This window comes from Pseudomonas sp. 1L-E-NC-VB-C3 (assembly GCF_057291535.1).
On record NZ_JBXAWD010000009.1, the window covers coordinates 165,325 to 221,829 of the forward strand.

Genomic DNA, 56,505 nt, shown 5'->3' on the forward strand with positions numbered 1-56,505 from the left:
ACCAGGCGTTTTTCGCTCAGCACCGCTCCGAAGGACGAAACGTTGAATGCGCGCCCGTCGAAGCTTTCCGGGCGCTTCCAGATCAGGAACAGGTGATCTGGCTTGACCTCGATGCGGGCCACTTCATCAGGGTCCAGCGACGACTCTATCGCTTGCGCGCCGATGCCCAGGCGTCTGTGCAAATCCAGTTGCTCGGCTGCGTCCGGGGCGACACACAGCCAGACAGTCGCCTGGTCCTCGGATGTCCTGTGCAGGGCGCCGCAATCAATGCAATAGCCTTCAATCATTGCTCACCACGCTTGGCCACGGTGTTTGAGCTCAAGCCTTTGGGTAAAAGCCTGTAATACGCGCCGGTACAATTCGTCGCCCAGCACCGCATCTTCGATGCCGGCGTCGAGGTTGGGGTTGTCGTTCACTTCGATGACCAGGACCCGATCGCCCGCCTGCTTGAGGTCGACGCCGTAGAGGCCGTCGCCGATCAGCCGCGCCGTCTGTACGGCGAGCTGCACGACTGCGGGCGGGGCTTGCTCGACCGGCACCGCCTCGCACATTCCGTTGATCTCGCCGGGCAGCGCCTTGTGGTTGTAAATCTGCCAATGCCCCTTGGACATGAAATACCTGCAGGCATACAGCGCTTCGCCATTGAGCACCCCGACGCGCCAATCGTATTCGGTGTAGCAATACTCCTGCGCCAGCAGCAGCACCGAGTGTTCGAATAACTCCTGCGCGGCCGTGGCCAGCGCTTGTGCATCGGCGACCTTGATCACACCCCGTGAAAAACAGCCATCGGGGATTTTCAATACCAAGGGAAAACCGAGGCGACGCCCTGCGTTTTCGAGTTCCTGCGGACGATCCTTGTAGAGTATTTCCGTTGCCGGCATGCCCAGCCCGCGACGCTTCAGCAAATCGGCCAGATAAACCTTGTTGGTGCAGCGCAGGATGGACGACGGATCGTCAATCACCACAAGGCCTTCGCTTTCAGCCTTTTTCGCGAACCGATAGGTGTGATCATCCACTCGCGTTGTTTCGCGGATGAACAGCGCGTCGAATTCGGCGAGACGTGCGTAGTCCTTTTTCTCGATCAGTTCGACATCGATACCCAGCTGTTCGCCCGCAGCGATGAAACGCTGCAATGCCTCGGGGTTAGACGGCGGTAGGGCTTCGTCAGGATCATGGAGGATGGCCAGGTCGTAGCGGGCCACACGTTTGGAGGCGGGCTGACGCCATGTCCTGCGATTGAACGCGTCCAGTGCATCAGCGAAAACATGCTGCTGTTCATCGCGAAGTTTGTGCAGTGCACCGGCCTTGATGCCTGCGATCTGCCAGCTCTCACCACGGCGGAATTCCACCAGCAGGATAGGGCAGGGGAACGCCTCGAACAGCTGACGGCCGATCTCTTGCAGCGGCTCGATCGAGGCCTTGCCGAAGTACAGCGACAGCGTGAAGGCTTCGGTTTCGCCGTATGGATGGTTGGCCAGCGCCCGCTCCAGGGTGCGTTGCAGATCATTCAGCCCGACCCCGTAAAGCGCTTTGCGCGCCAGCTCGCTGACGGTGCGTACCGAGGGGAAAACCTTGTGTCCGCGCGCTTCGGCCAGCAATGAGCAGTAATAGCCCTGACCGAGGTATTTGTAATTGCGGCAGAGGTTTATGACCTGGGTGCGATGAGGAAAATCATCGCTGTGTTCAAGGTAATCCTGAGCCAGCATCAGGCTCTCGCTGGGCAGGTAATCAGCCCAGTCATCCTTGCGTTCGACCAGTATGAGCAATCGACTTCCCGAGGGCTTGATACTGGGAGGTTCCTCGCTGAGGGAGATTGTCGAATGCTCGGTTTTGTCTAATACTTCGTTCACGTTGGCTTGCACCGCTGACATGAGTAATGAATCCCTGTTGAAGAAGACGCCGCTTCAATAAATCACGGGCCTTTCGGTCTGTCCCGGTTCGTTACTCAAACTTTACGGTGCGGTCATGTCTTTTGATTTTCGCTTTGCATCCACTGACGATATCGACGATCTGGTCGAATTGGAGCGGATGTGTTTTACCCTCGACCGGTTGAACCAGCGCAACTTCAGCTGGATGCTCAGTAGAGCCAATGCCGCGCTGATTGTCGTCACCTCAGGCGCAATCCTTTGCGGTTACGCACTGGTGCTTTTTCACCGTGGCACCTCACTTGGACGCCTGTATTCGATTGCGGTCAGCCCCGCATGGCGCGGACATGAGCTTGGCCAGCGTCTGCTGGAACAGGCCCAGGCCTGCGCATTGGCGCGCAACTGCGCATGGCTGCGTCTGGAGGTGCGCGCTGACAACAGCGCTGCCATCCGCCTCTACGAAGCCAACGGCTATCAACGCTTTGCCAGTGTCGAGGACTACTACGAGGACCACTGCGAGGCGTTGCGCTACGAGAAACGCATCCTGCGCGAAACACCTGCCCCCGCCCGGCAAGTGCCGTATTACCAGCAGACCACCGAGTTCACCTGCGGCGCCGCGTGCCTGCTGATGGCCATGTCTGCCATCGACGCGAGCCGTGCCATGACCCGAGCGGAGGAAATCCAGCTGTGGCGCGAGGCAACCACCATTTTCATGACGGCGGGGCACGGTGGCTGTAGTCCTCAGGGTCTGGCATTGGCGGCCTGGCGGCGCGGTTTCGATGTGCGCCTGGAAGTCAGTCACGCGGGCTCGCTTTTTCTTCACGGCGTACGCAGCACGGAGAAGAAGTCGATCATGAAACTGGTCGAGGATGGGTTTGCCCAGGAACTGGCTGCCACGCAAGTCGAGCAGGTTCTGGGTGATTATCTGCAGATCGGCGCTGCGTTGGCGGCCGGATACAAACCGCTGGTGCTGATCAGCAGCTACCGATTCACCCGCTTGAAAGCGCCGCATTGGGTCATCATCACCGGGTGTGACGAGGACTTCGTCTACTTGCATGATCCTGATGTCGACCACAGCAAACTCAAGCGCGGCCTGGACTGCCAGCACTTGCCGGTCAGTCACCAGGAATTTCTGCGCATGACGGTGTTTGGTGTACAGCGGGTTCGCGCAGCCGTGATGCTGCGCTCCCGTTGAAGAGGGGTGGCTAGGCGCCGAGCACTTCCTCGCCGATACAGTAGCGATCCCTGCCTTTCTGCTTCGCGGCATAAAGCATTTTGTCAGCCGACTCGATAAGAGTGGCAGGGCTCACTTCATGTTCGGCCGGTTTGCCAACCGCAATACCTGCACTGGCGGTGACGTGACCCAGTGGATGGGCTTTGTGCTCCATTCGCAAGGATCGAATGGCCTCAAGAATTTCCTGCGCCACAAGCGCCGCCCCGCGAATATCCGTGTTGGGCAGCAACACGGAAAACTCCTCGCCGCCATAGCGCACGGCGAGATCACCCGGTCGTTTTACTGCTTGCGCAATGGCCTGTCCGACAGCGCTCAGGCAATCATCACCTGCCGCGTGCCCATAGCTGTCGTTGTAGAGCTTGAAGTGATCGACATCGATCATGATCAGTGAGATCGACGAACCCTGGCGTCTGGCCAGACGAATTTCGTCAATCAAGGCAGTGTCCAGTCGCCGACGGTTGGCCAGTCCGGTCAGGCTGTCGGTCAAAGCCATGTCCTTCATGGCCTGGTGTGCCTTGCGCAAATCCTTTTCCATCACCATCCGTTGGCGCAGTTGCCTCAAGACGATCAGTCCGAAGACCGTGAACGCGGTGATCACCGACATCAACACAAAGCCGGTTTTGATCAGGTCCCAGCGCCACGGCGCAATGATCGATTCGCGGGACAGTCCGGTTTCGACTACCAACGGATAGGTGCTCAAAGCTCTGTAACCGTACAGACGCTGGGTGCCGTCGACGACGGCTCGGACCTCGGCGATCCCTTGATTGGAAAAGGGCAGGTAGTTCTTGAACACCTCACTGTCGGCGAGGCTCTGACCGATTACCGAAGCGATGAAAGGACGACGCACGAGAATGGTGCCGTTGCGCAGCGCCAGCACCAAGGCACCCTTGTCGTCGATTTTGAAATCGCCGTAATAGTCGACGAAGTAACTGACTTTGATGGTGCCAAGCAGCACGCCGGCGAAGGAGCCGTCCGGGTTATTCAAGCGGCGGGAAATCGGAATGATCAGGTCGTCTGTGGATTTGCTTTTGACGACATCACCGATACGCACGTTTCGATCGGTGTTGGCGCGGTGATACTGGAAGTAGTCGCGATCGGCATTGTTCGCAGGGTCGGGGATCATTTCCTTGTCGGTGACGATCCATTTGCCGTCCGGGCCGTAGATAAACAGTCCATGCAACTGCGGCATCAGTTTGGCCTGCTGGACCAGCAGGTTGTGGATACGCGCTACGTCGATGTTCTGCAGACCGTCGCCTTCGACGCGCTCGCCCAGGGCGGCGGTCAACACATCGACCTGGCGGATGGCGTCCTCGGCATGTTGCGCGGTTGCCCGCGCGAGGTTGGTGACCGAATCACGCGCCGACGAGAAGGCTGCATGATAGTCACGCCAGGTTCGCCATCCCTCCACGCCGAGAAACGCCAGAATGACCGTCAGCATGAAGATGACTGTCAGGCGGAAAGCGGCTATCTCGCTGGCAGCTTTGATGGGAGCGGTTTCTGCGGCGTCATGCCCCTTGGTTTTGGGCATCTTACGACCGAGCATCTGAGGGTCCTTATGCTTGTCATCTCTCATCTCTTGAAAGATGACCATCCTTTTCCACCTGGAATTCAATTTACTGCCTTGGCCAGGCGGTCGCGATTGGATCGTTCAAAGCCGTGCCGGGTCAACATCTGTAATTGAAACGCGCCTTGAGGTGAGACTTGTGAGCGAAATCATCACGGCCGGTGACTTGAACATCGACCTGCACAATGCCAGCGAAACCGGCCTGTTCAAATGGCTGCTGGCGAGTTTTCTGATGGGCAAGAGGATTCAGGGCTCCATCGCCGCCAAGGCGTATCAAGTCATAGTAGAGCAGCATCACAAAGACACCCCGCAAAAGCTCGCGCAGTGCACCCACCGTCAGTTGGTGTCGATGCTGGGGCAGGCGCGTTACGTGCGCTACGACGAAAGCACGGCGTCGCGACTGCTCGCGTTGGCCAACAAGCTCAACAGCGAGTACGCCGGTAAGGTCAGTAACATCGTGGCCGCGAGCGCGGACCGTAAGGCGCTGGAGAAGCGCCTGTCCGAGTTTGAAGGAATAGGGCCAAAGACCGTCGAGATCTTCATGAGGGAAGCGGCGGCGGTACTTTTCTGAACGCCCGGTTCTGCATTGAAGACGGTGGCAACACTCGGCTCACAGAGCAGCAAGTCTTCCGGCCAGTTCGCGGTCAATGGATGGCTGCCACCTCCGATTGCTGGACTGTGGCTTGATCGGCGAAATTATTCGGCAGCAGGGTGCCCAAGCCGAATACATTCACCGCCATGCTGACTTTCAATCCTCGACAGGCCTGTTTGCAGTCGAGCTCGAAACCCGCAGATGCCTGTTCCATCAAACGTTGAAAATGTTCAGAGGTCAGTGCCAGGACTTTGCTGCTTTTCATGTGGTTTTCCTTGAGCAAGTGGCGACCCCGGTCCGGGGCCGCCGGACGGGTTCAGACATCTTTGCCTTGCACATAGCCGGAGCCCAGGTCAGCACCGGTCACCGGCTCGCTGAGTGGGTCAGAGGCTGTACGGGTCTTCATCGCTTCCAGCACCTGTTCGTCTTCAGCCGGAAGGCTGACGGTCGCCAGACCGTCACCGCCGTCGACCGCAGGCTCTGGGTTTTCCACGTACTCCCACGCACCGCCCTCGTTCCAGGGACCGCGCACGTTGGGCTCGCCAGACATATTGAAGTACTTGTTGGTGAACTCCGGCATGCCAGGCAATTTGCCCTGCGGGAAGTTCGGCTGGATCGAATGCAGGGCTTTTTCGAAGGACTGTTGATGGGCGATTTCCCGCGTCATCAAAAAGCCAAGCGCCTCTTTCACGCCCGGATCATCGGTGATGTTGATCAAACGTTCGTAGAGGATTTTCGCCCGCGCTTCGGCTGCGATGTTCGAACGAAAGTCGGCAGTAGGCTCAGTGATCGAATCCACATACGCCGCCGTCCAAGGTACGCCAGCGGAATTGACCAGAGGCGCGCCTGCGCCGTACAGCAGGCTGGTGATGTGCGAGTCATTACCGGCGCCATTCAGCGCACGGTACAGCTCGCCTTCCTCTTGAACGCCCTCGGCGAGTTGACCCTTGGCACCTCTGTTGAGCATGACGATGATCGAGCCGACCACCTCCAGATGGCTCAATTCTTCGGTGGCAATGTCCAGCAGAAGGTCTTTGCGCCCCGGATCTTCCTCGGCCAAGGCTTGTGTGAAATAGCGCGCTGCTGCGGCCAGTTCGCCATTGGCGCCCCCGAATTGTTCCAACAGCAGATTGGCCAGACCAGGGTTGGGCTCGGCCACGCGAACGGTGTACTGAAGTCGCTTGTTATGTATGAACATTCAAATTTTCCTCAGACCAGGCTATCGCGCTTTTGCCCTGATGGGCGTTAGCGCATGCATAGTTGTGAGGAGTGGGTGGAGCGGAAATTTCGTTTATTGCAGGCCGGCTGGACGGACGGCAGAGGGCGGAAAGTTCCGGAAACAGGACGGTTGGCTTGACCCTGTTCCACGACCAATGTGGGAGCGAGCCTGCTCGCGAATGCGGTACGTCAGTCACCGATTTGGCGGCTGATCCAGCGCTTTCGCGAGCAGGCTCGCTCCCACAATGGTTCGTTGGCAATCAAGCTATCTTCAACGCCCTCAGCACCACCAGCGTCTGCTCGGCGAATACCTGCGCCTGTGCGGTCAGCGCGGCGATATTGGCTTCGGCAGTGAGCAGCGGCTGGCCGTTCTCTACCAGCACTTCACCTTGTTCGCTGATCACACTCCACGCCAATTGCGCCCACTCGGCTGGCTGCTGTTTGCCTTGCTTGATCGAAATCAGGAACAACTGCTGGAAGCGGCTGACCGTCACGCCACCGCCAGTGACCGGGCTGGCCAGGGTCTGGATGTTGGCGCCGTACAGCGAGCGTTTGCACAGTTGCAGATTGAGCGCGGCGCAGCGACCGCTGACCTGCGACTCGGCGGCCTCGCTCTGGCACGGAGCGACAGCGCCCATACCGATCAGCACGGCCAGGGCTTGTTCGAGGTCGTCGTAAGCCAGCGCAGCCTCGGACAGCAATTGGCGCATCGATTTGGCCGCATAGTTCTGTGCCGCCAGTGCATCGAGCACCGGGCCGTAAATCTCCGGTTGCAGCGTCGCTTCGCCGGCGGGACCACTGACCGAGCCCGCCACGGTTTCCCAGGGTTGCAGCAGCACGAAACGGCTGTGCAGCATCCTCGCGCGGCGTTCGGCAGCGGACAGGCGCGTCGCGCCACGCACGTACAGGTCGCGGCGGAAGTGCTGGTTGACGAAGTAGTCCCGCGCTTGCTCGCGCATGATCGGATGTTCGATGGTTTCCAGAAAGTCCATGCCTTCAGCGCTCAGGTTGAGCGGGGCGACCGAGTCCAGCGGCACTGCCGTGGTGGCGTAGTCGAGTTTGGCCGGGGCCAGCGCGTCGACCATGTCGGCGAAGTACATGCAATTCCAGTCACGGTTGAAATACTCGTGGGCGACGTAGTGACGATCCTGACCCTTGATGCTCTGCAGCCGCGCGCCGAGACTCGGCGCCGCCGCGGCGTATTTCGGGTTGGCCGCGAGCAGTGCTTCGGAAAATTGCAGTGCGGCGTCGATGCGCTGGTCGGAGCGCGACGAGGCATTGGCGAAACGATCGTGCAGGCTGAACAGATTGCGCAGCGGCGCTGACGGCGACCAGCCGGGGAAGCAGTTGTAGCTGACGTAAAGCATGCCGCCCGGCTTCAGGTGACGGCGGGCGAATTCGACGATCAGTTTCTGATTGTCGCGGCTGACCCAGGTCCAGATGCCATGCAGGCTGATGCTGTCGAACTGCGGCAGATCATTGCGCGCCAGCAGCTGTTCGAAACTGTCGTCATACAGGCGTGCGCCGTTGTTGGCGGCAGTCGCGAGTTCGATGGCATGGGCCGCCATACCCGGGTGAAAGTCCGTGCCGACAAACGAACCCGGGTTGGCGGTGGCGTGGATGTTGATCGACACGCCCTGACCGAAGCCCAGTTCGCAGTGCACGCCGTCGTTGCTTTCAAGCGTGGCGAACCCGCGCAACAACAGGCAGTAACGCAGGAACACCGGATTGATCTCCCGGCTATAGCTGTAGGTGTAGCCTTCGTCGGTGAAATAACCTTCGTTCCAGGCGTTGCTCATGGGTACAGCCTCTTGTTCTTGAAAGTGATGGCAGTCTTATAAGGGGTTGTGATTGCGCGCGACAAATTGAAAAAACGGATACGTCACCAAACCCTGTGGGAGCGAGCCTGCTCGCGAAAGCTTTTTTCAGTTTGAATATAATCGGCTGACACGCCGCTTTCATGAGCAGGCTCGCTGCCACAGGGATCTTCAACACATTCAAGCAGGATTGATGGACCGATCACGCACCCCACGGCCCATTCGCGCAGGCATTTTGTAGCCAGCCGAAACTGTCATATTCCCTCCCACTCGTCTGCCCATAGTGACCAGCCCAACGCTGATTTCATGAGGCTGCACTGTGTTCCAACGTCTTCTGTGTTCGCTGTCCGTTCTGAGCCTGTCCATCGCCGCTGCCCGCGCGGCCGAGCCTTTCACTCTCGACACGCCGCGCTTGAGCGGCATCGACAACTTTCGCGACATCGCCGGCATCACCACTGCGTACTCCACCGCCCACGACGGCGTTATGCGCAGCGGCGTGTTCTACCGTTCCAACGCACTGACGCCGTCGACGGCGGATCTGGCGACACTCAATGGGCTTGGCATCAAAGCCATTTACGACTTGCGCACGCCCAGCGAAATTGCCGCTACGCCCGACACGATGATCACGGGCGCGGCCTATCGCAATATCGACATCATCGGCAGTACCACCTCGGGTGCGGACATCACCAATATCTCCTTCCACAGCGCCGCCGAGGCAGTGGCGATGATGGAGGAAACCAACCGCGCCTTCGTCAGCGATGCCGGCATGCGCGGGCAGTTCGGCCAGTTGTTCAATGAGCTGGCAAGTGTCGACGCCGCGCAGTTGTTTCACTGCGCCGCCGGCAAAGACCGCACTGGCTGGACCGCCGCCGTGTTGCAGAGCATCGCTGGTGTCGATGAGGCGACGATCATGGCCAACTACTTGGCGACCAACGACTACACCGCCGCCCGAGTCGCCGCGACCTTGAAAGCCTTGCCGCCGAGCATGGCCGCTGTCTACGAGCCGCTGCTCGGGGTGCAGGCCAGTTATTTGCAGGCGGGTCTCGACCAGGTCGCCGCCGAGTACGGCAGCATGGACAACTACCTCAAGCAGGGCCTCGGTCTGTCCCAGGAAACCATTTACGTGCTGCGCGGCAAACTGGTCGAGTACAACAGCTTGCCGGGGCAGACCGGGCTGATCGGCAATGCCGCCGCAGGTGCCGAGTTGCTGCGCCAGCTGCAGAACTCCGAGCTGTCCGGCACCTACAGCACCTACAACTACTACCTGCAATCGGCGATCGACGCCGGCAGTCTGGGCGGTGTCGAATCTCAAGTCGGCGGTCAGGTCCACGCTGATGCGGCCAGCTACCTGCTGCGGCAGAACGCGATGATCGAACAAGCCGCCGCACCGTTCGACAGCGGCAGCGATCTGAAGATCGGCCAATACCGCCTCTGGACCACCGCGCTTGCCGGCTACCTCGGCACGGACGGCTCGGCCCACGCCGACAGCAGCAACGAACACAGCCAGGGCCTGATGCTCGGCATCACCCAGCGCTTCAGCGAACAACTCAGCGCACGCGCCGGCTTTGGCTACAGCAAGGGCAGCGTGGGCGGCGCGGGTGGCGAGGCCGATACGGACTTCACCTTCCTCAAGCTCGGTGCGCGGTACGGCCTCACCAGCCTCGAGCGCGGCATGTTTGTCGATGCCAACGCCAGCGCCGGTTACTTCGACTACGACAGCAAACGCGAGCTTGGCGGTGGTCTCGGCACAGCCAAAGGCGACAGCCACGGCAATCTCACCGGCGCGACCCTGACGCTGGGTTATCGCGCACCGCTCAACGGTGTGATTCTCGAGCCGAGCCTGGGCTTTCGCGTCAGTCATCTCGACTTGCAAGGTTTCAAAGAGAAGGGCAGTGAGCTGGCGCTCGACGTCGATGGCATCAAGCAGACCCGCCGCAGCACGGTGGCCAATCTCGACGTGTCATTCGCCCCAGTGGTCATGGGTGCGTGGCAGTTGGTCCCGGGTGTTCGCGTGGGCTATGAACGTGCGCTCGGCGATCAGCAAGTCGACAGCGAAGGCCACCTGCTGGGGCTGGATATCGAGCAGCGCGCGGCGTTCGACAATCGCGACCAGTTCAGCGGCGGCGTTAATCTGATGGCCAACCTCGGCGCCCTGAGTGTGGGCGCTGAGGTCGGGGCCAACGGTGGCGGTGACAGCCACGGTATCAATGGCGGGCTGAAGGCCAGTTACGCGTTTTGAACACAGCGAGCCCGGCAAATTGCCGGGCTCTTGCGCTCAAGCATGCTGCGCACGCGAAGGTTGCTGTGTGCGTGCCGGTGGCGCGGTGGGTTCGGGCAGGGAGGCGACATGCACGGTGCGCGCCGGGAAGGCGAACGTCGCGTCCAGCTCGGCCACCGCTTCCATGATTGCCAGATTGATGCGTTGCTGCACGTCCATGTAGACGTTGTAGCTGGCGTCCAGAACGATATACACCGTCTCGAATTCCAGCGCGCTCTTACCAAAACTGCGGAAATGGCAGCGGTCGAAGCGCGCCTGTTTTTCGTTCTTGATGATGCTTTCAACGCGTTGAGTGATCTGGCGGATCTGTTCGCTGGTGCACTCGTAAGTCAGACGAAACTCGAACACCACTCGACGCTCCTGCAAGCGTTTGTAGTTCTGAATGGTGCTGCCGATCATGTCGGCGTTGGCCATGACAATCTGCTCACCGCCGAGACTGCGGATGCGCGTGGTCTTCAGGCCGACGTGCTCGACCGTACCGGCCAGCGTGCCGACGACGATGAAATCGCCCACCTCAAACGGCTTGTCGACGGCAATCGACAGCGAGGCGAACACGTCGCCGAGAATGTTCTGCACCGCCAGCGCCACCGCGATACCGCCGACACCCAGGCTGGCGACGAATGCAGTGATGTTGACGCCCAGGTTCGACAGCATCGCCAGCAGAATCACCGCCCACAGCAACACCTTGACGCCCCACAGGCTCAGGGTCGCCAGGGCGCTCGCTTGAAAGGAGCCGGTCGTGTTATGCCGCGAAAAATAGCGATGCAGCCCCAGCGCCAGTGCGCGGTTGGTCCACAGGCCGACCTGCAACGCCGCCACCACGAACCATAAACTGCTGACCCGCCCGAGCCAGCGCTCGGGCAAATCCAGCAAACCGATGCCGACCAGAATCGATGCCAACAGCAGCAACGTGGTGCTGGTCGCCGCCAGCACTTCGCTGGCCATGTACGTCAGATGCCCATTGCCGGCAGTGGCCCGCGCCTGCACCTTGCGGAAAACGAAGCGGATCGCCGTGGTGGTCAGCAGATAACTGAGCGTTGCGGCGAGGAACGCCAGCACCCAGTTCGCCAGTGAAATTCCTAAAATCGTGTGTGTCGTGAAAAAGCCGATGAAATCCTCGGTCATGGAAACCCCCTTGCGAAGCCTGCACCGACGCGCGCAGAAACGCACCGTCGGTCGCAGCCAGGTAAACGCCGCTTGAATCGGCGGTGCCGTCAAACGACCTGTCTGGGTTAGTCGCCCTGAGATTCCTGCTGTTCAATCAAATGCAGGTTTCGCCGGACCGAATGGTCAACGCCTGGCCTTCAACTCCGCTGGGCTTACGCCGTAAGCGCTTTGAAAATACTGACAAAAGCGCCCGACATTACTGAAGCCAAAGCTCAACGCCACCTCCGTCACAGAGCCTGCATGCCCGCGCACCAACGCCTCATAGGCGCGCTGCAAACGCACCTGCCGCTGATACGCCACGATCGACATCCCGACAAAACGTCGAAAACCTTCCTGCAAGGCGCGCTGGCTGACATGGCTCAACCGCGCCAGATCCACGCCACTGACCAACTGCTGCGGATGCGCCTGAATAAACTCCATCGCCACCTTCACATGTCGTGGCGCCACACACGGCGCCGGCCCCCGTAATGCCTCGGTGAAATTGTGCGGCCACGCCTCCAGCACCGCATCGATCAACATCTCGCGCAACCGTGACGGCATCAACGTGCCGCTGTTGATCAAGGCATCGAACTCAGTGCCCGTGGCCAGATCGATCAACGCCTTGAGGCCCTGAAATGCCGGGGCATTCAGATCCACGCTTGGCTCAAACACGATCTTCTGCACGACCGGTTTCTCCAGCAGCCCCGACAACCGCTCGGTGAGCTGCAGACGATTGATCGAAATGCCGTGATGCGCGTGATCGTCAACAAAACGCATCGAACGGATATCCGCCTTGTCGATCGCCAGACCGACATGCGCCATGCCGATGGACTCGGTGGCGTGGTTGAAAACGATCTTGCCGGCGGTGGGGATGACGAAAGTGATTTCGTTCTGCGGATCGGGGAGGGTGACGCTGAAATCGCCGTGGTAATGCATACGCCGAAAACTCATCCCGTCGTGCCGCCCGTAGACACCCCCGATGATGATGTTGGAGGGCGGCGGCGGAGTATCGGCGTAGCGGTTGCCGAAGAGCCTGGAGAACAGGGCGCCGAAGTCGGAAGAGCTGAGGTTGTCGGAGCGCAGGATGATTTTTTGCCGGGTTGGGGATGCAGTTGCGATGGGCGGCATTTTGGAATGCGGGCTCTTGGGGCGATGGTCGAGATCGGTCGAGCGTAGGAGGCGGGTGTGACGGTTCAGTGACAAGGCTGGAACCACGGACTGCTTTCAAGCAAGAGCAGACAGCCAATTAATCGCACTTGCATATTCCCGGCAGACAGACCACCACCTCGGAACATACTCGGGAAGGTACACATTCCAACGGCAGCTTCTGGCCGAAAAATAGATTCGAATATCTGGTGTCATTCGTAAGCAAACTGATCAATCAACCCCAGACGAGGAACACGTGTGTGGGGCCGCAACAAAGCGCCAGGAGCAATCACAGCGTTTGCGCCAATCTTGCAGCCATCACCCACTAGCGCTCCAAATTTGCTGACGCCTGTGTCGATCACCTGATCTTCGTGGCGGATCCTGATATCAGCCCCGTCCAGTTCGTTACGGTAGTTGGCGATGATCGCGCCGGCTTCAATATTTACCGCTTCGCCAATCAATGAGTCGCCGACGAAGTTGAAGTGGGCAAGCTTGCTGCCATCGAGCATGAAGGTACTTTTCAGCTCACAGCTGGGGCCAACGATGCAGTTTTTGCCGAGGTATACACCTCCCCGTAGATAAGCCCCCGCCGCGACGAAGCAGCTTTCGCCGATGATGATTGCGCCTTTGAGAACGGCGCCTTGCTCAACGATGGCGGTTTCATGAATCGCACAATTGCTGTGGCGCCGGTATCCCGGGCCGAGCGTTTCAAGCAATTCCAGAATCCGGCTCTCGCAATCCTGAACCACCGCCCACCGCCCAAGGGACAGCGGAGTCCACGCCCAGTAATGGCCATTGAGCGATGTAATCTTCGATTTTTGGCGATTTCATAAGAATTTTCCGAACAAGTGAGAGTGGGGCGTGGGTGGACTGTCGACGACTTGAACGACTCGCTATGCCTGCCAGTCGTACCTGTACAAGCATTTTCAAGGTACGGCGCAATGGATAAGACAATCACCGCGGATCAACTGGCTACCACTGATCTGAGATCAATCAACGAGATATGGCTCGGCGGGACCCATACCCAGTTATGTCTATGGCGTGCTGAACAAGTCTTCACCCACGAAATGCTCAGCGAGGGAACCCATGATCAGAATGTCCGACGCCTGTGCTTGCAGTTGGTTGACCCTGACGATCGAGATGCAGTGGCCCGTGTTGAGGCGGTAGCGCGCGAACGACTGGAAGAAATGGGCAAGCAGGGCGAGTTTTACCCGGCCGAGGAGGCGGACACTCGTCAATAGCCGCTCCGCAGCTGATGTAAAGCGCTGCTGCTAAAGCAGCGCCTCAAGCGTGCTCTTCAACCCTGCGTACATCCCCCAACGAATCACGCTGCATTGACTGCAAATTCTTTTCGATGGTTTCGCACAGCGCTTCCATTTGAATCTGGTGTTCGCTGTGGCGAAACGGGCTTTGCAGATCGGTGCCGATGCGCTCGATGGCCAGCAGCATGAACCCGACCACAGTCGACGCCAGCGGCGTGAACCAGCCGAGGGATTCCACCAGACCTATCGGGACGATCAGGCAGAACAGCGAAATGAACAGCCGTGGGAAATACACATAAGGGTAGGGCAGCGGGGTGTTGGCGATCCGCTCCATGCCGCCTTGGCTGTTGGACAGATCCACCAGCGTCGACTCAAGCCGCGCCAGGCGAATACTGTCCAGATGCCCGGCCTTGTATTCGCGAGCGAGCAGAGTCGCCGAGCCGGTGAGGATATCGTTGGCAAAGTTATTGGTCGTGCCGCTGCGGGCAAATTCTTCGGCGGGAATAAACGCTCGCACCTCGTCGGGACACGGCTGACCTTGCAGATGCGCGGCGAGGCAATTTACGTAGGCCACGTGGCGGCGCAACAGCGTGGATTTGACCGGATTAACCTCGCCACCAGCGTCGTCCAGCAGCGTCAGCACCTGCCTGGCAAAGCTGCGGGAATTGTTGATCATCGACCCCCACAGCGTCCGCGCCTCCCACCAGCGGTTGTAAGCGCTGCTGTTGCGAAAACTGATCAACACGATCAACGCCGAACCGAGCAAGGTCAGCGGCATCAACGGCAGGTTCAGCTTGGCGTTGAGAAATAGCATGAAGTCGACGGTGACGGCGATGTCCCAGAGCAGCAACCAGAACAAAGACCAGCCCACGTAACCCAGGGTCTTGATGATCAGACGGTATTTTTTGACGATGGCAGCTTTCAAACGGAAACCTCGTGGCGAGCAGTTTGCTTAAACGCTTAAGCTCGGACGATGCCAGGCACCCGCAGTTCCCTGGTGGGGCGGTCAGCCGTCAGTCAGTCTGCAAAGTCTGGCCCTGTGCAGGGCGAATGCTTTCGAGAAAAATCCTCGTCTCTCGATTCGACCGCAGGTGAACCACCCGGCAAGCCGATGGCGCCGTTGACACGAATTGGCGCATTTTGGCTCGCGAGGTTTTTCTCGTCCGCCACATGAACTTTAGAAACTCCGGCAGGTTCGCCAGCTGTTCGGGGCAGTTTTCCGGCAAGTCAGGCCGAGACTGACCGTGGTTGAGCAGAGTTCTACGCAGGACGCGCAAGAATCGAAGCGGTGGCGAACGATCGATCCAGATCAGCAGATCTGCACGGGCGATGCGATTTTCCCAAGTGGTCGAATGGCCACCTTCGAATATCCAGCGATCGCGCGTTTCGACCTCCAGGCAGAGTCGGGTCTTCTCATCCGGGCTTCGCTCGATCCAGCCTGGCTGCCAGTGGATCGTGTCGATATGCACGACCGGCAAGCCCGTGCGCTTACCCAGCTTGCGCGCCAACGTACTTTTGCCAGACCCAGGCTGACCAACAATCATCACCCGTTGCATCGAAGCTCCTTCTCGCTCTGCAAGCTGTTTTTTGGGGCGGGCGATTCTACGGCAATGCCTGTCTCCGTCAATGACTCTTGAGCGCTACGCTGGGTTTTGCCGCGCTCCCGCCACACTGGCTCGACGGTCCGCCCGTTCGCCGAGTCGCCATCCCAGCAGACCCCACAGCAGTGCACACAACGCGCCGACCAACGCTGCCATGCCTGCACCTTGGCTGAGGGCGTCCAGCGCGCTTTTCGCCCAGGCACTGATGGCGTCGCCGGCGCGGTAGACCACGGTGTCGATGAAGTTCTTTGCCTTGTACTTGCTTTCGGCATCGAGCGGGGCAAACAGCATCTCTCGGCCTGGACGCACGAAGGCGTACTCACCGATGCGGCGCACGATCATCAGCGCGGCGATCAGGCCAAAGCCGGGGGCGAAGATCAGTCCGATAAACCCGGCACACATGACCAGCGGCACCATGGCCAACAGCACGCCGACGCCGAGCCTTTGCGCGAGGCGTCCAGTGATGAACAGCTGACAGAGCAGGGCGCCCGCCTGCACGACAAAGTCGATGATGCCGAACACGCGCACCTGCGCCTCGCGGTCCGGGAAGTGTTCGGCGACGACGCGTGCCTGCTCGAAGTAAAGGAAGGTGGAGACTGTTGCCAGCAGCACCACAAAACCGCAGATGCCGAGCAGATAAGGTGATTTCACAACGGTCGTCATACCGCTGAACGGATTGCCCGGCAACGGCCTGCGAGGGCTTTCGCTCGGCGCGGCATCGGGGCGTCCTGCGCCACCCCGTTCACGCCAGTGCATCAGCTGGCGCTTGAACCACATCGCAGCGGCCAGCAGAACAGCGGCCAGCAGCATCAGGCCGGGCTCGCCCAGCGGACCGATCAGCAAGGCGCTCAGCGCAGGGCCACTCAGGCCGCCGACGCTGGCGCCCGCCGCGATGAAAGCGAACAGGCGTTTGGCCTGGGCACTGTCAAATACATCGGCCATCAGGCTCCAGGCGACCGATACGACAAACAGGTTGTAGACCGATATCCACACGTAAAACACGCGCGCCAGCCAAGGGCTTTCTTCGCCCAGGAACAAGGCGGCGAACAACAGCAGGTTGGTGCAGAAGAATCCGTATACCCAGTCCACGAAATGCAGGCGCGGCACGCGTGCGCTGAGCCAGGCGAACAGCGGAACGGCCGCCAGCATGACCAGGAAGGTCGCGGTGAACAGCCACTGCAAGTTCTCGACGCCGGCAGTGATGCCCATCGATTCGCGGATCGGGCGGAGCATGAAATAGCCGGCGAACAGGCAGACGAACAGCAGAAAGCCATTGAGCGCAGGGCGCAGCTCGTGAGCCTCGGCATTGATGATGGCGCCGGCGCGGTGGGCGAGAAGAGACGTATCCATGTTGCGCTCCTGTAGGAGTGGCGGGGCAATGGCACGGAGCCTCCCCGTGCCAGCGGGCTCAGCGGTAGGTGACGCCGGTCAGTCGCTCTGAGAGTTGCCACAGTGTGGCCGAATTCGAGCGATCGGCAGCGGCCGGCGGCATCTTGGCGAAGCCCAGCGGCCCGCGCTTCTCGTTATCACCGATAGGCCCGTAGTAGGCACCGCCGACAGCCTCCAGCGCCGTCGCAGCATATAAGGTGGGCAGCGCGCCCTGCGCTTGGGAATGATACATGTCCCGCTCTACAGCCCATTGTTTGCCGAATTCACTGTCCAGGCCAGGTCCACGGGCGATCAATTCGGTCACGGCAACGCCGGGATGCGCGGCGATGCTGCGTATCCCCCAACCGGCGGCATCGCTGCGCTGCTGCAGCTCGATACTCCACTTCAGAACCGCCAGTTTCGATTGGCTGTAGCTGGCGAAAGGGTCGTAACTGCGCTCAGCCTGCAGGTCATCGAAGTTCAGGCTTGCGCGCCCGGCGGCGATGCTCGACAGGCTGACCACCCGACCGTCGTCGCTTTTGCGTAGCAGAGGCATCAGCAGGCCGGTCAAGGCGAAATGCCCCAGGTAATTGGTCGCCAGTTGCATCTCGTAGCCATCGGCGGAAACGCCTCGTACAGGCGGCGACATGATCGCAGCATTGTTGATCAGCACGTCGAGCCTCGGCAGGCGCCCTTGCAGACGGTTGGCGAGGTCGCGTACCGATTGCAGATTGGCAAGGTCCAGCGTCTCGAATTGCACGCGCGCCTCGGGCACGGCTTGCTTGATGTTTGCGATCGCTTCGCGGCCGCGCTCGGCGTTGCGTGCGGCGATGATCACCTCGGCACCGGCGCGCGTCAGGGCCAGCGCGTCTTCATAGCCCATGCCGCTGGTCCCTCCGGTCACCAGCACAATGCGGCCTTTCTGGCTGGGCATGTCGTGGGTTGACCAGTCCGGCTTCGGCTCCGTTCGGGTGGTCGCCTGCGCAGCCAGTGTGCCGGCCATCGCGGAAATGGCGAACAGCATTCGGGTGGCCTTGAGAAGGCGTTGGGTCGCGGTATTGCTCGGCGTAGCGGGTGAATGGCTCATCGGGGGATTCTCATTCGCGTGACAGGTTCCCGCTTGGCGGGGCGAGTGAGCAGTATCGGTGTACGAGTGCGCGAGGATAAGTCGGGCATTGGTGGATGACCCGTACGGTATGGCGTACAGTCAGGCGCCTGCGGAGGAAGCATTCATGCGTAAACCAAACCTTACCGATGTGTCGATATTTGCTGCGGTGGTCGAGGCGGGGGGATTTCGTGCTGCCGCGCAAAAGCGCGGGCTGTCCGCCTCGTCGTTGAGCGACTGCATGCGCCGGCTGGAAAGCGACCTGGGCGTGCGCCTGCTCAATCGAACCACGCGCAGCGTCACGCCGACGGCCGCCGGCGAGCGATTGCTCGAGCGCCTGCGCCCGGCCTTGCAGGAAATCGACGCCGCTTTCAACGATCTCGACGACGACGCTCAGCGCCCGGTCGGCACGCTCAAACTCAATGTGCCAGTGCCGGTGGCACGCTTTCTGTTGCCCGACCTGCTGGCGCGTTTTCTGCGCCTTTATCCAGGGGTCAGTGTCGAAGTCGTCATGGACAACACCTTTGTCGACGTCAACGCTGGCGGGTATGACGCCGGCGTGCGCTATGAAGAGAGCCTGGCCAAAGACATGATCGCCGTGCCCATCGGCCCGCGTCGCCAACGCTTCGTTGCAGCCGCCGCCCCGGGCTATCTGGCTGAACGCGGTACGCCCACTCACCCCGAAGAACTGCCGGCCCATGACCTGCTTGGCCATCGGTTCGAGAGTGGCAAAGTCGGCGTATTCGAGTTCCATCGAGACGGCCGTATCGTGCGTATCCCGCCTCAGGGGCAACTGCTGACGTCGTCGCACGATCTGAAAATTCGCTCGGCCATCAACGGACTGGGCATCGTCTATACCTTCGAGGACTTCCTGCGCGAGCCGCTCTCCGATGGTCGACTGGTGCCGATTCTCGAGGACTGGTGGCAGGCCTTCGACGGCCCGTTTCTGTATTACCACGGCCGCCGCCACATGCCTTCGCCGCTGAGGGCGTTTGTGGATTTTTTGCGGGGGGAAGGGGAGATTGCGGAGAGTTCAGGTGTATTCGGCGCTGTTTCGTGAGGCTAATGCATGGTCTGCCAGCTGGGCGCCCGTGGCGACGGGGAGCAGTCGGCCAGAAGCGGATGTTGACCAGCGACCACTGCCGGCCAGAAGCCGACCTTTAATTTTGGCTTCGCGAAACAAAGAACGCTGTTAAATTGGGTGATTGCGATTTTAGGTTTGCGGATGCTACTTATGTACGGCACGATGTTGATCTCCGTCCTGCTCGATGGGTGTACTAGATTTTTTATCCGATTTCAGAGGTAAAAACTTGCTAGCTTTAGCAGTGCCGCAACCAAGGTAAGCAAAAAATCACGGTAGCCGACATAAATTTAATGTCGGTATTTACCGCCAAGAATCGCCAATGCTGAGAATCATGATGGTTCGTATGCGAACGTGGAGGGTGAAAAGTGTCGAACCCTGTGTTTATAAAGTCATTCGTAGTGGGCGATCTAAATAATGTAAAACCTGTCTCTGTTTTTTTGGGTGAAAATAAAACCCACTTAATCATCACAGGTCGTAACGGAAGTGGTAAAACTTCTATTTTGAAAGCGATACAGGAAGAAATTGGGTTTTTAAAATCTTCCAAAGGTAAAGTTAAGACCTATCGGGTCAACAGGGTGGTTGCACAAAAGGCGCACCATGAAAATCCAAGCCCTCAGACTTTAGAAAGATTAAATGTATTTGACGCCTACAAAGAGGCCAAGGTTTCTCTGGAATTCTCGGGAGGTTTCGGCTTTACTGAAGAACAAGAGATTTGTATTTTCTTCTCTGCAAATCGCTCTTTGGATACTAGCATCCCTTCGTCGATAACAGCGCCTTCACTGCCAATTTCGGTAGGAGATGTTCCTGCGGTTAATTCGATGATTTTGCAGCATTTAGTCAATCTTAAAGCTCAAAGAGCATTTGCTGGAGACGATGGTGATATTAAATCAGTAGAAGTCATTGATAGTTGGTTTGACTCATTCAAGCAAGCACTGCGGGATGCATTTGAAAGTCGAGACCTGGATCTTGAGTTTGATCGACAGCGTCTCAATTTTCTTATTGTCGAAGGTGAAAAAAAATATTCACTTAATGCACTTTCCAGTGGGCAGTCAGCTATCCTTAGTATTTATGCGGAACTGTTGCTGCGCGTAGAGGCTGCTGCTCAGGGCAATAAAAATATCAGCGGTGTGATTCTAATCGATGAGCCAGAAAACCACCTTCATGCATCACTTCAGAAAAAAATACTGGCGTTCCTCGTTAAAGCTTTTCCTCAGTTTCAATTTATTGTAACTACTCACTCCCCTTTTATAATTACTTCTCTTCAAAACACTAAAATACTCAATTTGGAAGATGGAAAAATTTACACGGATTTTTCTTCTTTCTCTTATGAGGCAGTTCTTGAGGAATATATGTTAGTAGATAAATATTCTCTAGATGTTAAGCAGCAAGTTGAAGATGTCAAAAAGCTTTTGACGGAGGGTAATGCGTCCCAAGCACAAGCACTTCTCAATGATCTCTTGAACAAATTGCAGACTGCTGAATTTTCAGTTTTTGCATCCGCAGAATTGGCATTTGAGCTGAGCTCCCTTAAGTTGGCTTTGAAAAACGTCGAGTGATCACATGTTACATTTACCCAAGACTATGCCTGGCCCGATAGTAGAGCTTCAGGCGGAAAAATTAAAAGCATCCGGAACCTATCGGATTGACTCTGTTCTCATTCAGCTAAAAAAAGATTTTTATAATAAGTGTTATTTGTGCGAGGACTCTCCTCAGTCTATAAATGTCGAGCACTTCGTCCCGCATAAGAAAAACCTGGATCTAATGTTTTCCTGGGATAATCTTTTTTGGGCGTGCGGGCATTGCAACAACATTAAAGGCGGTGGGTATGATGGTATATTGAATTGCGTCAATGATAGTGATATTGAAGGGAAGCTGGAGTACGTTTTTTCAGCTTTTCCTTCCGAGGCCGTAATCATTAATGATCTGCAAGGGGGGGCTGAGTCTTCATTGACGGTCGCGTTACTCCTCGATATATATAATGGTACGACAACTCTAAAGAAAATAGAGTCAAGTGAGCTTCGTAAAAAAATTGCTCGGCAACTTCTTGAGCTCAATGATCATGTATTAAGGTTTGAGGAAGCTGAAGAGGATGATGAAGCGCGCAATCATTTTGGGGAGCTGATCAAAGCGAAAGTTCGCATAAGCGCCAAATTTGCGTCTTTCTCTCGAGCGTATCTTCGCAGATTTCCTTTATCGCTTCAAAAGTTAAAAGAAGGTGTAGCAGAATTTCCTATCTAGTTAATGAGAAGACTTTGCGCTAAAATTTAAGTTGTCAGCGTAATTGCTGGGATTCGTCAGTTCACCGCAGGCTTTCCTGCAAATACCTTGCCGAAGAATAGCAACGCTCGCGTCATTAGCGTCTTCCAGTTCAAACTGAGGAAGGCGTTGTAGTACATCCTTAAGCGTGGCCGGCACGCAATCCATAGCAATAACCAAAGTAAAGTGGATAAGGTTTTGGCGCTCGCTAGTATCTTGTCACGCCCTTTGCTCAACCTCGAAGTTTGCGACGTCGGGGCGAAGTCCGGCGCGCTTGAGCCGAATCCAATTGTATACGCGTTGAATTAACCTTTAACCAATCAGCGCCGCAATTGGCCGAAAGACGACATTCGCTGACATGTCCACCTGCGTAATATCTCGCAGTTTCCTTCAGGCAGATCCTCCAGTCGATCTTGGCAGGCTTATCTATTCAACACCGCCTGCTTTAACCGGAATTCGCCTGATAACGTCGTCGTAAGGCACCAGATCGAGAAAGGCAGTGACCTCAATTGCCTGCAGATTTCGCATGCGCATGATCCATACGTAGCTGTTGCGATAAGGCGCGCCGTCGGCTGCGGTGGCGGTGCCGTCCCAGTGCACGACGACGTCATCGCCTTCAGCCCAGATATCCGTCACCGTCGGGCGAACGGGCGAGGCGAGCCGTTTTGCGAAGGGTTGGACTGCGCGTTTCAGGAAGTCATCTCGGCCCCGATAAGTACCCGCCGAAGGGCTCGTCCCCTTGATTGTCCAGATCACATCGGGAGCCAGGACATCTGTGAAGAACGTCCGGCCGCCTTGAGCCCATTGGTTGAACGCTTGCGCAACGAATTGGCGATTGCGTTCCGTAGTCGGTTCGCTGGCCACGGCGGGCGCCGGCCCTGCGATGAGTGTGGTGAAGACCAGTGCTAGCGCTGTAGAGAGGCGTTGAACAAGCGTCATTTCCTGTGCTCCTTAATCTGTCTGATGAGCCCCGTCGAGTTGGATGGGCCGTTGTTGTTATATGTAAGCCGCTAGTTGCGTTTTCCGGTGCCGTTGTTCTATATGGGGCATTGGCAAAGAATCGTCGACGCCGGACATGGAGTGAACGGCAGTTTCTCTGGGCTTCATCTGAAGTGTGACTTATGAGCGGAGGAGGGCTGTTGCAGGATCGTCCTGATTTCTTGCTTGATCATCCGATAGGCCAGATATTTAACCGCCGCATCCCCGCGTTATGGAGTTGTGTTTGAATTCCCTTTCAAAGCTTGTCGATATCGTTGGTCGTCACGCCCGGAATGACGGCATCCACAGCACCGCGATTCCGGGTGTCAGCCTGATTCGCTCGGCTACGCCCACGATGCCTATGCCGGTGGTGTACGAGCCAACACTCTGCCTTGTCGCTCAGGGACGTAAACAAGCGATGCTGGGCACTACCGCCTATGTTTACGATCCGGCCAAGTACCTGATTGCATCGGTAGACCTTCCGGTGATGGGCTCGGTCATCGAGGCGAGTGAGGCTGTTCCCTATCTGTGCCTGGCGCTGGATCTCGATACCGCTGTGTTGAGTGAACTTGCGCTGCGCCATCCGCTAAGAGAAGAGAGCGTCAGTGCACCGCCGGCAGGCATTACGCTCAACGATACGACTCCAGAACTGCTGGATGCTGCGGTTCGGCTGGCCGGGCTGCTCGACAGGCCACGGGATATCGAAGCGCTCGCTCCGCTGGTGATTCGCGAAATGCTTTATCGCCTTCTAACCGAAAACGGCAACAGCATCATCAGGCAGATGGCACAAGCAGACAGCCGCTTGAACCAGATCGCCAAGGCTATTGCCTGGCTACGCAGCCACTACAACGAAGCGTGTCGGATAGATGAACTCGTCGAAATCGCCGGCATGAGCCGTTCTTCTTTTCATACGCATTTCAAGGCGATCACCTCGATGAGCCCGCTGGAATTTCGCAACCAGTTGCGGCTACAGGAAGCACGCCGGCTGATGGTCACCGAAGCGGTCGACGCCGCAGAGGCGGGATATGCAGTCGGATACGAAAGCCCCTCGCAGTTCAGTCGGGACTACGCCCGCTTGTTCGGTATGCCGCCGGCGAAGGACGCCTGGCGGCTGCGCACGGACATTTGTGGGATTTGAATCCAGCACTTTTCTTCGCGCAGAAAAAAACGAGGCCGCATTTGCGGCCTCGTTTTCCATGTGTTCCGGACTACTGTTTGACGCTCAGGTAATCGCCGCTCGTATTCAGCGAGATGGTCACGTCCTTGTTGCTGCGGTTACGCCAGAACCAGCCATGGGTGCCGTCAAATAACGCGGTGAATTGGCCTTTATGTCCTTCGACCTGCTTGCCCTTGTTGTAGCTGTGGAAGTAACCCTTTTCGCCGTTGTAGGGCTCGCCGTGCGTGTCGTAGTTCACAAGCCCGCCAGTGGCCGTCCATTCATAATTGACAGTCTTGCCCTTCAGCATTTCCAGTTTGATTTCCGTACCTTCGCCAGGTTTGAGCGTTACGCTCATCTGATTGGTTCTCAGCGCCGGGGCGGGCGCGGTTACTGGCTTGGTAACAGGCTTCTCAATGGGTTGGACTTGTGCAACTTGCTGCACCGGAGCTCGAGCAGAAGTTGCAGTCGGAGCTGGAGCGGTTGCTTGAGGCGCAGCGGCTTCCGCCAACGCTTCTTGAGCAAGGATGAGTTTCAGCTCGCCCATCTGGGTAAGCCCCAGTGTTCGGCCCACACCTGTAGGATCAATGGCGTATTCAGACGGCATGACAACGGTCACCAAAAGGCCGGCGGCGACCAGTATCGCGATGACGGTCGAGCGCAGCAGTTTGCGGGTGCTGGGCAGTTCATTAACAGTTGGAAGCGGAGTATTGAACATCGTCGGAATTCCTTAGGCGGAGACAAACAGGCCGGTGATCTGGTAACCCATCAAGAGGAAACCGGCACTCATCATGGCGACGTTGGCGGTATACGCGTGGCGCCAGAAACTGCCGGTGCGCCGCCAATACCCCATCAAAATGAGAATCGCGCTGAGGGCCAGCAATTGGCCGATCTCGACACCAACGTTGAAGGCGATCAGGTTCGGAATCAGGCCGTCTGGTGAGATCTCGTATTCCTGAATCTTGGTCGCCAAACCAAAACCGTGGAGCAAGCCGAAGATCAGCGTGGCCACTTTGGTATTGGGTTGGTAACCGAACCAGCGCTGGAATGCGCCGAGGTTATCGAGGGCTTTGTACACCACCGAAAAGCCGATAATGGCGTCGATGATGTAGGAGCTGATGCTGATCTCGGCCAGCACGCCAAGCAGCAGCGTGACCGAGTGGCCTACGGCGAACAGCGTGACGTAAAGGCCAACATCCTTCAGGCGGTAGAGGAAGAAGATCACCCCGAACAGAAACAGCAGGTGGTCGTAGCCGGTCATCATGTGCTTGGCGCCCATATAGATGAAGGGCAGCAACATGACGCCTGAGCTTTCCTGGATGAAACCTTTGTCGCCTTCCGCAACAGCGTGAGCCATCGCCTCGGGTGTTCCGAGGAAAAGTGCAGCGACAAGTAAAAACAACAGCAGTAGCGGGCGGTGCGAAGGCGCAGTAAATACGCCTGTGCCGCTCATCGAGTGCGAATGCATGGGGCAATCCTACGTTGCAATGATCGTGGGCCGCATTGCGGCCGTGGTCAGGATGCGAACGAAGGGCGAGGTGGACGCTCGATCAAAAATATCGGCGGCAGAGGAACCGAGTGTCGAAGTGCATCGACCCGGATCGATGGCATCGGCGATGTCGCCAACATCAACGCGGCTGTGAGTTGCGGCGTTTCGTGCTGATGATCAGGGGTCAATGGCGAGTGATAGTGTTCTGAAAAGCTTGAGTGGCTGGATGACGACTCTTCGCCGTGAGAATGATGGACGTCCTGAGCGATCTCCCAGGCTGGCTGCCCCGAGGTGACTGGCAACGAATAGGTATGCCCGGCCCAGGCCATGAACATGGCGAGAGCAAGCGCGATTACTACCGTCGTTGTCAGTGTTTTGCTGTACATGGTGTTAAAGGTTTCAACTCGTCGACCGGGCGTTCAAGCGATTTGCCTAATCCCCCCTGGGGGGATACGATGCCAGCGTAATTCATCGAGCCCTGAGACTCAACTCATGAGTGAACACGAACACGACCACAGCCATCCCCACACCCACCAAAGCCATGAGGCGATCATCAAACGCCTCAAACGGGCGGACGGGCATTTGCGCGGCATCATCACCATGATCGAAGAAGGGCGTCAGTGCGTGGATATCGCCCAGCAGCTTCATGCGGTTGAGAAAGCGATCTGCCAGGCCAAACGCACGCTCATCCAGGATCACATCGACCACTGCCTCGAAGATACCGTTTCGGCGCTAGGCAATGGCGAGCGCGCACCGCTGGAAGCCTTCAAACAAATCACCAAGTACCTTTAGGTCTGACATGCCCGATTTCGCTGAACTGTTGCAGCAAGGCGGGGCTCACGCCTGGCTGTATTTCCCGAGCGCGATTCTGCTCGGCGCCTTGCATGGCCTGGAGCCAGGTCATTCGAAAACCATGATGGCGGCCTTCATCGTGGCCATCCGTGGCTCGGTCAAACAGGCTGTTTTGTTGGGGTTGGCCGCAACGCTTTCGCACACCGCCGTGGTGTGGCTGGTCGCCATCGGCGGCATGTACCTGGGCAAAGGTCTGGACGCTGAAACCACTGAGCCGTATTTCCAGCTTGCTTCCTCTGCACTGATCATCGCGATTGCCCTGTGGATGCTGTGGCGTACCTGGCGCGGTGAGCAGATGTTCAAATTCGAGCAAAGCGATGATCACCATCACGGCGAACACGACCATGGTCATCATGATGAAACGCACCGAATAGATACCGGCCATGGCCGTGTTGAACTGTCGATCTTCGAGGAAGGCCTGCCACCGCACTGGCGCCTGAAGACCTTGAGCGGACACGCCTGGGCAGCCTCGGATGTTCGCCTGACCACGACGCGTCCGGACGGCAGCAGCCAATCGTTCGCGTTCGTCGAGCGTGAAGGCTTTCTTCAGTCGACGGTGGATATTCCGGAACCGCACGAGTTCAGCGCCCGCTTGAGCCTTGGACACGCCGGGCATTCGCATGATTACGACCTGACGTTCCAGGAGCATGATCACGGGCATGCGCATTCCGAACTCGAAGGCCTGGAGCTGTCGATTGATGGCTATCAGGATGCGCACGAACGTGCTCATGCCAACGACATCCGTAAGCGCTTCACCAACCGCGAAGTGACCACGGGTCAGATCGTCATGTTCGGGCTGACTGGCGGCCTGATTCCCTGTCCGGCTGCCATCACTGTCCTGTTGCTGTGCCTGCAAGTCAAAGAGGTCGCGCTCGGCGGCATGCTCGTCCTGTGTTTCAGCATCGGCCTGGCGCTGACTTTGGTCACTGTCGGTGCCGCTGCGGCCATTGGTGCCAGGCAGGCCTCCAATCGCTGGCCGTGGCTGGGAACCGTGGCGCGCCGCGCTCCTTACCTGTCCAGCGTGCTGATCATAGGCGTTGGCCTGTATGTCGGCTTTCATGGCTGGATTGGCCTGAGCGCATAAGGCCGTTTGCGCACAGCGGTGGCACTGATGCAAAGGGTTGCCATCGCAACCATAAAACCAACGACTACCATTGCCACTTACGAGCGAAAAGCCCAGCGCAAGGCTGGGCTATCGAGGAGCGCGCGATGGGGGCGAGGCATTAGCGAACGCCTGCATCCGCAGAATTACTCGACCGGCACGACGTTATCCAACGCCTGATTAACCGCGAGCTCGCCGAGCATCACTACCTGCGCGATACCTTGCAGTGTCTTGCGAGCAGATCCTTCAACCATCCCGATCACATCACTCAGCATTACCGAGGCGGAGCCTAGCGATTCGCTGGCGTTGACCAGCAATTCTTCAGTCGCGGTTTTCGGGTTGGCGAGGAACATGCTGCTGGTCTGGTAGGGCGTGGTTTTGAGGGTGTCGGTGGGTTTGAGGTAGTGGTCGAGGGCGCGGTCGGCGGCTTCGTGGAGTTTTTTTGAGTCGAGGGATTCGTAGGGGGAGGTTGCGTCCGACGCTGGCGGGTTAGGCGTGACTTTGAACATGGTGAAGCTCCATATGTGACCAAGGGAACCATCACTCTCGCTACCAAACGAAGGGTGGTGGCCATACGAAGGTTGGTAGACCGGCCCACATGGAAAAACCGGCGCGCTCGAAAACGCCCTGCGCATGGCCACCATAAAACCGATGCGAAAGCATCTGCATACGGTGACGTTATGCGCCATGTGGAGAGCGGGCTACCAAACCCGATCACTGTTTTTCAGTGACCGGCCAACGATAGAGCCCCGGCCCGAGGCGCACAAGCCGGCGGATTCTGGCGTAGTCGTAGGCAATGGCGCAAGGCGTTGTAGCTTGCTGGAACAGTCTGGATGTCGGTTTTAAACGGGGTGTTTAGGGAATTGGTTTTGGCTGATGTTTTGTGTTGATCGGGCTGGGGTCTTCGCGAGCAGGCTCGCTCCCACAGGTGTCGAGTTGGCAACGTTTACAGCGTCGTGCCAGTCGGGCGGTCACACATTTTGAACTTTGCTTTCGGCGCCATTTCCATTGTTTGAGGTGACAACCCTCCAGCTCCTACCCACCTGAATCAAGGAATGACCGTGACGGCTCCCACTGATAAAACTTCTCTGCGCCGGGCTATCACTTTCCCGATGCTGTTTCTGTTTATTCTCGGCGATGTTCTGGGGGCGGGCGTTTACGCACTCGCCGGAACGATCGCGGGGGAGGTGGGCGGCGCGATTTGGGTGCCGCTGCTGATCGCATTGTTCTTCGCCATGTTGACGGCGGGTTCCTACGCAGAACTGGTGACCAAATATCCCCACGCCGGCGCGGCTTCGGTGTTCGCGGAAAAGGCCTTCAAGTCACCGCTCATTTCCTTCCTGGTCGGTTTTTGCATGCTGGCGGCTGCGGTCACCAGTGCAGCGGGTTTGTCGCTGGCGTTTGCCGGTGATTACTTGAACGCCTTCGTCGACGTATCGCCGCAGATTGCAGCGCTGGTGTTTCTTCTGGCTATCGGCCTGCTCAATGCGCGGGGGATCAAGGAGTCGCTTTGGGCAAACCTGGTGATGACCGTGATTGAACTGTCCGGGTTGATTCTGGTGATCGTGGCTGCGGTCTGGTATTTCCGTACAGGCGATGCGGATCTGGGGCGGACGCTCACGTTCAAACCGGGCGTCAGTCCCGTGCTGGCGGTGCTGGGGGCGGCATTGTTGGCGTTCTATTCCTTCGTCGGGTTCGAAACTTCGGCCAATCTGGCCGAGGAAATCAAGGACGTGCGCAAGGTCTATCCGCGCGCCTTGTTCGCGGCTTTGATTACGGCTGGCGTGGTTTACATGGCGGTGGGTGTGGCGGCTTCTTCGGTGTTGCCTACCGAGAAGTTGGTGGCCACGTCGGCGCCTTTGCTCGAAGTTGTCCGCGCATCGACCCTCGCAGTCCCGCCGGCGCTGTTCTCTTTTATTGCGCTGATTGCTGTGGCCAACGGTGCGCTATTAACCATGATCATGGCCAGTCGATTGACTTATGGCATGGCCAACCTGGGGCTGTTGCCGGGTGTCTTGGGTGCGGTTCTGCCTGAACGAAAAACTCCATGGGCTGCCATTGTCGCAACCACCGTGGTCGCTATTGCCCTGACACTCACAGGCACGCTGGCAACGCTGGCAGAGACGGTGGTGTTGCTGTTGCTGTTCGTTTTTCTGAGTACCAATGTGGCGGTGCTCGTCCTTCGTCGTGACAGGGTAGAGGAGGACCACTTTCGCGTGCCGACCTTCGTTCCGGTGCTTGCAATCGTGTCGTGTCTGGTGCTGCTCAGTCAGCAGGGGTGGGAAACGTGGTTGCGGGCGGGGGCGCTGATCATTGTCGGGATGTTGCTGCATGGCTGTTCTCGCATCAGATTTTCCGCGATCAGTAAGGCCGGGTAGCGCAGCGGTTTGAGGGATTGGTGTCGTTAGGGCGGGTGTCATCGCGAGCAGGCTCGCTCCCACAGTGGATGGGTGGTGATATTCAGAATGTGTCACACGTTGTCAGTCGGCGGGCGGGTGAGTAAGCTGCCGACATGAATCAGTCCTCAGTTTCCCCATCTTTCCCCGGCCCGCGTGGGCCAGTCGATCACGACATTCGTGATCAGATTGTCGCGGCTGCCAACGAGCATTTCAGCCAGTACGGCTACGCCAAGACCACGGTGTCCGATCTGGCCAAGGCCATCGGTTTCTCCAAGGCGTACATCTACAAATTCTTTGATTCCAAGCAGGCGATTGGCGAAGCCATCTGCGCTAACTGTCTGGGGCAAATCGTTGCGGCGGTCGAGCAGGCGATCAACGAGGAAGACCTGACGCCTACCGAGCGTTTCCGCCGTTTGGTGAAAACCGTGATCGCCACGGGCGTGAACCTGTTTTTCAACGACCGCAAGCTCTACGACATTGCTGCGTTTGCAGCGGGTGAGAACTGGCCGAGTGCGCAGCGTTACGATGCGCAGATCAAGCGTTTCATCACCGACATTGTCCGTGAAGGGCGCGAGGCCGGTGAGTTCGAGCGCAGGACGCCGCTGGACGAGACGGTCGAATCGATCCACCTGGCGTTGCGACCCTTCGTCAATCCACTGATGCTGCAACACAACCTCGACTTTATCGAAGTGGCGCCGACGCTGACTTCGAACCTCATCCTGCGCAGCTTGATGCCTTGACCCTCTGCTGATCCGAATACTCGGATCAGTCGCCGCCTGATCTCGCCTCGCCTGTACAGGGCGGACGATGAATAATTGCCCAAAGCGTGACTGTTGACTGATATGGTCACTCGGATAACATGGCCGCCGCAGTTCATCCAATTCCGAGTCACCCATAGAGTCCACACAATGAAAAAAACAATGCTCAAGCGCCCGGTGGGGCTGGCTGTCGTTCTTGCCTCGTCGAATGTTCTTGCGGGTGGTTTTGCGCTCAATGAGCAAAGCGTCAGCGGCATGGGATCGGGCTTTGCCGGTCGCTCTTCCTCGGCGGAAGACGCCAGCACCGTTTTTGGCAACCCGGCGGGCATGGCGCGGCTCAAGCGCGAGCAGGCGAGCGTGGGGCAGGCGACGCTGTTTGCGAAGTCTGATATCAGCCAGACCCGCAGCACGTTCGGCGGCAAGGAAGACGGCGACATGGTGCCGACCACCACGGTACCGATGGGTTATTACGTCAAACCGATCGACGAGCATTGGGCGTTCGGCGTGGGGTTCTACGTGCCGTTTGGCCTGATCACCGACTACGGCAGTGGTTTCGCTGGCCGCTATTACGCCAACAAAAGCGAAGTCACCACGCTGACGTTCCAGCCGACCATCAGTTATGCCTTCAATGACAAGGTGTCGATCGGCTTCGGCCCGACCATCAACCGCATCAGCGGCGAGCTATCGGGGATGGTCGCCAATCCGCTGAGCCCCGGGCGCAATGACGGCAAAGTCAAAAGCACGGGCGACGATACCGCGCTGGGCTTCAACGCCGGGGTCATGATGCAGGCGACCGAGCAGACCCGCCTGGGCCTGACCTATCACTCAAAAGTCAGTTACCACCTCGACGCGAAAAGCAAACTCAGCGATGGCATCTTCAACGTGCTCGGCGTCAGCGGCCGCAGCTTTGACGCGTCGCTGGACGTCGACACCCCGGAATCGGTGGACTTCTCGGTCACCCATCAACTGAACAACGACTGGACGCTGTATGCCGGCAGCACCTGGACGCGCTGGAGCCGTTTTAAAGAGCTGACCATCGAAAACAGCGGATTGCCGCCACTGCTCGCCGGTCAGTTGGGCACGATCAGCGAAGAACAGAACTGGCATGACACCTGGGCTCACGCCATCGGCGCGGCGTACCGGTTGAACAACCAATGGGTGCTGCGCACCGGGTTCTCGGTTGATCAATCGCCGGCGAACAACACCAATCGCGGGCCGCGTATTCCAACGGGCGATCGCAAGGTGTTCAGCGTCGGCGCCGGTTGGACGCCTGCGGAAAATGTCACCATCGACGTCGCCTATTCCTATCTCTGGGAAGAGAGCGTGGAGATCAACGACACCTCGGCTGGCAAGGGTTCGTACAGCGCGAAATACAAGAACAGCGCCAGCGGCCTCGGCACTTCCGTCAGTTACCGCTTCTGATTCAGCGCGGAAAATCGGGTCGGCGATTTAGTGACTGTTGACGATATTGGTCACAAGGCTGAGAATATGATGGTCATCCTATTTTCAGTGAAGGAATTCCATGCGCCGGCTCCGACCTTTTCCCCTCGCGGTATGTTTATTGCCCCTGGCCCTGACGGCGTGCGGTGATTCTTCCACCGCGCAGGATCCGCGTACCTTGGCGCCCTTTGTCAGGTCGGCGGCGGTGCAGCCTGCAGAAGACGGCTCCCGATCGTTCACCGGTGTCGTGGCGGCGCGAGTGCAGGGCGACCTGGGTTTTCGCGTCTCGGGCAAGGTGCTTGAGCGTCTGGTTGATACCGGCCAGACGGTCAAGCGCGGCCAGCCGCTGATGCGCCTGGACCCGATCGACCTCGGCCTGCAGGCGCGAGCCCAGCAAGAAGCGGTGAGCGCCGCTCGCGCCCGAGCCATACAGACTGCCGGTGACGAAGCGCGCAATCGCAAACTCGTCGCCGCCGGCGCTATTTCGGCATCGGCCTACGATCAGTTCAAAGCCGCAGCCGACACCGCCAGGGCGCAACTCAATGCCGCTGTCGCGCAAGCGGACGTTGCGCGCAACGCTTCCGGTTATGCGGTGCTGGTGGCGGACGCTGACGGCGTGGTGGTGGAAACCCTCGCCGAACCGGGGCAAGTCGTCAGCCCGGGACAACCGGTGGTGCGGCTGGCGCGGGCCGGTCAGCGGGAGGCCATCGTCCATCTGCCCGAGACCTTGCGGCCCGCACCGGGCTCGACCGCTCAGGCAAAACTGTATGGCGATACGTCAGCTGCCGTGAGCGCAAAACTGCGTCTGCTGTCCGATTCGGCCGACAGCACAACTCGTACCTTCGAGGCGCGCTATGTGCTCGAAGGCAGTTTGGCCAATGCGCCAATCGGCTCGACGGTCACCGTCGAAATTGCCCAGGGTTCTTCGCCAGATCAGGCGCTCAAGGTGCCCGTCGCCGCGATCTACGACCCGGGCAAAGGCCCCGGCGTGTGGGTCATCGCCGGCACACCGGCGACAGTGAGCTGGCGCCCGGTGGAGGTCCTGGGCTTGAGCGATGACTCGGCCCGTGTCGCTGGCCAGCTCAACATCGGTGAACCGATTGTCGCGCTGGGCGCGCATCTGCTGCGCGATGGCGAAGAAGTACGCTTGCTTGCCCGCGACGATGGCCAGATTGCCGGGAGTCGTCCATGAGCGAGGGCCGGTTCAACCTTTCCGCCATCGCCGTGCGCCAGCGCGCAATCACGGTGTTTCTTATTTTTCTCATCGCCGTTGCCGGCGTTCTGTCGTTCTTCAAATTGGGCCGGGCGGAAGATCCGCCGTTCACGGTCAAGCAGCTGACCGTCATCACCGCGTGGCCAGGAGCGACCGCGCAAGAGATGCAGGATCAGGTCGCCGAACCCCTCGAAAAACGCTTGCAGGAACTGAAGTGGTACGACCGCTCGGAAACCTACACGCGTCCGGGACTGGCATTCACCATGGTTTCGTTGCTCGACAGCACACCGCCATCGCAGGTGCAGGAAGAGTTCTACCAGGCACGCAAGAAGCTCGACGATGAAGCGATCAGGCTGCCGGCGGGTGTCATCGGGCCGATGGTCAACGACGAGTTCTCCGACGTGACCTTCGCGCTGTTCGCCTTGAAAGCCAAAGGCGAGCCGCAGCGCTTGCTGGTACGCGATGCGGAGACGTTACGCCAGCGCCTGTTGCACGTGCCGGGGGTGAAAAAGGTCAACATCATCGGCGAGCAGGCCGAGCGGATATTCGTCTCGTTTTCCCATGATCGGTTGGCGACGCTGGGCTTGGCGCCACAGGACATCTTCGCCGCGCTGAACAATCAGAACGTGCTGACCCCCGCCGGATCGGTCGAAACCAAAGGGCCGGAGGTATTTTTGCGCGTCGATGGCGCGTTCGACACGCTGCAGAAAATCCGTGACACGCCTGTGGTGGCGCAGGGACGAACACTCAAACTGTCTGACGTGGCCACGGTCGAACGCGGCTACGAAGACCCGGCGACCTTCCTCGTGCGCAACAACGGCGAAGAAGCCTTATTGCTCGGCGTGATCATGCGCGAGGGCTGGAACGGTCTCGATCTGGGCAAGGCGCTGGACGCCGAAACGGCCAGGATCAACGAGGAAATGCCCTTGGGCATGACCCTCTCCAAAGTCACCGATCAGGCGGTTAATATCGACTCGGCCGTTGGCGAGTTCATGGTCAAGTTCTTTGTCGCGCTGCTGGTGGTCATGCTGGTGTGTTTTCTCAGCATGGGCTGGCGTGTCGGCGTGGTGGTCGCAGCGGCGGTGCCCTTGACCTTGGCGATCGTGTTTGTGGTGATGGCGGCCACCGGCAAGAACTTTGACCGGATCACCTTGGGTTCGCTGATTCTGGCGCTCGGCTTGCTGGTCGATGACGCGATCATCGCCATTGAAATGATGGTGGTGAAAATGGAGGAGGGCTACGACCGCATCAAGGCCTCGGCCTATGCCTGGAGTCATACGGCAGCGCCGATGCTGGCCGGCACACTGGTCACGGCGATTGGCTTTCTGCCCAACGGATTCGCGCAATCAACGGCGGGCGAATACACCAGCAACATGTTCTGGATTGTCGGCGTCGCGCTCATTGCTTCGTGGGTCGTCGCCGTGGCTTTCACGCCGTACCTGGGCGTGAAGCTGTTGCCCGACATCAAGAAAGTCGAAGGCGGGCACGCGGCGATCTACGACACGCCACGCTACAACCGCTTCCGGCGGATTTTGACGTGGGTGATTACCCGGAAATGGCTGGTGGCCGGTGCGGTGGTCGCGCTGTTTGCTGTTGCGATCCCAGGCATGGGGCTGGTGAAGAAGCAGTTCTTTCCAACCTCGGACCGTCCTGAAGTGATGATCGAAGTGCAGATGCCCTACGGCACGTCCATCGAGCAGACCAGCGCCGCTGCGGCCAAAGTCGAAGCCTGGCTGCACAAGCAGGAAGAGGCCAAAATCGTCACCGCCTATATCGGTCAGGGTGCGCCTCGGTTTTTCCTGGCAATGGCGCCGGAGTTGCCGGATCCATCGTTCGCCAAAATCGTTGTGCTGACCGACAACCAGGACGCTCGCGAAACCCTCAAGTTACGTTTGCGCGAAGCGGTCGCCGCAGGGCTTGCCCCGGAGGCCCGTGTGCGCGCAACGCAAATCGTCTTCGGTCCGTATTCACCATTCCCGGTGGCCTACCGGGTGATGGGGCCTGATCCGGCGAAGCTGCGCGACATCGCCGAGCAGGTCAGGGGGGTGATGCAGGACAGCCCGATGATGAGAACCGTCAACACTGACTGGGGGCCGCTGACGCCGACGCTGCATTTCAACCTGGATCAGGATCGCTTGCAGGCAGTGGGGCTGACGTCCAGCGCAGTCGCCCAGCAGTTGCAGTTTCTACTTAGCGGCGTGCCGATCACGGCGGTGCGCGAAGACATCCGTTCCGTGCAGGTCGTTGGCCGTGCGGCGGGCAATATCCGCCTGGACCCGGCGCAGATCGAAGACTTCACCCTGGTCGGCGCAGCGGGGCAACGCATCCCGCTGTCGCAGATCGGCCAGGTCGAAGTGCGCATGGAAGACCCGATCCTGCGCCGCCGCGATCGCACGCCGACCATCACCGTGCGTGGCGACATCGCCGAAGGCTTGCAGCCGCCGGACGTCTCAGGCGCGATCATCCGGCAGTTGCAGCCGATCATCGAAAAGTTGCCGTCCGGCTACCGGATTGAACAGGCGGGCGCCATCGAAGAATCCGGCAAGGCCGGCAAAGCGATTCTGCCGTTGCTGCCGATCATGATCGCCATGACGCTGCTCATCATCATCGTTCAGGTACGCTCGATTTCGGCGATGATCATGGTCTTCCTCACCTCGCCATTAGGCTTGATCGGTGTGGTGCCGACGCTGCTGATCTTCAACCAGCCGTTCGGCATCAATGCGCTGGTCGGGTTGATTGCGCTGTCGGGGATTCTGATGCGCAACACGCTGATTCTGATCGGGCAGATACATCACAACGAGCAGGAAGGGCTGGCGCCGTTCCATGCCGTTGTCGAAGCGACAGTGCAACGGGCGCGGCCGGTGTTGTTGACCGCGCTGGCGGCGATTCTCGCGTTCATTCCGCTGACCCACTCGGTGTTCTGGGGCACGCTCGCGTACACGCTGATCGGTGGCACGTTTGTTGGCACCATCATCACGCTGGTGTTTCTGCCGGCGATGTATGCGATCTGGTTCAGGATTCGGCCTGAGCGCTGACATCGAGCACGATTTTTCCCCGGGTGTGTCCGGCCCAGCTTTGTTTAACCGCGTCGACAACTTCTGTCAGCGGTACCACTTGAGCCTCAAGGCTGAGCTTGCCGGATGTGAACAGCGCGGCAATCTCGGCCAATTGGCTGCCATCGGAGCGGGTGGCGAAATTTTTGCCACTCACACGGTGCTCGCTTGCCTTCTGTGCAGAGGGTGCGCTTACGGGGGAAACCAGAACGCCCCCGCGCTTGATCACACTCCATGAGCGGTTCTGAGTTTCGCCGCCGACCAGATCAATGACCGCATCGAGGTCAGCAACGCTGTCTTCGAATTTAGCCGTGGTGTAGTCAATCACCTCATCGGCGCCAAGTGAACGCAGATAGTCGTGGTTCTTCGCAGAGCTGGTCGCGATCACATAAGCACCGGCAAGGCGGGCGAGTTGGATTGCGAAGCTGCCCACGCCACCTGAGCCGCCGTGAATGAGGACTTTTTGACCAGCCTGAATCCCGGCGTGTTCATGCAAGGCTTGCCAAGCAGTCAGTGCTGCCGCCGGCACGCCGCCGGCCTCTTGCAACGACAGGGTTGTCGGCGTGTGGGCCAGACGATCTGGCGTTGAGAGGGCCTGGGTAGCATATCCGCCGGTAATCCCGATAAACCCGAACACCTTGTCGCCAACGACAAAGTCTCTGACATTCCTGCCCACCGCGGCGACTGTGCCTGAGACTTCCACGCCAGGCGTGTAGGGCAGTGGCAGAGGAATGAATTGCTGCATGGCACCGGAGAGGATTTTCCAATCGATTGGATTGATCCCACTACCGGCAACATTGATTAACACCTGATCGTCATTGGGTTTCAGATCCGCAAGTTCTTTGAGCTCCAGCGCTTCTGCCTGGCCGTACTGCGCGACTTGGATCGCTTTCATGATTCTCTCCGTTGTGATGGTCAAGGCTCGTCGGAAGGAATGGACGTGCCGGCGATTCGATTAGTGGCGACGTGCGTCGAGGCTGAAACGCCCTGCGCCGAAAGAAACGATCTGCAAGAGCCCACCGGCCATGGCGATATTCTTGAAGAAGTGAATGAACTGATTCTGGTCCGCCAGGGCGTTATGGAAAATCAGTGCGGTCAGTACGCTGAAAATCGCCAACAGCGCTGCGGTGGTACGTGTGCGATAACCGGCGATCAACGCTACGCCGCCGAGAACCTCGACAGCAATCGCCACGCCCAACGCCAGTTCGGGAAAAGGCAACCCGACAGAGCCGATGTAGCCAATCATCATGGCCGGTGCCGCGATTTTCGACAGGCCCGAAAGAATGAAGATCGCGCTCAGAAGAATCCGCCCGATCAAGGAAACGGTGCTGTTGAGGTTGGAAGACGTTGAAGCAGTGACGCTGGAAATTGGGGCTGCGTGGGACATGACGTGGATTCCGCTGATTTCAGCGCTTCACCATGAAGCGCCGTTGTGGAGCAGATGATGTCACCGCGCAGCTTTGCGCAATAGCCGACAAGTTTCGATGATCAGGTTCGAAAAAATAGAAATGCAGCAGAAATCGAAGTGGACCTCCCTCTGTGGTCAGCGACGTGTGTTGGTGAGCAGGATCAGGCAAATGTCGCGGACTAATCGGATAACAGCGGCGGGGCGGATTCGGTACGTTGGTCTCGAACGCGGTTCAGCCGAATCCTGAACCGCCGCTATCAAGAGGAGTACTGCAATGAACGAGACTAAGGTTTGGTTGGTTACAGGCTGTTCCACCGGGTTCGGTCGCCACATCGCCACGGCGCTGCTGAATGAGGGTGAGCGTGTGGTGGTCACGGCGCGCAACACACAGCAGATCGAGGATCTGGCCGCCCTCGGCGACGCTTTGATTCTGCCTCTGGACGTGACCGATCCGGCGCAGGCGATGCAGGTCGTACAGGCGGCCGAGCATCGCTTCGGGCAAGTGGACGTGCTGATCAATAACGCCGGCGTTGGCTATTTCTCATCGGTAGAAGACAGCGACGATGGGGCTGTTCGGCGGATGTTCGAGGTCAACTACTTCGGCACGGCCCATATGATTCGCGCGGTACTGCCTGGCATGCGCAAGCGGCGCACCGGCATGATCGTCAACCTCACATCGGTAGGCGGTCTGGTCGGGTTCGAAGCGGTCGGCCACTACTGCGCGACGAAGTTCGCCGTTGAGGGCCTGTCGGAAAGTCTGCGCGCCGAAGTTGCGCCACTGGGTATCGGCGTGATGACCGTTCAGCCCAGCGCCTTCAGAACCCAATGGGCGGGGTCTTCGGGCGCCGCGCAAACGGTGGCCGAGGATTATCAGACAACCGCCGGCGCTGCGATGCGCGCGTACCAGCAATCTGTTGGCAATCAAGCTGGCGACCCAGACAGGGCGGCAGCGGCGATCTACGCCGCGGTTACCTGCGCAGCGCCGCCGGCGCGCCTGCTGTTGGGCAATGAAGCCTATGAGGCAGCGCAGGCGAAGCTTGCCGCCATGGGCCGCGAGTTCAGCGCATGGGAGTCTACCGCCCGTGGCGCGGACTTCCCGACGGCCTGACAGGCGAAGCCCGCACTGATGGCATGGACGCTACAGAATCAGGCAAACACCTGAGAGGAGTGAGTTAACGGGGACGACGCGGTGTGGGAAAAACTGGGCGAGTGAGTTGACTCGCCCAATTTTGAACGGCATTTACCGAGGAGTATTTGTATGAATTCGTCGTCCCCGTCCCGACCTTTCATGTGGCTCTGCGCATTCGCAGCGGGGGCCATGATCGCTAATCTCTATTATCTGCAGCCGATCCTGTCGTTGGTAACGGGGGCATTTGGTATTCCGCTTGCCACGTCCGGCCTGCTGGTGAGTTGCGCTCAACTTGGCTACACGCTGGGCATTGTGCTGGTCGTCCCGCTCGGTGACGTCCTCGAAAGAAGAGCGCTTCTGAGCCGGATGTTTACCATCAACGCATTAGCGCTGTTTGTGGCTGCGGCCAGCCCGAATTTCTTGCTGTTCTGCGCCGCAGTGTTGATCAGTGGAGTCACGGCATCCGCTGCCATGTTGATTGTGCCGTATGTAGCGTCCATCGCAGCCGAGCATCGGCGCGGTCAAGTGATCGGCGTGGTGATGACCGGGGCCTTGCTCGCGATACCGCTGTCGTGGCTGGTCTCCGGCGGTATCGGCAACGCGGCAGGTTGGCGCTTGGTGTACGCCAGCGCCGGGTGCGCGGCGCTGATCCTGCTCATGCTGCTCAGAATCACCTTGCCAACCGAGCCCGAGCGCCGAGGCCAGCCCGTGCGTTATGAGCAGTTGATGCGCTCGTTGTGGCAACTCATCCTCGAGTACCCAGCGCTTGCTCGCCGGGCGCTTTACGGTGCGCTGGGAATGGCCAGCTTCAGCATGTTGTGGACTGGATTACCAATACTGTTGTCGCAACCGCCGTTCAATTTTTCGACTTCGAGCATCGGACTGATCGGGCTCACGGGAGTGACTGGCGCGTTGATTCCCGGTGTGGTTGGCCGGCTCTGTGATCATGGCTACCGGCACGCGCTGGCATTCGGGTTGGCCTCGTTGATGATACTGGCCTGGGCAGTGCTGAGCTTTGCGGCGACAGGGCTCTGGATAATTATCGCTGCCGCAATGGCCTTGAACGTTGGCGTAATGGGCTTGCAGATCACCCATCAATCGGTCATCTACAAACTGGCCCCCGCAGCCAACTCACGGATTACCGCGGTGTTTATCAGTATCAACTTTGTTGGCGGCGCTATTGGCTCCGCAGTTGCAAGTTTCGGTATTCGGTATGTCGGCTGGGAAGGGCTGTGCCTACTGGGCGCTGCTTTGCCCGCGGCTCTTGTGCTGGCCTATGCATTGAAGGAACGGCCCTTTGCCCGCGTTGCGGTTCAATGAACATGCAAATGGGCGGCGAGGAAATCCATCAGGGCTCTTACGCGTGCGGGCAGATGTCCGCCTTGGCCGACGTAAATCGCATGAATCTCCGTGACGCTTGCAGGCACGAATGGTTGCAGGACGCAAACCAACCTTCCGGCAGCCAGGTCATCTGCAACCTGGCAGAACCCCAGCCTGGCTAGCCCTGCGCCCAGCACCGTCAATTCACGCAAGGCGTCGCCATCGCTGACGCGCAGATTGCCTTTTACCGGGTACATACGTTGCTCGCCGCTCTCGTCGAGCAAGGCCCACTCCATGGCGGGAGGCGAAAAGGTGAAACCCAGACAGTTGTGATCGGCAAGGTCTTGAGGCACCAGCGGAGTGCCCTTGGCCGCCAGGTAGTCAGGAGATCCTACGATCAGCCCTCTGGATTGCCCGAGTCGTTTCGCCACAAGGTTGGAGTTCTTGAGCGCTCCGGTGCGTATGGCGATATCCGCACGTGCTTCGATGAGATCGACCACCTCATCGGTGAGGAAAAGTTCGACGCTGACCCCAGGATGTTGATTCATGAACAAGTTGATGATGGGAAGAAAAAGCTGGCGGCCGATACCCACATTAGAGCTGATTCTGACCACTCCCTGCGGTGCAGAACTGGCAGATGCTTCGCGTTCCGCTTCGTCAAGATCGGCCAGTATGGCAACGCTGCGTTCGTAAAAAGCCATTCCTTCTGGCGTCAGCAGTTGCTTGCGCGTGGACCTGTTCAGCAAACGTGCGCCAAGACGGCTTTCCAGGCGCGTCATGAGCTTGCTCACGGCAGAGGGGGTTATCGCGCAAGCTCTTGCGGCCGCTGAATAACCTCCGCGTTCCACCACTTTAACGAACACGCTCATCTCGGCGAAGCAATTGATATCCAGTCGTCGCATGTGAACTCACGTCATAAATCGTGTGCCTGGGCACGGGCTGTTTATCTACCATTTCGCGCGCCTAATATTTTGCCAACGCGATATGGAACGGTTGCCGACTTTGCAAGCAAAGAAGTGGCCACTTCCAACCATCGCGCTCTTGCTGTCACGTTGTTTTCTCTAACCGTAGAACATTGCCAAGTTGATAGCTGCTCGGAGGCTGAAATGACTCACACACTGCAATTAGTACTGATCCATAACAGCAACCAGTCCAACGGCGTAGACACGGCGTTGGTGCAATGGATTACCGCCGTGGTGCAAGACCGCAGCGAATTTGCGTTGAGCGTGGTAGAGCCGTTTGACCTGAGATTTATAGACGATTTTTCGGAATAACCCGGTCGTCGAGTGTGCTTGAGAGCGCTAGCGGCAGCAGATGCCTATATCGTCTTGGTGCCCGCACGTCACCTTGGTTACCAGCATGGATTGAAAGTCTTGATGGCGCGCTGGCCTGAACACCTCCAGGGACGACCTTGTTCATTTGTTGGTTATGGCACCACGACCGGCGGGGAGGATGAGGTCGACGAGCTTGGATGCGAGTTGTTGAAGCTGCAGGCCATGCCTGTTGGTGGCTATGTGAAGTTCGCTGAGATTGCCGAGCGTCTCGAACAAGGCCTCGGACTGGAGCACTTTGCGCAAGCACGGGTTTCGATGGCGCAGTTGTTGATCCAGCTGGCCTGGTGGGCACGGGCGCTGAAAGATGCGCGGGCCTTCTCTCCTTTGCAGAAGTTCGCGTAGTCCTTCGCTTAGACGTTCTGCGAGCGCCTGGAGCATTGGGCAAAACCTGCGCAGGAATTGCATAACGGCACCGCGCCGCGACTTTTTACTCTTGCTTCAAATCCTGCTGAACGGCAGGAAACTATGATCTGAAAACAGGAGTTCTAAAATGTCCGATGTCGAAATTCGCGTAACCCCTGATGCGCAAGAAAACGCCACGGCAAATCCAGCCGGCGATCAGGGCAAGTACGTTGGCATGTGGGTGACAGCCGACGGTCATATTCGCCATGAGTTGCTGCCAGGAGGGCGATATGACGAGGCTCGCGGTCGGCAAAAAAGCGCTTATCAAGGGCGCTACTGGCTGGAAGGCGACCACATCGAGTATGTGGACGATACTGGCTTTACCGCAGACGGAGAGTTTCGAGATAACGTGCTGTACCACGTGGGCATGGTGTTATATCCCGAGCGCTGACGCATAAGCCGGAATGAACATTCCGGCTTTTTTATTAGTGTCGTATTACAGATTCTGTGGGCGGAATTGATCGCGCAAATCCAGGGTTTCGCCCGCCACCATAAATTTCCCCTGCCCGCGGTAATGCAGGGTTTTGGGGTTTTTCACCGACGTAGCCACATGCGCCTTGACCACTTCCCACACGAACAGACCGTACTCGCCGATAAGATTGGAGTCGAACAGCTTGCACTCGAAATTGGCGTAGCACTCTTTGATCAACGGGGCCTTTACCCGTTCTGCGGGGGCGGCTGTGAGGTCAAATTGGGCAAACTTGTCGATGGCGCCACCGCTGCTGTTGCCGACGGCAACAACCTGGTCCACCAATTCGACGGTGGGCACGTTGATGACGCACTGCTGGCTGTTGTGGATCAGCTCGTAGCTGTGGTTTGCACTCCAGATGTAGCAGCCAAACAGGGCGGGGGAGAACTGCATCATCATGTGCCAACCCATGGTCATTATGTTGGTTTCACCTTGCCAGGCGGAGGTCACCAGGACGATGGGGCCGGTTTCCAGATGCTGGCGAACCTCGCTCAAAGGGAAGTCGGATTTTCGAAATGCGGTCATGGCGCCTCCGGGGATCAAAAGAGGATAAACAGTTGTTGTCAGTCGCTTTCGACAATTCAACTTTCCTGCTTTTTGACATGCATCTCTCCGGCAGCCTTGCTCAGGCTGTCGGATTTTTGCTCTTTTCCCTGTTGCTTACGTCGGCAAGAGCTGTTCGCCGAACCGCTTGATCAGCCACTGCCCAGCCGGACCGGGCGGCGAGTCGGTTCGATAAATCGCATCGAAGGCATAGGTGCCGCCTTTACAGTCGGGCATATCAAGCTCGACCAGGCGTCCTTCGTCCAGGTCAGACTGAACCATGGGCACCGGCATATTCCCCCATCCGATGCCCTCTTTGAGAAGCATGTGTTTGGCGCCCAGATCCGCCAGTCGCCAAGTGCGAGTGCTCACGACGGCAAAGTCCTTGTCACCCGTAAGTGTTGAACGATCCGATAGCACCAATTGAACAAACTCTCTGGCAGCGCCAGGGGATTTGGAACACTCGGTTGCAAGCGGGTGTGCAGGCGCGGCGACCGGTATCAATTGAACACTGCCCACGCCGATGCGCTCGATGCCGTCCAGGCCAATGTCCAGCGGACCGCTGATGCCGACTCCAGCTTTCTTCTCCATCACCAGTTGAGTCACTGCCCCCAAGGCTTCCATGTGCAAGTGCAGAGTGACGGTAGGAAATTCTTCCCTGAAGGTCCTTAACGCATCGACTACTCGCTCGGCAGGGAGCATTACATCGAGCGCGAGGTGAACTTCTGCTTCAAGCCCATGCAGCAAACCGGAGACTTTTGCGCGCAGCCCATTTACGCCGTTGGTAATAGTGCGTGCTTCAGCCAGGACGGTTCGACCTGCCTCCGTCAGTTGCGGTTTGCGCGTGGTTTTGCGGTCAAACAGTGAAACCCCGAGCTGCATCTCCAGATTGGAAATGGAGTAACTCACCACCGATGTCGCGCGATGCAGTTTTCTGGCCGCAGCGGCAAAACTGCCCACTTCTACAACCGTCAGAAATACTTTCAGTTGATCAAGCGTTGGTGTTCCTGGATCGGAGATCATTTCTACTGTCTCGAACGTTTGGGGAGTACTTGTCCTGATTTTGCAGACAGCAGCATATACGCAAGATTGAGCACTTGATCGGCTCTAACAATCAATTGACCGGTTTGTTTCTTCGGCAAGCCATTCGCTGCGCGTGATCTCCCACACCTCCACCGGCATCGGCCCCGACACAAACTGGCCGTCCCGTGTTTCAGCCATCCGCATGCCTTCATCTTCGGAAATCTTGCGCGAAGCGCGGTTGGCGGCGGCCTTGGGCACCTGCATCAATGGGCGCATCAACGTATCGAACCAGTAGGCATTGATCACCTTGCAGGCCTCGCGCATGTAGCCGTTGCCCTGAAACTGTGGGGCGAGCCAGAAGCCTCGATGGTTACCCGGTTGATCAAACAGGCTGATACTGCCGATGCAGCTCTCGGGCTGAACGCGGGTGCGGATCATCCAGTGCCATTCCTTTGCGGCAGCCATCGCGGGCAGCGCGACATCGCGGACGTAAACAAGCGCGCCGTCGTCCGGATACGGCCACGGAACGCGGCTGTCGAGATAGCGCACGACCTCCCATTGCGGAAACAATTGTTGCACCGCCGCTGCATCGCTCAGTTGCAGCGGCGTGAGGATCAAGCGGCGGGTGTAAAGCGTGGGGATGCAATCCATGGCAATCAATCCTTGCGAGCAGTGGCGGGCAGCACCGGTACTCTCTCAAACGAGCAGTTCAAGTGTCGAGTGACCTGTGCGCCGTCTCACTCAAGTAGTTCGATCAACTCCCCACCGTCCTCTCTCAACCGCTGCAAAAACACCTGTGCCTCCAGCAACTGATAGGGAAAATACAGCCCCGGCCTTACCTGCGCTTGCCCATCCAGCCCAACCAGCCGCTCCAGTAACATGGCCACACTGAGCCCGGTCAACGCCGCTGCGCCTGCGCGGTGAACCACGGCGTGGCGGGTGCGCAACGCAGATCCCTTGTGATCCGTGCCTTCAAGTTCAATGAGTATTTCCGTCGACATCGGCTGACCCTGACGCCGGGTCGAGCTGACGCCGCTGGCGAGGTTGAACTCGACGTTCGGGGCGTCGGTGGCGGCGGCGAGGCCTGTCACGTCGATGGAGGAAAAGCCGGCGCCCTGCAGGGTCGTGCCGTCGACGGCGCTGAAGCTCACCTTGGCGTCGTCGCCTTCACGCCATATGAATTCGCCGTCACGGCGGGTCAGTGCGGCGGGCAGCATTTTGTTCAGGTGCTCGAAATCGACGGCCACGGTCGGGCCGCCGCCGTCCTGTTCGTCGACCAGTGCATGAATGCGGATGTCGTGCACGCGGGCGAATGCATTGGCGAGGTGCAGCGTTGCCACGGTGGTGGCACCGACCATCCATTCGTAGCCGAGGACAATGGGCGCCGCGTCGGGCGAGTGGATGAAACTGGCGATCTGCGGGGCGATTTCGAACACGCCGGAAGAGATGCTCAGGTGCGGCACCTTGCGCTTTTGCGCAAAGCGCAACCCGGCGAGGGCATGGTCCATGTAGAACAAGGCGATGGCTCTGACCGGGCGATCACCCAGCCCCAGATCATCTGCGCGAGCATCGATGACCACACCTTGGGCATTGCCGATTTGCTCGGCGGTTTGCTCAGCCTTGGCGAGGTCGCGTCCGCCGATCAGCAAGGGGACGTCGGGATGCGCCGCGCGCAATGCGCGGGCCGTCTGATGGCCGATGGCGCCGGAGCCGCCCATGAACAGAATGGGATGAAGTGGCATGAATCCTCCTCATTTTTCCTGGATTGAAACGTGCTTGGGCTAGACACCCTAGCACGCACTTTCCAGTTCGCCGGTGCGCTTGGTCTGCGCACCGACGAACGACCACTTGAGGAATCAGCCCAGATGATGGCGCTCTGCAAGGCGATAAACATCGGTGTCGAGGCCTTCGAAACGGGCTTTCAACTGCAACGCCAGATACAGTGAATAGTGCCGTGACTGATGCAGGTTGCCGCCGTGGAACCAGAGGTTTTGCTGCTGGGTCGGCTTCCACATGTTGCGCAGTTCACCTTCATACGGGCCGGGGTCGTTGGTGGTGCCGGAACCCAGGCCCCAGCAGCGCCCGACCTTGTCGGCGACTTGCTGGGAAATCAGCTTCGCGGCCCAGCCGTTCATCGAGCCATAACCTGTCGCATAAACGATGAGATCGGCCGGCAAGCGGCTGCCATCGGTGAGCACCACCGCATCCGCTTCGATGCGTTCGACACCGAGGCCCGGCGCGCTCTTGAGCTTGATCGTGCCGTTGGCGATCAGTTCCGAGGCGCCGACGTCGATGTAGTAACCCGAGCCACGGCGTACGTATTTCATGAACAAACCCGATTCGTCATCGCCGAAATCGAGCATGAAACCCGCCCGGCTCAGGCGTTCATAGAAGTCCTTGTCGCGCTCCTTGATCGCGTCGAAGATCGGCCGATGAAACTGTGGCATGACCTTGTACGGAATCGAGGCGAACAGCAGGTCGGCCTTGTCCGTGGTCAGCCCCGACTCGAGCGCCTCTTCGGAATAAAGCCCGCCGAAAACCAGTTCCATCAGGCTGTCCGAACGCACGATGTGCGTGCTCGAACGTTGCACCATGGTCACCTCGGTGCCGTTTTCCACCAGATCGGCGCAGATGTCGTGGGCTGAATTGTTCGCGCCGATGACCACTGCGCGCTTGCCTTTCCACGCATCGCCGCCGGGGTGACGGCTGGAGTGATGTTGCTGGCCCTGGAAGTTTTCGGCGCCTGGATACACCGGCACATTCGGTACGCCAGACATGCCGGTGGCGAGGATCAGTTGCGTCGGTTGCAGGGTGACGGGCTCGCCGTTGCGCAGGACCTCCACGGTCCAACGGCCAGTCTCTTCGTCAAACGTAGCGCCGAGGCATTCAGTGCGCGGCCAGTAGTTGAGTTCCATGACCTTGGTGTACATCTCCAGCCAGTCGCCGATCTGGTCTTTCGGGGTGAACACCGGCCAGTGGTCGGGGAAGGGCAGGTAGGGCATGTGGTCGTACCAGACCGGGTCGTGCAGGCACAGCGACTTGTAGCGGCCGCGCCATTGATCGCCGGGGCGTTCGGCTTTGTCGATGATCAGCGTCGGTACGCCCATGCGTTTGAGCCTTGCGCCGAGGCCGAGCCCGCCCTGACCGCCGCCGACGATCAGGCAGTACGGTTGCGTGGTGATGCCCAGCGCCGCTTCTTCATCGCGGCGGCGCTCCAGCCAGTTGCGCTTGTCAGCGTGGGCATGGCCGTGGCTCGCGCCCATCGGCCGGCGGCGGCCGCTGGGTTCTTCGAAGCCTTTGAGTTCGCGCATGGTGGTCAGCAGCGTCCAGCACAAACCGTCTTTCAGGCGCACGTAGCCTTTGCCGCGCGCCGAGTCGGTTTCCAGGCTCATCCAGCCTTCAAGCACGCCATCGCTAAGCGTGGCTTCACCTTCGAGTTGCCAGCGTTCGGGCCGGGTCTGCTCAAGGCGTGTTTCGAGCATGTCGCGAATCGCCGGTTTGCCTTCCAGGGTGACGAGGTTCCAACTGAACAGCAGCAAGTCACGCCAGTGGCATTCTTCGGCAAACAGCTCCAGCGTGCCGTCCACATCTCGTTGCGCCAGACGTCCGCCGAGGCGTTCGACCCAAGCGGCGAGTTGCGCTGTTGGCGATTGCAAAGAGGTTTCAATAGCGATGTTCATGGGGCCACTCCCGATCTTGTTGTTTTGGTAAGCCATGGCATCAGAGCAAGGCTTGGGCCATCTCCTTGAAAGACTCGGGCCAGAGCGTTTGATGCAAAGGCCGACAAGGCTTGGCACAGGCGACATGTCACAAATTCGATAATCGCGGATGACACTGTGTCACTCGGCGCGAAATTCCCCCGCAACGAGCTTTTCATCTAAGCTGCGGACACACCCGTGTCTTCACCGAAGCGGAGAACAACAACAATGAAACCGGCCTCGATCAACGCCCACGCGCGCCAGGTACTGCAAGCCGTGCAGGGCTCTGTTGCCAGCCACAGCGCGGCGGCGGACCTGGCGATCACCCGTTCGTGGCGGCGTTGCCTGGATCAATACCAGCTCGATCCGGCCAGCCGCCGCGCGCCGGATGTGCTCGAACAGGCGCGTTTGCGCGAACACCGTGCGCCGCTGGAACACATCATTTCCGTTGCGCACTGGCAGATGAACAGCCTGCACCAGCAACTGGGACGTGACGGCCATGTCGTGCTGCTCACCGATGCGCGCGGCGTGGCGATCGACAGCGTGTTCAACGAAGCCGAACGCGGCGAGTTCCAGCGCTCCGGGCTGTGGCTCGGCTCGGTCTGGAGCGAGGAGCACGAGGGCACCAACGGCGTCGGCACCTGCCTGGTCGAGCGCCAGCACGTGACCATTCGCCGCGACGAGCATTTCCGTGGCCAGCACGTCGGCCTGACCTGTTCGGCCAGCCCGATATTCGACGCCAGCGGTGAGTTGCTCGCCGTGCTCAACCTGTCCTCCGTGCGCGAGGAAAGCAGCCTTGAGCAACGCTTCAAGGCCATGGCCCTGACCAATCTGTCGGCCAGGTTGATCGAGAGCTGTTTTTTCCTTGGCCACGATCCGCAGCGCTATTTGCTGCGGTTTCATCCCGACGCCGGGTTTGTCGGGCTGCTGGGTGAAGGCCTGCTCAGCTTCGACGAGAGTGCGCGGATCTGTTCGGTGAATGCGGCGGCGCTGGATCTGTTGGGCCTGAGCCGCGAGCAGATGGTCGGGCAGTCGTTGACCATGTTGCTGGAAACGCCGATGGAGCAGTTGCTCGAGCAGGCCAGTGCTCAGGCGCACGTCTGCTGGCCGATGCGCCTGGCCGACGGGCGCTTGTTCTACGGCCAGTTGCGCGAACCGATCCGCTCCGCGCCGTTGACCCTTGCGCCTGTCCCGCCAATCAAGGATGAGCGCGTGTGCCTGGAAGACCCGCGCCTGCAACGCGGATTCGCTCGCGCGTTGCGTGTACTGGAGCGTGACGTGCCGGTGTTTCTGCAGGGTGAAACCGGCACCGGCAAGGAGGCCTTTGCGGCAGCGCTGCATCGCGCCAGCTCGCGCGCCGGCCAGCCGTTTGTCGCGATCAACTGCGCGGCGATCCCCGAGACGCTGATTGAAAGCGAGCTGTTCGGCTATCGCGGCGGCAGCTTCACCGGCGCGCGCAAGGACGGCATGGTCGGCAAGCTTGAGCAGGCCCATGGCGGCATTCTGTTTCTCGACGAAATCGGCGACATGCCCCTCGCGCTACAGACCCGTCTGCTGCGCGTGCTCGAAGAGCGCCAGGTTGTGCCGCTGGGCAGCGCAACGCCGCGACCGCTTGATGTACGCCTGATCAGCGCCAGTCACCAGAATCTGCCAGCCTGCGTGGCCGACGGACGCCTGCGCGAGGACCTGTTCTATCGCATTGGCGGTTTCGCCGTGGAACTGCCGCCGCTGCGCGAGCGTTCCGACAAGGGCCGTCTGCTCGACCTCCTGCTGCGCGAAGAAGCGGCGGGCGCCACTGTGCGGCTGCAATCGGGAATTCGAGAGCGCTTGCTGGCGCAGCCCTGGCCGGGCAACGTCCGGCAACTGCGCACCTGTTTGCGTACGTTGGTGGCGTTGGCAGTGGAAGGCCGGGTCACGCTGGAGGACGTGCATGAGTTACTGCCCGCAAGTGACGACCAACCTGTTGACGATCCACTGGGCGTATCCGAACGGCAAACTCTGCTGAGCTTGATTGAAGCTGAACACTGGCATATCGCGCGAGTTGCCCGTCGTCTGGGGATCAGCCGCAATACGCTGTACCGCAAGCTTCGTCAGCATGGGATCACTCGACCTGGTTGAAGACAATCGCGATCATTTGCGTTCATTCGCTGTTGATTGCGTGCATTGCCGGGAAATTGCTTGGATCCAATCATTAACTCACTATATCGCACGCCGACAAGCGGTAGGCTGAGCCTATTGCTAAAAGTGATGGCGCAATGACATATTGCAGCACCTTTCCTCACTTCAAGATGTACCGAAAATGCGCCCCCTCAAGTCACTTGTTGCAGCGTCGTTGCTGCTCAGCGGGTGCAATGGAATGCCAGTCGCTTTTGTTCAGGATCCTGTTTTAGACCAAGCCTTTGTCGTTCACTCCGGCGCGCCTTTGCCTTACGTGCTGATGGGTTCGGCTGTGCAATGGAATGAAGACTTCGCCGTGACGGTGAAGCACATTCCTTACTTGTCGGGCACGGTTTTCCAAGGGCAGGCAGATGTGCAGTTCTTCCGTCACAAGGCCAATAGCGTGCCGGCGTGGCGCGGCTACAAGCCGGGCGAGGAGCTGACTTCGGTGGGCTTCAATTCGCTGTACATGTCGGTCAAGGGTACCGGCCAGGCGTTGCCGGCCATGGTTCGCCTCGACATCAAAGAGGGCAACGTGCTTTACGGCACCCACAATGGCGCACTGGCCAAAGGCATGTCCGGCGGGCCGGTGTTTTCTGCCGATGGCAAAGTGGTTGGCATCAACGTGGCGTTCCTCACCCGTGATGACGTCAGCCGCCTCAAGCGCAAGGACCTGCTCGATCAACCGCGCGTAAGCATCTTTTTGCCGTACGCGGAGATCAATCGCGAGTGGTCGCGCTATCAGGCCAGCATCACCCCGACAGCGCCACCGGCGACCAAACTGGCCAGTCGCTGATCAGCGTTCGCGCAACGCTTCGCGGGCGCGGTTGAGTGGTTTGATCAGGTAGTCGAGCACGGTTTTCTCGCCGGTACGAATGTCCACCGTGGCGATCATCCCGGGGACGATGGCGAAGCGTTTGCCGGCCTTGTTGCGCAGTTCATCCGAAGCGGTACGGATGAACACGCGGTAGTAGAAGATCTCCGGCTTGGCTTCGTCCTGGATGGTGTCCGGCGAGATCGTCACCACCTCGCCGTCGAGGCTGCCGTAGATCGAATAGTCATAGGCGGTGATTTTCACTTTCGCCGCCTGGCCTGGGTGAATGAAGGCGATGTCGCGCGGCGAGATACGCGTCTCGATCAGCAGTTGTTCATCGAGCGGCACGATCTGCATGACCTGGCCGTTGGGCGCAATGACGCCGCCAATCGTGCTGACCTCGATGTCCTTGACGATGCCGCGCACCGGCGAGCGCAGGGTCAGGCGCGACAGTGAGTCGGTGCGCCCACGGATCACCGCTTCGAGCATTTGCGCTTCGGCGTTGGCCTTGGCCAGGTCTTCGCGGGCGCGGACCATGTAATCGGAGCGGGCTTCGGTGGCCTTCAATTCCAGCTCCGAGCGTTGACGGGTCAGGCGCAGCACTTCGACCCGGCTCGAGGCACCGATCTTCGCCAGATTCTCGGTGATCGCCAGTTCGCTACGTACAAGTTTCAGCGAGCTCTGAATGCCGTCGAGGGTTTCCGCCAGACCTTTGCGCCGGGTCTGGTAGAGCTCGGTTTCGGCGCGGATCAGATCAGGAAACTCTTGTAGCGAGGCGTCAAAGGTCAGCGGCTTTTCGCTGACCTCTGCCTGCAAGCGGTTGACGCTGGCCAGCGCCGCGCGGTACTTGGCCGCGCTTTCGCCGACGTTGGACTGGTTCTTCACTGGGTCCAGTTGCGCGAGGATCTGCCCGCGCTCGACCAAAGCGCCTTCGCTGACATTGAGCTGCTCGAGAATGCCGCCCTCCATCGACTGAATGACTTGCTCGCGCGAGCTGGGCACCACTTTGCCGGTGCCGGTCGAGACCTCGACGATTTCAAACCACGCCGCCCAGGCAATGAAGCAGGCGAGCATCAGCGCGCAACCCCAGATCACCTTTGCGCCACCGGCAAGTGCGCGCTCATCGCGGCCATCGAGGTAGGACATCGGATCCGGCACGTCGGTCATCATCGGCTTCATACCGCCACTCCTTTACCCGGTGCGCGCAGCCGCGCCAATGCCGCGTCGCGGTGGTCGTCGATGACGATGCGGCCGTTGTCGAGAACGATGATCCGCTCGACCAGTTGCAACACACTGACCCGATGCGTGGCAACCACCAGCGTTCGGCCCTGGGTCCAGGTCGCGAGTTTTTCCAGCAGCAGCCGCTCGGTGACGTCATCGAGCGCGGCGGTCGGTTCGTCGAGCAGCAGCACTTGTGGCTGGCGGATCAATAAGCGCGACAGCAACAGGCTTTGACGCTGACCGCCCGACAGGCCCAAGCCACCTTCAAGCACCAGATGATCCATGCCTTTGGGCAGCTGCCGAACGAAGTCCAGCGCACCGGTGACAGTCAACGCGGCGATGATTTCCTGATCGCTGGCCTGACCGGCGCCGAGGGTGATGTTGTCGCGCAAGGTGCCGTGAAACAGTCGCGCCTGTTGCGAGAGCAGGCCGACATCGCGGCGCAGGTCGGCCGGATCCAGATGTGCCAGGGCGATGCCGTCCAGAGTGGTTTCACCGCTGCTCAGATCCATCGCGCCGCCCAGTGCTTGCAGCAACGTCGACTTGCCAGCGCCGTTGCGGCCGAGCAGGGCGATGCGCTCGCCGGGGCGAATGCTCAGGTCGATGTTGTTGAGCGCCGGGGACGATTCTTCGCTGTAGCGGAAGCTGGCCTGACGCAGGCGGTAGTCGCCGCGAATCGCCGGCAAGTGCACGCGCTGGCTGCCTTCGGGATGATCCACCGGCATCTGCATGATCCGGTTCAAGCCTTCGAGCGCGACCTTGGCCTGCTGCCATCGGGTGAGCACGTGGGTCAGTTGCGCCATCGGCCCCATCATCCGCGACGACAGAATCGACGCCGCGACCAGACTGCCGGTGGTCAGGTCGCCGGCAATCACCATTGGCGCGCCGAACACGATCACCACCGCGAACACTCCGCCTTGTACGTTCTGCGTCCACGCCACCAGGCTGTTGGTCAAGGTGCGCAGGCGCAGGCTGCTGTCCGCCGAGGCGGCGTTGTACTGATTCCACTGTTGCTGGAAACGCTGCTCGGCCTGCAGCGCCTTGATGTCGTCGAGGCCCTGAATGCTTTCCACCAGCATGGCGTTGCGCAGCGCCGCTTCACGCATCGACGCATTGGCGAGTCGCGCCAGACGCGGTTGCGCGATGATCCCGGGGAGCAACATGAACACCAACGCCACCAGTGGAATCAACACAAGTGGCCCGCCGATCAAATAGAACACCAGCAGGAACAGCAGAAAAAACGGCATGTCCGCCAGCGCCGTGGCGGTGCTGGAGGTGATCAGGTCGCGGATCTGCTCCAGCTCGCGCAACTGTGAAATGAACGAGCCGGTGGATTTCGGCCGCGCGGAATTGCGCAGGCGCAGGGCGTGGCCGAAGACCAGATCGGAGACGCGCAAATCGGCGCGCTTGCCCAGCACATCGGTGATGCGCAGACGCAGAATGCGCATGACGAAATCGAACAGCAGCGCCAGCATCACCCCGCCGAACAACACGTACAGGGTCGGCAGCGACTCGGCCGGAATCACCCGGTCGTACACCTGCATGGAAAACAGCACCCCGGCCATGCCCAGCAGGTTGGCCACCAGTGAGGCGATCATCACTTGGCTGTAGGGCCGCAGATCGGTGAGGACGATGCGCCGGAACCAGTGCTCGTCGTAGGGCTTGATGTAATCGTTGGTGCGCACGTCCGCCACCGGTTGCGTCGGACGCAGAATCACCGTGCGCAGGGCTTGCTCGGCGAGCGCGGTGGCGTCCATGCGGCTCTGCAAACCCTGGTCGCCACTGAAGCAGATGCCCAGCTCGCCGGTCTCGCCGATGCTTTCGAGCACGCCGACCTGACCATCGCGCAGTTGCACCACCAGCGGCGTGCGCCAGCGGCTCAGGCTCTTGTTGTCGAAAACCGCGAACTTCACGCTTAAACCGGCCTGCCGCGCCATGTGCCGAACCACTTCTTCGACGCGGCCTTCGCTGTGCACCGAAGCCAGGCGCACGCTTTCCGGCGAGACGTCGAGGCGATAGTGGCGGGCGACCTTGAGCACCGCTTCCAGCCATGGCGAATAATCTTCGCGAGCTTCGGCAGCGGCGGGTTCGGGGACAGTGATGCTGACATCGGTCATGGCAGGATCTCGACATTCTGGATGGCGCTGTGGTCGATGCCGAAGACCCGGCGAATCGCACCGCTGTTGTAGAAGCAGTCGATCTGCAGACGTTGCAGATCAGCCTGGGTGTTGACCAGATCGAAGCGCGACTGGTGGATTTCCTGCTCGGCGTTGAGCAGGTCGAGCAGCGGTCGCGTGCCCAGTTCCAGGTACTGGCGGCCATACAACATGCGCGCCTCGGTGATGCTGGTCTGGCGAAATTCCAGCGAGCGCAGCCGCCGGTTCAGACCCGAGGTTTGCGCCTGGGCTTCGGCCAGACCCTGGCGCGCTTGCAGACGGGCGAAGTCTTCGGCCGAGTCCGCTGCGGTCAGCGCATGCCCGGCGGCGCGGCTGCGCGCACTGATCGCACCGCCCTGGTAGATCGGCACTTCGAGGTTGAGGAAGATCCCGACCTGAGTGCGATCGGCTCGCGAGTTCTGATCGTCGTAATGGTCGTCCAGATATTGGTTGACCGACGGTTGCAGCGACAGGGTCGGGTAGGCCTCGGCTTTGGCCTGGGCCAGCTCGGCCTGGGCCTGAGTGCGTTGCGCGGCGGCCTGGAGGACGGCGGGCAGGGTGTCGGAGATCTGCGAGGCGTCGCAGGCCTGGGTTAGCGTAGGCGCGGCGGCGTCGCTGACTGCTGGCGGCGTGCGTCGTCCGAGCAGACTGGTCAGGGTCGCTTGCCAGCGTGCGTATTGCGCCTTGAATTCCTGCAACGTCGCCGTCGCGCCTTCTGCGCGGGATTGCGCCTGGACCATATCGGAGCGGGTGCTGGCGCCCATGTCGCTGCGCTGTTTGGCCAGGTCGACGATGCCGCCGATGCCCTGAATCTGTTCGCGGGCAACCTCGAGCAGACGCTGATAACGCTGCACTTCGATGTAGGCCCTGGCGGTGTCGCGGGCGATGTCGTCGATTGCCAGCAGAATCCCCGCCTGACTGCGCGCCACCCGGGCGCGGGCGGCGTCGACCGAACTGGAAACCTTGCCGAAGTCATACAGCATCTGCTTGAGGGAAATGTTCACCGACTGGCTGCCGGCATCGCTGCCGTAACCGCTGGTGTAACCACCCTTGATGCCTCCGGTGACCTGCGGGTAATAACCGGATTCGGCGACGTTGACCCCTTCGCCTTGCTGGAACAGGGTGCCGATGGCCTCGCCGATGCGTGGGTGCCAGTCCACGGCGAGCCTGACCGCTTGTTCCAGCCCCAAAGTATCCGCGTTGGCGGCCGTTTTTGAAGCAGGGGCAGGGCGCTGACGATTGTCATTGCCTGCCGGTTGTTGCAGTTGCGACGGGCTGATGCTGCGCAAGCTACTGTCGAGGTTGTCGTCGGCGCGAACGCCGACGGTGAAAGCGGGGTAGAGGCCGATGGTCAACAGGACCACCGGCCATTTCTGGCGAAAAACTGACTCCACAGACTTCCCTTACTGTTGAGAGACCAACGTTTGATGTCTTGTTTCAAACCACTTGAATGCCGTTCTGCACCCACAAGTGGTGGCTCGGATCCTCCTGTGCCGTGTATTGAACATAGTCGATGCCGTCGGCCTGTTGCGTGCCATCGGCGACCCAGCCATCGGTCATGTGCACGCTGTCCCTGTCGTCACCCTTGATCAGCAGGGTGTTGTTGTCCGAAGAGGTAATCGCCAGCAGATCGCTGAGATTCAGTGTCAGCGCAACGGCACTGGAATGGTTGAGGTCAAGGATTTCGACGTTGTGGATCTTGCTCTGCAGATCGCCGAGGTTGATCGACACGTCGCCACCGGCCCAGAGCAGGGTGTCGGTGCCGCTGCCGCCGTCCACCGAGGTGAATTGCTGATCGGCGATGATCAGCGTGTCGTCGCCACCGCCACCTTGCAGGGTCACGGCGCCACCGTGCGAGCCGTCGAGGGTGTCGTTGCCTTCGGTGCCCTGGATCAGTTCGCTGCCAGCGACATGGGCCAGACCGAGGTCATCGCTGGCCAGTGCCGAGAACGCGGTGCTGGCGAATGCGCCGGGATTGTTCAGGTCGATGGTCAGCGTCGCGGTATCCACGGTGCCGTTGGGGTGGGTGAGTTGGTAGGTGAAGGTGTCTTCCTGGCCGATCACCGCATCGGTCAGCCCGGCCTTGAGCGTGTAGGTGTAGTTGCCGTTGGCCTGGACCACCAGGATGCCGTAGTTGCCGACCAGCGAGACGCCGTTGTACCCCGGCGCTACGTAACTGCCAGCGACCAGCACGCTAAGCAAGGTATAGACCGAGCCCAACACATCGGCACCGCCGCCCGCGGTGTCAGTGAGCAGGTTGCCCGACACCGGTGTGTAGCTGCCGACCACGAACTGATTGTTGTAGGTCGCGACGTTGATCAGGCTGGTGTTGACGCTGGTCAGCAGGCCGAGGCCGCCCACTGCCACCCGCACCTGATAACTGCCGGCGGTCTGGTCGTCGAACTTGATCCCGTAGTTGCCGCCGCCGAGATTGACCAGCGCGTTGCCGCCGTAACTCTTGACCAGCACGTACTGGTTGGTGGCGGTGTTGAGCTTGTACAGGCCCACCGTCATCGAACCGAGCAGCGCCAACAGGTTGCTCGAATTGACCACCACGGTCAGGTCACTGACGGTATCGGCCGCGACCACGGTGTTGTAGTTACCATTGCCGCCGCCCAGCAGGACATTGAAGGTGCCGAGGGCAGAGTTGGTGGTGACTTCGCGGTTGACCAGGGTGACGTCAGTCGAGGCGACGTCTGGCGTGGCATCCACCACCAGCGCCGGGCTGCCAAGGTTGGCGTCGTTCCACACTTCGCTGGCTTGCGGGCTGTCGATGCGCACGTACAGATTGGCGGTATCGCTCAAGCCGTTCGGGTGCACCAGTTGGTAGTTGAATACGTCGACCTTGCCGACGC

The 56,505-nt window shown here is 59.3% G+C and carries 51 protein-coding genes and 1 pseudogene (2 of these 52 cut by a window edge); 23 read left to right on the top strand and 29 right to left on the bottom strand.

Translation table 11 applies throughout. The features are described from left to right. On the bottom strand, positions 1–287 hold the beginning of the coding sequence (locus AC0Z5Z_RS16530; RefSeq protein WP_252887743.1) for a magnesium transporter CorA family protein. Its footprint begins 625 nt before the window's first position; 287 of the gene's 912 nt are visible here — the first part of the coding sequence; the start codon lies at positions 285–287; the stop codon falls past the left edge of the window. 3 nt (positions 288–290) lie between these two features. Beyond that, positions 291–1,871 (bottom strand): RimK family protein, encoded by a 1,581-nt coding sequence (locus AC0Z5Z_RS16535; RefSeq protein ID WP_071171957.1) that lies wholly within the window; start codon positions 1,869–1,871, stop codon positions 291–293. A gap of 94 nt (positions 1,872–1,965) precedes the next feature. Here AC0Z5Z_RS16535 and AC0Z5Z_RS16540 point away from each other — a divergent pair, with 94 nt between their 5' ends. Beyond that, the gene (locus AC0Z5Z_RS16540) at positions 1,966–3,060 is read left to right on the top strand and encodes a GNAT family N-acetyltransferase/peptidase C39 family protein (protein WP_485611337.1); all 1,095 of its coding nucleotides are present in this window, start codon (positions 1,966–1,968) and stop codon (positions 3,058–3,060) included. 10 nt (positions 3,061–3,070) lie between these two features. On the opposite strand, the gene AC0Z5Z_RS16545 is transcribed toward AC0Z5Z_RS16540, so the two are convergent. After that, positions 3,071–4,642 carry a sensor domain-containing diguanylate cyclase gene (locus AC0Z5Z_RS16545; protein ID WP_485611338.1) on the bottom strand — a complete coding sequence of 524 codons (1,572 nt, stop codon included), beginning with the start codon at positions 4,640–4,642 and terminating at the stop codon, positions 3,071–3,073. Positions 4,643–4,802: 160 nt separating this feature from the next. On the opposite strand from AC0Z5Z_RS16545, the gene AC0Z5Z_RS16550 reads away from it, so the two are divergent. Continuing rightward, entirely contained in the window at positions 4,803–5,234 is a 432-nt protein-coding gene (locus AC0Z5Z_RS16550) for a DNA methylase (protein ID WP_315435512.1), read from the top strand. Between the two features lie 73 nt (positions 5,235–5,307). Here AC0Z5Z_RS16550 and AC0Z5Z_RS16555 read toward each other — a convergent pair whose 3' ends face one another. The 3 genes from AC0Z5Z_RS16555 to AC0Z5Z_RS16565 all read right to left on the bottom strand — a co-directional run bounded on the left by AC0Z5Z_RS16555 (position 5,308) and on the right by AC0Z5Z_RS16565 (position 8,272). Then, the gene (locus tag AC0Z5Z_RS16555) at positions 5,308–5,520 is read right to left on the bottom strand and encodes a hypothetical protein (protein WP_041480496.1); all 213 of its coding nucleotides are present in this window, start codon (positions 5,518–5,520) and stop codon (positions 5,308–5,310) included. Positions 5,521–5,571: 51 nt separating this feature from the next. Further along, complete coding sequence (locus AC0Z5Z_RS16560) at positions 5,572–6,453, bottom strand: manganese catalase family protein (protein WP_041480494.1); 882 nt, start codon at positions 6,451–6,453, stop codon at positions 5,572–5,574. Positions 6,454–6,733: 280 nt separating this feature from the next. Further along, positions 6,734–8,272: a methyltransferase regulatory domain-containing protein gene (locus AC0Z5Z_RS16565; protein ID WP_236169214.1), complete on the bottom strand. Its 1,539-nt coding sequence runs from the start codon at positions 8,270–8,272 to the stop codon at positions 6,734–6,736. A gap of 337 nt (positions 8,273–8,609) precedes the next feature. Here AC0Z5Z_RS16565 and AC0Z5Z_RS16570 point away from each other — a divergent pair, with 337 nt between their 5' ends. Then, complete coding sequence (locus AC0Z5Z_RS16570; protein WP_485611339.1) at positions 8,610–10,529, top strand: tyrosine-protein phosphatase; 1,920 nt, start codon at positions 8,610–8,612, stop codon at positions 10,527–10,529. A gap of 36 nt (positions 10,530–10,565) precedes the next feature. Here AC0Z5Z_RS16570 and AC0Z5Z_RS16575 read toward each other — a convergent pair whose 3' ends face one another. The 3 genes and pseudogenes from AC0Z5Z_RS16575 to AC0Z5Z_RS16585 form a co-directional block, all read right to left on the bottom strand. After that, entirely contained in the window at positions 10,566–11,693 is a 1,128-nt protein-coding gene (locus tag AC0Z5Z_RS16575; RefSeq protein ID WP_485611340.1) for a mechanosensitive ion channel family protein, read from the bottom strand. Positions 11,694–11,858: 165 nt separating this feature from the next. Further along, positions 11,859–12,842, bottom strand: a complete 984-nt coding sequence (locus AC0Z5Z_RS16580; RefSeq protein WP_485611341.1) for a helix-turn-helix transcriptional regulator — start codon at positions 12,840–12,842, stop codon at positions 11,859–11,861. A 230-nt stretch (positions 12,843–13,072) separates the two neighbouring features. Beyond that, a pseudogene (locus AC0Z5Z_RS16585) lies at positions 13,073–13,691 on the bottom strand (LbetaH domain-containing protein). 110 nt (positions 13,692–13,801) lie between these two features. On the opposite strand from AC0Z5Z_RS16585, the gene AC0Z5Z_RS16590 reads away from it, so the two are divergent. Continuing rightward, entirely contained in the window at positions 13,802–14,101 is a 300-nt protein-coding gene (locus AC0Z5Z_RS16590) for a hypothetical protein (protein WP_150635605.1), read from the top strand. 43 nt (positions 14,102–14,144) lie between these two features. Here AC0Z5Z_RS16590 and AC0Z5Z_RS16595 read toward each other — a convergent pair whose 3' ends face one another. The 4 genes from AC0Z5Z_RS16595 to AC0Z5Z_RS16610 form a co-directional block, all read right to left on the bottom strand. Continuing rightward, the gene (locus tag AC0Z5Z_RS16595) at positions 14,145–15,047 is read right to left on the bottom strand and encodes a bestrophin family protein (RefSeq protein ID WP_056784990.1); all 903 of its coding nucleotides are present in this window, start codon (positions 15,045–15,047) and stop codon (positions 14,145–14,147) included. A gap of 88 nt (positions 15,048–15,135) precedes the next feature. Next, positions 15,136–15,678: a P-loop NTPase family protein gene (locus AC0Z5Z_RS16600; RefSeq protein WP_485611342.1), complete on the bottom strand. Its 543-nt coding sequence runs from the start codon at positions 15,676–15,678 to the stop codon at positions 15,136–15,138. Positions 15,679–15,762: 84 nt separating this feature from the next. Beyond that, positions 15,763–17,073, bottom strand: a complete 1,311-nt coding sequence (locus AC0Z5Z_RS16605) for an NTP/NDP exchange transporter (protein WP_485611343.1) — start codon at positions 17,071–17,073, stop codon at positions 15,763–15,765. Positions 17,074–17,131: 58 nt separating this feature from the next. After that, positions 17,132–18,178, bottom strand: coding sequence for an SDR family oxidoreductase (locus tag AC0Z5Z_RS16610; protein ID WP_485611344.1), 1,047 nt, complete (start codon positions 18,176–18,178; stop codon positions 17,132–17,134). Positions 18,179–18,323: 145 nt separating this feature from the next. Between AC0Z5Z_RS16610 and AC0Z5Z_RS16615 the strand changes: the two genes are divergently transcribed. The 3 genes from AC0Z5Z_RS16615 to AC0Z5Z_RS16625 all read left to right on the top strand — a co-directional run bounded on the left by AC0Z5Z_RS16615 (position 18,324) and on the right by AC0Z5Z_RS16625 (position 21,518). Then, complete coding sequence (locus AC0Z5Z_RS16615) at positions 18,324–19,256, top strand: LysR family transcriptional regulator (RefSeq protein WP_485611345.1); 933 nt, start codon at positions 18,324–18,326, stop codon at positions 19,254–19,256. Positions 19,257–19,645: 389 nt separating this feature from the next. Next, positions 19,646–20,836: an AAA family ATPase gene (locus AC0Z5Z_RS16620; protein ID WP_485611346.1), complete on the top strand. Its 1,191-nt coding sequence runs from the start codon at positions 19,646–19,648 to the stop codon at positions 20,834–20,836. A 4-nt stretch (positions 20,837–20,840) separates the two neighbouring features. Further along, positions 20,841–21,518 carry an HNH endonuclease gene (locus AC0Z5Z_RS16625; RefSeq protein ID WP_485611347.1) on the top strand — a complete coding sequence of 226 codons (678 nt, stop codon included), beginning with the start codon at positions 20,841–20,843 and terminating at the stop codon, positions 21,516–21,518. 444 nt (positions 21,519–21,962) lie between these two features. Here the strand turns inward: AC0Z5Z_RS16625 and AC0Z5Z_RS16630 are convergent, their stop codons facing one another. Continuing rightward, positions 21,963–22,475, bottom strand: a complete 513-nt coding sequence (locus AC0Z5Z_RS16630) for a nuclear transport factor 2 family protein (RefSeq protein WP_485611348.1) — start codon at positions 22,473–22,475, stop codon at positions 21,963–21,965. Between the two features lie 283 nt (positions 22,476–22,758). Between AC0Z5Z_RS16630 and AC0Z5Z_RS16635 the strand changes: the two genes are divergently transcribed. Continuing rightward, positions 22,759–23,652: an AraC family transcriptional regulator gene (locus AC0Z5Z_RS16635; protein ID WP_082530265.1), complete on the top strand. Its 894-nt coding sequence runs from the start codon at positions 22,759–22,761 to the stop codon at positions 23,650–23,652. Positions 23,653–23,722: 70 nt separating this feature from the next. Here AC0Z5Z_RS16635 and AC0Z5Z_RS16640 read toward each other — a convergent pair whose 3' ends face one another. Then, positions 23,723–24,388, bottom strand: a complete 666-nt coding sequence (locus AC0Z5Z_RS16640; protein ID WP_056785026.1) for a hypothetical protein — start codon at positions 24,386–24,388, stop codon at positions 23,723–23,725. Positions 24,389–24,400: 12 nt separating this feature from the next. After that, the gene (locus AC0Z5Z_RS16645) at positions 24,401–25,138 is read right to left on the bottom strand and encodes a HupE/UreJ family protein (protein ID WP_056785030.1); all 738 of its coding nucleotides are present in this window, start codon (positions 25,136–25,138) and stop codon (positions 24,401–24,403) included. Between the two features lie 513 nt (positions 25,139–25,651). Between AC0Z5Z_RS16645 and AC0Z5Z_RS16650 the strand changes: the two genes are divergently transcribed. The 3 genes from AC0Z5Z_RS16650 to AC0Z5Z_RS16660 are packed head-to-tail and all read left to right on the top strand — an operon-like array spanning position 25,652 to position 27,238. After that, a complete protein-coding gene (locus tag AC0Z5Z_RS16650) occupies positions 25,652–25,951 on the top strand; it encodes a metal-sensing transcriptional repressor (RefSeq protein ID WP_016774379.1) in 300 nt (99 codons plus the stop codon). Positions 25,952–25,958: 7 nt separating this feature from the next. Then, the gene (locus AC0Z5Z_RS16655; RefSeq protein WP_485611349.1) at positions 25,959–27,095 is read left to right on the top strand and encodes a nickel/cobalt efflux protein RcnA; all 1,137 of its coding nucleotides are present in this window, start codon (positions 25,959–25,961) and stop codon (positions 27,093–27,095) included. Next, positions 26,990–27,238 (top strand): YHYH domain-containing protein, encoded by a 249-nt coding sequence (locus tag AC0Z5Z_RS16660; RefSeq protein ID WP_485611350.1) that lies wholly within the window; start codon positions 26,990–26,992, stop codon positions 27,236–27,238. Before AC0Z5Z_RS16655 ends, AC0Z5Z_RS16660 begins: the two co-directional genes overlap by 106 nt. Before the next feature lie 21 nt (positions 27,239–27,259). Here the strand turns inward: AC0Z5Z_RS16660 and AC0Z5Z_RS16665 are convergent, their stop codons facing one another. Next, entirely contained in the window at positions 27,260–27,622 is a 363-nt protein-coding gene (locus AC0Z5Z_RS16665; protein WP_041480468.1) for a DUF6124 family protein, read from the bottom strand. Positions 27,623–28,168: 546 nt separating this feature from the next. Here AC0Z5Z_RS16665 and AC0Z5Z_RS16670 point away from each other — a divergent pair. The 5 genes from AC0Z5Z_RS16670 to AC0Z5Z_RS16690 all read left to right on the top strand — a co-directional run bounded on the left by AC0Z5Z_RS16670 (position 28,169) and on the right by AC0Z5Z_RS16690 (position 35,958). After that, on the top strand, positions 28,169–29,491 hold the full coding sequence (locus tag AC0Z5Z_RS16670) for an APC family permease (protein WP_485611351.1): 1,323 nt from the start codon (positions 28,169–28,171) through the stop codon (positions 29,489–29,491). Between the two features lie 134 nt (positions 29,492–29,625). Further along, a complete protein-coding gene (locus AC0Z5Z_RS16675) occupies positions 29,626–30,252 on the top strand; it encodes a TetR/AcrR family transcriptional regulator (protein WP_016774383.1) in 627 nt (208 codons plus the stop codon). Between the two features lie 168 nt (positions 30,253–30,420). Continuing rightward, positions 30,421–31,692 (top strand): OmpP1/FadL family transporter, encoded by a 1,272-nt coding sequence (locus tag AC0Z5Z_RS16680; RefSeq protein ID WP_485611352.1) that lies wholly within the window; start codon positions 30,421–30,423, stop codon positions 31,690–31,692. Between the two features lie 100 nt (positions 31,693–31,792). Beyond that, entirely contained in the window at positions 31,793–32,902 is a 1,110-nt protein-coding gene (locus AC0Z5Z_RS16685) for an efflux RND transporter periplasmic adaptor subunit (RefSeq protein WP_485611353.1), read from the top strand. Continuing rightward, the gene (locus AC0Z5Z_RS16690) at positions 32,899–35,958 is read left to right on the top strand and encodes an efflux RND transporter permease subunit (protein ID WP_485611354.1); all 3,060 of its coding nucleotides are present in this window, start codon (positions 32,899–32,901) and stop codon (positions 35,956–35,958) included. The genes AC0Z5Z_RS16685 and AC0Z5Z_RS16690 overlap by 4 nt, the downstream gene beginning before the upstream one ends. Here the strand turns inward: AC0Z5Z_RS16690 and AC0Z5Z_RS16695 are convergent. Together AC0Z5Z_RS16695 and AC0Z5Z_RS16700 are read right to left on the bottom strand one after the other, a co-directional pair. Further along, entirely contained in the window at positions 35,936–36,871 is a 936-nt protein-coding gene (locus tag AC0Z5Z_RS16695; protein WP_252887764.1) for an NADP-dependent oxidoreductase, read from the bottom strand. The two genes, AC0Z5Z_RS16690 and AC0Z5Z_RS16695, sit on opposite strands and share 23 nt — an antisense overlap. 60 nt (positions 36,872–36,931) lie before the next feature. After that, entirely contained in the window at positions 36,932–37,363 is a 432-nt protein-coding gene (locus AC0Z5Z_RS16700) for a DoxX family protein (RefSeq protein WP_485611355.1), read from the bottom strand. Positions 37,364–37,658: 295 nt separating this feature from the next. Between AC0Z5Z_RS16700 and AC0Z5Z_RS16705 the strand changes: the two genes are divergently transcribed. Both AC0Z5Z_RS16705 and AC0Z5Z_RS16710 read left to right on the top strand, forming a co-directional pair. Then, positions 37,659–38,492: an oxidoreductase gene (locus AC0Z5Z_RS16705; protein WP_485611356.1), complete on the top strand. Its 834-nt coding sequence runs from the start codon at positions 37,659–37,661 to the stop codon at positions 38,490–38,492. 150 nt (positions 38,493–38,642) lie between these two features. Next, positions 38,643–39,833 carry an MFS transporter gene (locus tag AC0Z5Z_RS16710; protein WP_122692077.1) on the top strand — a complete coding sequence of 397 codons (1,191 nt, stop codon included), beginning with the start codon at positions 38,643–38,645 and terminating at the stop codon, positions 39,831–39,833. On the opposite strand, the gene AC0Z5Z_RS16715 is transcribed toward AC0Z5Z_RS16710, so the two are convergent. Continuing rightward, on the bottom strand, positions 39,827–40,735 hold the full coding sequence (locus AC0Z5Z_RS16715) for a LysR family transcriptional regulator (RefSeq protein WP_056785056.1): 909 nt from the start codon (positions 40,733–40,735) through the stop codon (positions 39,827–39,829). The two genes, AC0Z5Z_RS16710 and AC0Z5Z_RS16715, sit on opposite strands and share 7 nt — an antisense overlap. 204 nt (positions 40,736–40,939) lie before the next feature. Between AC0Z5Z_RS16715 and AC0Z5Z_RS16720 the strand changes: the two genes are divergently transcribed. From AC0Z5Z_RS16720 to AC0Z5Z_RS16730, 3 genes are all read left to right on the top strand, one after another. Next, on the top strand, positions 40,940–41,107 hold the full coding sequence (locus AC0Z5Z_RS16720) for a hypothetical protein (RefSeq protein WP_485611357.1): 168 nt from the start codon (positions 40,940–40,942) through the stop codon (positions 41,105–41,107). Between the two features lie 99 nt (positions 41,108–41,206). Further along, positions 41,207–41,509, top strand: a complete 303-nt coding sequence (locus AC0Z5Z_RS16725) for a hypothetical protein (protein ID WP_485611358.1) — start codon at positions 41,207–41,209, stop codon at positions 41,507–41,509. Between the two features lie 235 nt (positions 41,510–41,744). Beyond that, entirely contained in the window at positions 41,745–41,960 is a 216-nt protein-coding gene (locus AC0Z5Z_RS16730) for an Atu4866 domain-containing protein (RefSeq protein ID WP_485611386.1), read from the top strand. Between the two features lie 45 nt (positions 41,961–42,005). Here AC0Z5Z_RS16730 and AC0Z5Z_RS16735 read toward each other — a convergent pair whose 3' ends face one another. The 5 genes from AC0Z5Z_RS16735 to AC0Z5Z_RS16755 all read right to left on the bottom strand — a co-directional run bounded on the left by AC0Z5Z_RS16735 (position 42,006) and on the right by AC0Z5Z_RS16755 (position 47,284). Further along, positions 42,006–42,563, bottom strand: coding sequence for a flavin reductase family protein (locus AC0Z5Z_RS16735; RefSeq protein ID WP_056785061.1), 558 nt, complete (start codon positions 42,561–42,563; stop codon positions 42,006–42,008). A gap of 135 nt (positions 42,564–42,698) precedes the next feature. After that, positions 42,699–43,604 (bottom strand): LysR family transcriptional regulator, encoded by a 906-nt coding sequence (locus AC0Z5Z_RS16740; RefSeq protein WP_024012654.1) that lies wholly within the window; start codon positions 43,602–43,604, stop codon positions 42,699–42,701. Positions 43,605–43,688: 84 nt separating this feature from the next. Continuing rightward, on the bottom strand, positions 43,689–44,255 hold the full coding sequence (locus tag AC0Z5Z_RS16745; RefSeq protein WP_252877954.1) for a GNAT family N-acetyltransferase: 567 nt from the start codon (positions 44,253–44,255) through the stop codon (positions 43,689–43,691). A gap of 86 nt (positions 44,256–44,341) precedes the next feature. After that, complete coding sequence (locus tag AC0Z5Z_RS16750; RefSeq protein WP_485611359.1) at positions 44,342–45,346, bottom strand: NAD(P)-dependent oxidoreductase; 1,005 nt, start codon at positions 45,344–45,346, stop codon at positions 44,342–44,344. A gap of 114 nt (positions 45,347–45,460) precedes the next feature. After that, on the bottom strand, positions 45,461–47,284 hold the full coding sequence (locus AC0Z5Z_RS16755; RefSeq protein ID WP_122601619.1) for an NAD(P)/FAD-dependent oxidoreductase: 1,824 nt from the start codon (positions 47,282–47,284) through the stop codon (positions 45,461–45,463). 246 nt (positions 47,285–47,530) lie between these two features. Between AC0Z5Z_RS16755 and AC0Z5Z_RS16760 the strand changes: the two genes are divergently transcribed. Continuing rightward, positions 47,531–49,420, top strand: a complete 1,890-nt coding sequence (locus AC0Z5Z_RS16760) for a sigma-54-dependent Fis family transcriptional regulator (RefSeq protein WP_485611360.1) — start codon at positions 47,531–47,533, stop codon at positions 49,418–49,420. A 238-nt stretch (positions 49,421–49,658) separates the two neighbouring features. After that, positions 49,659–50,255 carry a trypsin-like peptidase domain-containing protein gene (locus AC0Z5Z_RS16765; RefSeq protein WP_485611361.1) on the top strand — a complete coding sequence of 199 codons (597 nt, stop codon included), beginning with the start codon at positions 49,659–49,661 and terminating at the stop codon, positions 50,253–50,255. On the opposite strand, the gene AC0Z5Z_RS16770 is transcribed toward AC0Z5Z_RS16765, so the two are convergent. The 4 genes in view from AC0Z5Z_RS16770 to AC0Z5Z_RS16785 are tightly spaced (at most 43 nt apart) and all read right to left on the bottom strand, a layout consistent with a single transcriptional unit that may run on beyond the window. Continuing rightward, a complete protein-coding gene (locus tag AC0Z5Z_RS16770) occupies positions 50,256–51,443 on the bottom strand; it encodes an HlyD family type I secretion periplasmic adaptor subunit (protein WP_370593533.1) in 1,188 nt (395 codons plus the stop codon). Positions 51,444–51,448: 5 nt separating this feature from the next. Continuing rightward, entirely contained in the window at positions 51,449–53,611 is a 2,163-nt protein-coding gene (locus AC0Z5Z_RS16775) for a type I secretion system permease/ATPase (protein WP_252887770.1), read from the bottom strand. Then, a complete protein-coding gene (locus tag AC0Z5Z_RS16780) occupies positions 53,608–55,044 on the bottom strand; it encodes a TolC family outer membrane protein (protein WP_143978997.1) in 1,437 nt (478 codons plus the stop codon). The genes AC0Z5Z_RS16775 and AC0Z5Z_RS16780 overlap by 4 nt, the downstream gene beginning before the upstream one ends. Positions 55,045–55,087: 43 nt before the next feature. Then, positions 55,088–56,505 carry the 3' end of a BapA/Bap/LapF family large adhesin gene (locus tag AC0Z5Z_RS16785; protein ID WP_485611362.1) on the bottom strand. Its footprint extends 10,303 nt past the window's final position, so the window shows 1,418 of its 11,721 coding nt (coding positions 10,304–11,721); its start codon lies off the right edge, out of view; it ends in the stop codon at positions 55,088–55,090.

What these genes read in the sequence shown, in the direction of transcription:
- AC0Z5Z_RS16600 (WP_485611342.1), bottom strand. Translation starts at nt 15,678, where the DNA reads ATGCAACGGGTGATGATTGTTGGTCAGCCTGGGTCTGGCAAAAGTACG.
- AC0Z5Z_RS16685 (WP_485611353.1), top strand. Translation starts at nt 31,793, where the DNA reads ATGCGCCGGCTCCGACCTTTTCCCCTCGCGGTATGTTTATTGCCCCTG.
- AC0Z5Z_RS16730 (WP_485611386.1), top strand. Translation starts at nt 41,745, where the DNA reads ATGTGGGTGACAGCCGACGGTCATATTCGCCATGAGTTGCTGCCAGGA.
- AC0Z5Z_RS16540 (WP_485611337.1), top strand. Translation starts at nt 1,966, where the DNA reads ATGTCTTTTGATTTTCGCTTTGCATCCACTGACGATATCGACGATCTG.
- AC0Z5Z_RS16590 (WP_150635605.1), top strand. Translation starts at nt 13,802, where the DNA reads ATGGATAAGACAATCACCGCGGATCAACTGGCTACCACTGATCTGAGA.
- AC0Z5Z_RS16670 (WP_485611351.1), top strand. Translation starts at nt 28,169, where the DNA reads ATGACCGTGACGGCTCCCACTGATAAAACTTCTCTGCGCCGGGCTATC.
- AC0Z5Z_RS16560 (WP_041480494.1), bottom strand. Translation starts at nt 6,453, where the DNA reads ATGTTCATACATAACAAGCGACTTCAGTACACCGTTCGCGTGGCCGAG.
- AC0Z5Z_RS16765 (WP_485611361.1), top strand. Translation starts at nt 49,659, where the DNA reads ATGCCAGTCGCTTTTGTTCAGGATCCTGTTTTAGACCAAGCCTTTGTC.
- AC0Z5Z_RS16605 (WP_485611343.1), bottom strand. Translation starts at nt 17,073, where the DNA reads ATGGATACGTCTCTTCTCGCCCACCGCGCCGGCGCCATCATCAATGCC.
- AC0Z5Z_RS16760 (WP_485611360.1), top strand. Translation starts at nt 47,531, where the DNA reads ATGAAACCGGCCTCGATCAACGCCCACGCGCGCCAGGTACTGCAAGCC.
- AC0Z5Z_RS16665 (WP_041480468.1), bottom strand. Translation starts at nt 27,622, where the DNA reads ATGTTCAAAGTCACGCCTAACCCGCCAGCGTCGGACGCAACCTCCCCC.
- AC0Z5Z_RS16580 (WP_485611341.1), bottom strand. Translation starts at nt 12,842, where the DNA reads ATGCCGCCCATCGCAACTGCATCCCCAACCCGGCAAAAAATCATCCTG.
- AC0Z5Z_RS16645 (WP_056785030.1), bottom strand. Translation starts at nt 25,138, where the DNA reads ATGCATTCGCACTCGATGAGCGGCACAGGCGTATTTACTGCGCCTTCG.
- AC0Z5Z_RS16545 (WP_485611338.1), bottom strand. Translation starts at nt 4,642, where the DNA reads ATGCTCGGTCGTAAGATGCCCAAAACCAAGGGGCATGACGCCGCAGAA.
- AC0Z5Z_RS16650 (WP_016774379.1), top strand. Translation starts at nt 25,652, where the DNA reads ATGAGTGAACACGAACACGACCACAGCCATCCCCACACCCACCAAAGC.
- AC0Z5Z_RS16705 (WP_485611356.1), top strand. Translation starts at nt 37,659, where the DNA reads ATGAACGAGACTAAGGTTTGGTTGGTTACAGGCTGTTCCACCGGGTTC.
- AC0Z5Z_RS16680 (WP_485611352.1), top strand. Translation starts at nt 30,421, where the DNA reads ATGAAAAAAACAATGCTCAAGCGCCCGGTGGGGCTGGCTGTCGTTCTT.
- AC0Z5Z_RS16630 (WP_485611348.1), bottom strand. Translation starts at nt 22,475, where the DNA reads ATGACGCTTGTTCAACGCCTCTCTACAGCGCTAGCACTGGTCTTCACC.
- AC0Z5Z_RS16755 (WP_122601619.1), bottom strand. Translation starts at nt 47,284, where the DNA reads ATGAACATCGCTATTGAAACCTCTTTGCAATCGCCAACAGCGCAACTC.
- AC0Z5Z_RS16775 (WP_252887770.1), bottom strand. Translation starts at nt 53,611, where the DNA reads ATGACCGATGTCAGCATCACTGTCCCCGAACCCGCCGCTGCCGAAGCT.
- AC0Z5Z_RS16655 (WP_485611349.1), top strand. Translation starts at nt 25,959, where the DNA reads ATGCCCGATTTCGCTGAACTGTTGCAGCAAGGCGGGGCTCACGCCTGG.
- AC0Z5Z_RS16625 (WP_485611347.1), top strand. Translation starts at nt 20,841, where the DNA reads ATGTTACATTTACCCAAGACTATGCCTGGCCCGATAGTAGAGCTTCAG.
- AC0Z5Z_RS16715 (WP_056785056.1), bottom strand. Translation starts at nt 40,735, where the DNA reads ATGCGACGACTGGATATCAATTGCTTCGCCGAGATGAGCGTGTTCGTT.
- AC0Z5Z_RS16735 (WP_056785061.1), bottom strand. Translation starts at nt 42,563, where the DNA reads ATGACCGCATTTCGAAAATCCGACTTCCCTTTGAGCGAGGTTCGCCAG.
- AC0Z5Z_RS16770 (WP_370593533.1), bottom strand. Translation starts at nt 51,443, where the DNA reads ATGATGACCGACGTGCCGGATCCGATGTCCTACCTCGATGGCCGCGAT.
- AC0Z5Z_RS16700 (WP_485611355.1), bottom strand. Translation starts at nt 37,363, where the DNA reads ATGTCCCACGCAGCCCCAATTTCCAGCGTCACTGCTTCAACGTCTTCC.
- AC0Z5Z_RS16555 (WP_041480496.1), bottom strand. Translation starts at nt 5,520, where the DNA reads ATGAAAAGCAGCAAAGTCCTGGCACTGACCTCTGAACATTTTCAACGT.
- AC0Z5Z_RS16720 (WP_485611357.1), top strand. Translation starts at nt 40,940, where the DNA reads ATGACTCACACACTGCAATTAGTACTGATCCATAACAGCAACCAGTCC.
- AC0Z5Z_RS16690 (WP_485611354.1), top strand. Translation starts at nt 32,899, where the DNA reads ATGAGCGAGGGCCGGTTCAACCTTTCCGCCATCGCCGTGCGCCAGCGC.
- AC0Z5Z_RS16740 (WP_024012654.1), bottom strand. Translation starts at nt 43,604, where the DNA reads ATGATCTCCGATCCAGGAACACCAACGCTTGATCAACTGAAAGTATTT.
- AC0Z5Z_RS16695 (WP_252887764.1), bottom strand. Translation starts at nt 36,871, where the DNA reads ATGAAAGCGATCCAAGTCGCGCAGTACGGCCAGGCAGAAGCGCTGGAG.
- AC0Z5Z_RS16710 (WP_122692077.1), top strand. Translation starts at nt 38,643, where the DNA reads ATGAATTCGTCGTCCCCGTCCCGACCTTTCATGTGGCTCTGCGCATTC.
- AC0Z5Z_RS16750 (WP_485611359.1), bottom strand. Translation starts at nt 45,346, where the DNA reads ATGCCACTTCATCCCATTCTGTTCATGGGCGGCTCCGGCGCCATCGGC.
- AC0Z5Z_RS16615 (WP_485611345.1), top strand. Translation starts at nt 18,324, where the DNA reads ATGCGTAAACCAAACCTTACCGATGTGTCGATATTTGCTGCGGTGGTC.
- AC0Z5Z_RS16675 (WP_016774383.1), top strand. Translation starts at nt 29,626, where the DNA reads ATGAATCAGTCCTCAGTTTCCCCATCTTTCCCCGGCCCGCGTGGGCCA.
- AC0Z5Z_RS16575 (WP_485611340.1), bottom strand. Translation starts at nt 11,693, where the DNA reads ATGACCGAGGATTTCATCGGCTTTTTCACGACACACACGATTTTAGGA.
- AC0Z5Z_RS16565 (WP_236169214.1), bottom strand. Translation starts at nt 8,272, where the DNA reads ATGAGCAACGCCTGGAACGAAGGTTATTTCACCGACGAAGGCTACACC.
- AC0Z5Z_RS16640 (WP_056785026.1), bottom strand. Translation starts at nt 24,388, where the DNA reads ATGTTCAATACTCCGCTTCCAACTGTTAATGAACTGCCCAGCACCCGC.
- AC0Z5Z_RS16610 (WP_485611344.1), bottom strand. Translation starts at nt 18,178, where the DNA reads ATGAGCCATTCACCCGCTACGCCGAGCAATACCGCGACCCAACGCCTT.
- AC0Z5Z_RS16745 (WP_252877954.1), bottom strand. Translation starts at nt 44,255, where the DNA reads ATGGATTGCATCCCCACGCTTTACACCCGCCGCTTGATCCTCACGCCG.
- AC0Z5Z_RS16535 (WP_071171957.1), bottom strand. Translation starts at nt 1,871, where the DNA reads ATGTCAGCGGTGCAAGCCAACGTGAACGAAGTATTAGACAAAACCGAG.